Source organism: Archangium minus (assembly GCF_044360475.1).
GTDB lineage: Bacteria > Myxococcota > Myxococcia > Myxococcales > Myxococcaceae > Archangium > Archangium minus.
This window is the reverse complement of record NZ_CP043494.1, coordinates 339385-397055: the sequence shown is the minus strand read 5'-3', so window position 1 is coordinate 397055 and position 57671 is coordinate 339385. Positions and strand designations below refer to the sequence as shown.

General features: G+C 68.4%; 39 protein-coding genes (1 of these 39 running past the window's edge). 21 read left to right on the top strand and 18 right to left on the bottom strand.

The features are described from left to right. The first annotated feature begins 44 nt into the window (after nucleotides 1-44). The 3 genes from F0U60_RS01700 (at nucleotide 45) to F0U60_RS01690 (ending at nucleotide 2840) form a co-directional block, all read left to right on the top strand. Nucleotides 45-1184, top strand: coding sequence for a Gfo/Idh/MocA family protein (locus F0U60_RS01700; protein ID WP_395813218.1), 1140 nt, complete (start codon nucleotides 45-47; stop codon nucleotides 1182-1184). Nucleotides 1185-1325: 141 nt separating this feature from the next. Next, complete coding sequence (locus F0U60_RS01695) at nucleotides 1326-2084, top strand: hypothetical protein (protein ID WP_395813216.1); 759 nt, start codon at nucleotides 1326-1328, stop codon at nucleotides 2082-2084. Nucleotides 2085-2282: 198 nt separating this feature from the next. Beyond that, a complete protein-coding gene (locus F0U60_RS01690; protein ID WP_395813214.1) occupies nucleotides 2283-2840 on the top strand; it encodes a Uma2 family endonuclease in 558 nt (185 codons plus the stop codon). Between the two features lie 25 nt (nucleotides 2841-2865). On the opposite strand, the gene F0U60_RS01685 is transcribed toward F0U60_RS01690, so the two are convergent. Together F0U60_RS01685 and F0U60_RS01680 are read right to left on the bottom strand one after the other, a co-directional pair. Then, the gene (locus tag F0U60_RS01685; protein ID WP_395813212.1) at nucleotides 2866-3357 is read right to left on the bottom strand and encodes a hypothetical protein; all 492 of its coding nucleotides are present in this window, start codon (nucleotides 3355-3357) and stop codon (nucleotides 2866-2868) included. A 118-nt stretch (nucleotides 3358-3475) separates the two neighbouring features. Next, nucleotides 3476-5008 (bottom strand): S8 family serine peptidase, encoded by a 1533-nt coding sequence (locus tag F0U60_RS01680; protein WP_395813210.1) that lies wholly within the window; start codon nucleotides 5006-5008, stop codon nucleotides 3476-3478. A gap of 775 nt (nucleotides 5009-5783) precedes the next feature. Here F0U60_RS01680 and F0U60_RS01675 point away from each other — a divergent pair. The 6 genes from F0U60_RS01675 to F0U60_RS01650 all read left to right on the top strand — a co-directional run bounded on the left by F0U60_RS01675 (nucleotide 5784) and on the right by F0U60_RS01650 (nucleotide 22221). Then, entirely contained in the window at nucleotides 5784-6896 is a 1113-nt protein-coding gene (locus F0U60_RS01675) for a hypothetical protein (RefSeq protein WP_395813208.1), read from the top strand. A 23-nt stretch (nucleotides 6897-6919) separates the two neighbouring features. After that, a complete protein-coding gene (locus F0U60_RS01670; RefSeq protein WP_395813206.1) occupies nucleotides 6920-7885 on the top strand; it encodes a HEAT repeat domain-containing protein in 966 nt (321 codons plus the stop codon). 127 nt (nucleotides 7886-8012) lie between these two features. Beyond that, a complete protein-coding gene (locus F0U60_RS01665; protein ID WP_395813204.1) occupies nucleotides 8013-10736 on the top strand; it encodes a hypothetical protein in 2724 nt (907 codons plus the stop codon). A gap of 2091 nt (nucleotides 10737-12827) precedes the next feature. Further along, a complete protein-coding gene (locus F0U60_RS01660) occupies nucleotides 12828-13079 on the top strand; it encodes a hypothetical protein (RefSeq protein WP_395813202.1) in 252 nt (83 codons plus the stop codon). Nucleotides 13080-13900: 821 nt separating this feature from the next. After that, nucleotides 13901-20377: a HEAT repeat domain-containing protein gene (locus F0U60_RS01655; protein WP_395813200.1), complete on the top strand. Its 6477-nt coding sequence runs from the start codon at nucleotides 13901-13903 to the stop codon at nucleotides 20375-20377. Continuing rightward, nucleotides 20374-22221 carry an SWIM zinc finger family protein gene (locus F0U60_RS01650; RefSeq protein ID WP_395813198.1) on the top strand — a complete coding sequence of 616 codons (1848 nt, stop codon included), beginning with the start codon at nucleotides 20374-20376 and terminating at the stop codon, nucleotides 22219-22221. The genes F0U60_RS01655 and F0U60_RS01650 overlap by 4 nt, the downstream gene beginning before the upstream one ends. Nucleotides 22222-22236: 15 nt before the next feature. Here the strand turns inward: F0U60_RS01650 and F0U60_RS01645 are convergent, their stop codons facing one another. From F0U60_RS01645 to F0U60_RS01635, 3 genes are all read right to left on the bottom strand, one after another. Then, on the bottom strand, nucleotides 22237-22680 hold the full coding sequence (locus tag F0U60_RS01645; protein WP_395813196.1) for a hypothetical protein: 444 nt from the start codon (nucleotides 22678-22680) through the stop codon (nucleotides 22237-22239). Between the two features lie 142 nt (nucleotides 22681-22822). Continuing rightward, the gene (locus F0U60_RS01640; protein ID WP_395813194.1) at nucleotides 22823-23929 is read right to left on the bottom strand and encodes an AAA family ATPase; all 1107 of its coding nucleotides are present in this window, start codon (nucleotides 23927-23929) and stop codon (nucleotides 22823-22825) included. A gap of 49 nt (nucleotides 23930-23978) precedes the next feature. Continuing rightward, nucleotides 23979-25772 carry a hypothetical protein gene (locus tag F0U60_RS01635; protein WP_395813192.1) on the bottom strand — a complete coding sequence of 598 codons (1794 nt, stop codon included), beginning with the start codon at nucleotides 25770-25772 and terminating at the stop codon, nucleotides 23979-23981. Between the two features lie 89 nt (nucleotides 25773-25861). On the opposite strand from F0U60_RS01635, the gene F0U60_RS01630 reads away from it, so the two are divergent. The 4 genes from F0U60_RS01630 to F0U60_RS01615 all read left to right on the top strand — a co-directional run bounded on the left by F0U60_RS01630 (nucleotide 25862) and on the right by F0U60_RS01615 (nucleotide 30935). After that, nucleotides 25862-27229, top strand: a complete 1368-nt coding sequence (locus F0U60_RS01630; RefSeq protein ID WP_395813190.1) for a Tox-REase-5 domain-containing protein — start codon at nucleotides 25862-25864, stop codon at nucleotides 27227-27229. Continuing rightward, a complete protein-coding gene (locus F0U60_RS01625; protein WP_395813188.1) occupies nucleotides 27226-27957 on the top strand; it encodes an immunity 52 family protein in 732 nt (243 codons plus the stop codon). The genes F0U60_RS01630 and F0U60_RS01625 overlap by 4 nt, the downstream gene beginning before the upstream one ends. Before the next feature lie 412 nt (nucleotides 27958-28369). Then, entirely contained in the window at nucleotides 28370-29800 is a 1431-nt protein-coding gene (locus tag F0U60_RS01620; RefSeq protein WP_395813186.1) for a reverse transcriptase family protein, read from the top strand. 643 nt (nucleotides 29801-30443) lie between these two features. Next, a complete protein-coding gene (locus F0U60_RS01615; RefSeq protein ID WP_395813184.1) occupies nucleotides 30444-30935 on the top strand; it encodes a hypothetical protein in 492 nt (163 codons plus the stop codon). Here the strand turns inward: F0U60_RS01615 and F0U60_RS01610 are convergent, their stop codons facing one another. Continuing rightward, the gene (locus tag F0U60_RS01610) at nucleotides 30936-32801 is read right to left on the bottom strand and encodes a hypothetical protein (protein WP_395813182.1); all 1866 of its coding nucleotides are present in this window, start codon (nucleotides 32799-32801) and stop codon (nucleotides 30936-30938) included. It abuts the gene before it with no gap. Nucleotides 32802-32861: 60 nt separating this feature from the next. Here F0U60_RS01610 and F0U60_RS01605 point away from each other — a divergent pair, with 60 nt between their 5' ends. From F0U60_RS01605 to F0U60_RS01575, 7 genes are all read left to right on the top strand, one after another. Next, nucleotides 32862-34133, top strand: a complete 1272-nt coding sequence (locus F0U60_RS01605) for a M16 family metallopeptidase (RefSeq protein WP_395813180.1) — start codon at nucleotides 32862-32864, stop codon at nucleotides 34131-34133. Continuing rightward, nucleotides 34133-35458 (top strand): M16 family metallopeptidase, encoded by a 1326-nt coding sequence (locus F0U60_RS01600; protein ID WP_395813178.1) that lies wholly within the window; start codon nucleotides 34133-34135, stop codon nucleotides 35456-35458. Before F0U60_RS01605 ends, F0U60_RS01600 begins: the two co-directional genes overlap by 1 nt. A 99-nt stretch (nucleotides 35459-35557) precedes the next feature. Beyond that, complete coding sequence (locus F0U60_RS01595) at nucleotides 35558-36898, top strand: cytochrome P450 (protein ID WP_395813176.1); 1341 nt, start codon at nucleotides 35558-35560, stop codon at nucleotides 36896-36898. Continuing rightward, nucleotides 36895-37485 (top strand): TetR/AcrR family transcriptional regulator, encoded by a 591-nt coding sequence (locus F0U60_RS01590; RefSeq protein WP_395813174.1) that lies wholly within the window; start codon nucleotides 36895-36897, stop codon nucleotides 37483-37485. Before F0U60_RS01595 ends, F0U60_RS01590 begins: the two co-directional genes overlap by 4 nt. A gap of 117 nt (nucleotides 37486-37602) precedes the next feature. Further along, nucleotides 37603-41673 carry an AAA family ATPase gene (locus F0U60_RS01585; protein WP_395813172.1) on the top strand — a complete coding sequence of 1357 codons (4071 nt, stop codon included), beginning with the start codon at nucleotides 37603-37605 and terminating at the stop codon, nucleotides 41671-41673. Nucleotides 41674-41781: 108 nt separating this feature from the next. Next, nucleotides 41782-43041, top strand: a complete 1260-nt coding sequence (locus tag F0U60_RS01580) for an oxygenase MpaB family protein (protein ID WP_395813170.1) — start codon at nucleotides 41782-41784, stop codon at nucleotides 43039-43041. A gap of 2 nt (nucleotides 43042-43043) precedes the next feature. Then, nucleotides 43044-43799 carry a hypothetical protein gene (locus tag F0U60_RS01575; protein ID WP_395813168.1) on the top strand — a complete coding sequence of 252 codons (756 nt, stop codon included), beginning with the start codon at nucleotides 43044-43046 and terminating at the stop codon, nucleotides 43797-43799. Between the two features lie 7 nt (nucleotides 43800-43806). On the opposite strand, the gene F0U60_RS01570 is transcribed toward F0U60_RS01575, so the two are convergent. From F0U60_RS01570 to F0U60_RS01545, 6 genes are all read right to left on the bottom strand, one after another. Next, the gene (locus F0U60_RS01570) at nucleotides 43807-45912 is read right to left on the bottom strand and encodes an alkaline phosphatase D family protein (RefSeq protein WP_395813166.1); all 2106 of its coding nucleotides are present in this window, start codon (nucleotides 45910-45912) and stop codon (nucleotides 43807-43809) included. Nucleotides 45913-46136: 224 nt separating this feature from the next. After that, nucleotides 46137-46631 carry a GNAT family N-acetyltransferase gene (locus tag F0U60_RS01565; protein ID WP_395813164.1) on the bottom strand — a complete coding sequence of 165 codons (495 nt, stop codon included), beginning with the start codon at nucleotides 46629-46631 and terminating at the stop codon, nucleotides 46137-46139. A 1-nt stretch (nucleotide 46632) separates the two neighbouring features. Further along, complete coding sequence (locus F0U60_RS01560; RefSeq protein WP_395813162.1) at nucleotides 46633-47979, bottom strand: ATP-binding protein; 1347 nt, start codon at nucleotides 47977-47979, stop codon at nucleotides 46633-46635. Continuing rightward, entirely contained in the window at nucleotides 47976-49883 is a 1908-nt protein-coding gene (locus F0U60_RS01555) for an ATP-binding protein (protein ID WP_395813160.1), read from the bottom strand. Before F0U60_RS01555 ends, F0U60_RS01560 begins: the two co-directional genes overlap by 4 nt. 152 nt (nucleotides 49884-50035) lie before the next feature. Beyond that, nucleotides 50036-50632, bottom strand: coding sequence for a DUF2378 family protein (locus F0U60_RS01550; protein WP_395813158.1), 597 nt, complete (start codon nucleotides 50630-50632; stop codon nucleotides 50036-50038). Nucleotides 50633-50766: 134 nt separating this feature from the next. Next, a complete protein-coding gene (locus F0U60_RS01545; RefSeq protein ID WP_395813156.1) occupies nucleotides 50767-52002 on the bottom strand; it encodes an esterase/lipase family protein in 1236 nt (411 codons plus the stop codon). 224 nt (nucleotides 52003-52226) lie between these two features. On the opposite strand from F0U60_RS01545, the gene F0U60_RS01540 reads away from it, so the two are divergent. After that, nucleotides 52227-52643, top strand: a complete 417-nt coding sequence (locus F0U60_RS01540; RefSeq protein ID WP_395813154.1) for a hypothetical protein — start codon at nucleotides 52227-52229, stop codon at nucleotides 52641-52643. An 18-nt stretch (nucleotides 52644-52661) separates the two neighbouring features. On the opposite strand, the gene F0U60_RS01535 is transcribed toward F0U60_RS01540, so the two are convergent. The 6 genes in view from F0U60_RS01535 to F0U60_RS01510 are tightly spaced (at most 29 nt apart) and all read right to left on the bottom strand, a layout consistent with a single transcriptional unit that may run on beyond the window. Continuing rightward, nucleotides 52662-53048, bottom strand: coding sequence for a VOC family protein (locus tag F0U60_RS01535; RefSeq protein WP_395813152.1), 387 nt, complete (start codon nucleotides 53046-53048; stop codon nucleotides 52662-52664). Between the two features lie 9 nt (nucleotides 53049-53057). Next, nucleotides 53058-53645 (bottom strand): GrpB family protein, encoded by a 588-nt coding sequence (locus F0U60_RS01530; protein ID WP_395813150.1) that lies wholly within the window; start codon nucleotides 53643-53645, stop codon nucleotides 53058-53060. Nucleotides 53646-53650: 5 nt separating this feature from the next. Beyond that, nucleotides 53651-54433, bottom strand: a complete 783-nt coding sequence (locus F0U60_RS01525; RefSeq protein WP_395813148.1) for a hypothetical protein — start codon at nucleotides 54431-54433, stop codon at nucleotides 53651-53653. 29 nt (nucleotides 54434-54462) lie between these two features. Beyond that, entirely contained in the window at nucleotides 54463-55617 is a 1155-nt protein-coding gene (locus F0U60_RS01520; protein ID WP_395813146.1) for a GNAT family N-acetyltransferase, read from the bottom strand. A gap of 2 nt (nucleotides 55618-55619) precedes the next feature. Then, nucleotides 55620-56744: an aminotransferase class V-fold PLP-dependent enzyme gene (locus F0U60_RS01515; RefSeq protein ID WP_395813144.1), complete on the bottom strand. Its 1125-nt coding sequence runs from the start codon at nucleotides 56742-56744 to the stop codon at nucleotides 55620-55622. Continuing rightward, nucleotides 56744-57671, bottom strand: partial view of a polysaccharide deacetylase family protein gene (locus tag F0U60_RS01510; RefSeq protein ID WP_395813142.1) — the 3' portion only. The gene runs 209 nt beyond the window's last position; 928 of the gene's 1137 nt are visible here — the last part of the coding sequence; its start codon lies off the right edge, out of view; its stop codon occupies nucleotides 56744-56746. The genes F0U60_RS01515 and F0U60_RS01510 overlap by 1 nt, the downstream gene beginning before the upstream one ends.

The following is a 57671-nucleotide window of genomic DNA, read 5'->3' as shown; positions in this document are numbered from 1 at the left end:
TGATGCGGAGCTTGCCGAGCCGACGTTCTCCTGGAGGAACAGCAATGGCTCGCAAGCAGGCCAAAGAGCAACGGACGCGCACGAAGAATCGCAAGGTGGGCTACGCGGTGGTGGGGCTCGGACACTTCGCGCAGGATGCGATTCTCCCCGCCTTCAAGCACGCCAAGAAAAACTCTCAATTGGTGGCGCTCGTCTCGGGAGATGCGAAAAAACACCGCGCACTGGGCAAGCGCCACGGTGTCCCCGTGTTCGACTACGACCAGCTCGACGAGTGCCTCGCCCTGCCCGAGGTGGACGCGGTCTACATCGCCCTGCCCAACGCGCTGCACGCCGAGTACGCGGTGCGCGCGGCGAGGGCCGGTGCACACGTGCTGTGCGAGAAGCCCCTCGCGCTCGACGAGCAGCAGTGCCTGGACATGATTCGCGCCGCCGAGGACAGCGACGTGAAATTGATGACTGCCTATCGGTTGCATTTCGAGTCCGCCAACCTTGGGGCGATGGAGGCGGTGCGCAAGGGGAAGATTGGAGAGCCGCGCCTGTTCAGCTCGTCCTTCAGCTTCCAAATCCAAGCCCCCAACATCCGCCTTGAACGCGAGGAGGGTGGCGGCGTGCTGTGGGACATCGGCGTCTACTGCGTCAACGCAGCGCGCTATCTCTTCCGCGCCGAGCCCGAGGAGGTCTTCGCCTTCCGCGTGAAGGGCACGGACCCGCGCTTCGCTGACACCGAGGAGGCCGTGTCCGCGGTGCTCCGCTTCCCCGAGGATCGCCTCGCCTCGTTCAACATCAGCTTCGGCGCCGCGGCCACGTCCACGTATCAGCTCGTGGGAACCAAGGGCAGCCTCCGCCTGGAGAACGCCTACGACTACAAGGGGAAGATGACCTTCGAGCTGGAGGCGAAGGGCAAGAAGAAGAAGCGCACCCTGCCCGCTCGCGACCAGATTGGCCCGGAGCTTTCGTACTTCAGTGACTGCATCCTGAAGGACGAGCAGGTCGAGCCCGACGGCTGGGAGGGCCTGGCCGACGTGCGCATCATCCGCGCGCTCTACACGTCGGCGGAGTCCGGCCGGCCGGTGCGGCTGGAGCCCTTCGAGAAGCGCCAGCGGCCCACGCAGGAGCAGGAGCAGCGCTACCCGCCCGTGGAGGCCCCCGAGCCGATTGACGCGGCTCCGCCCTCGGGAGGGTGACCGTAGCCGGGCCAACAGGAGCCGGCGGTCTCAGGGGGTGGAAGGAAGAACTCTTTGGAATGCATACTTCCGCTCGCGCGCGGCATGGTGCATCTTCCTGCCCCCCCCGCCGCCCCGCGCGGCTACATCCAGGAGCTCTGCATGCTTCGCGCGCTCACCCTGGTGAGTCTCCTGCTCTCGTTCCTCCCTGTGCAGGCACAGGAAGGTTCCACACTCACTGTAGATGCGGACACCCTGGCTCGGAGGCTGGGTGAGACGACGTGGGGCATGGAGGAGCTGCTCGCCGGCAAGGTGGAGGAGATGACCATCACCCTGCGCGTGGAGGAGCTCGACGGGGACGGCAACGTGAAGCACACCCAGGAGCGAGTGGATCGGCTCCGGGTGAAGGACGGCCAGCAGCATCGGGAAATCCTCCAGGCGCGCAAGGACGGTCAGGACGCCACCGCGGCCATGCGCAAGGACCTGGAGGAGCGCCAGCGCAAGGGCCAGGGCCGGGCGGAGTTCAACTCGGTCAACCTGCCCTTCGCGGCCTCGTACCTGGGGCAGCACCGCTTCTCACTGGCGGGGAGAGACCCGAAGGACCCCAACCGGCTGCGCCTGCGCTTCGAGCCCCGCGCCGACACGGCGCCCTCCGTGCACAAGGGCGAGGCGCTCGTGGATCCGAGCACGGGTCAGCTCATCCGCTTGAGCTACAGCCCCACGCAGCTGCCGCACATGGCGGACCGGGTGGATGTGCGCATGGACTTCCGTCCCCACCCCGCCGTGGGCCAGGTGCTCGACACCCTCCACGTGGACGCCGAGGGCGGCCTGCTCTTCTACCGCAAGCACCTGCGCATCACCGCGCGCTACTCCAACCTGGTGCCCGCCGGCGCCTCGAAGGACGCGGCCTCCGCCCCTTGAGCCGTGAAGCGGCCTGACGAGAGCAACGCCCCCCTGCTCGCCACTGCTTCTCTGCCCACCAGCCTAGGTGACTTTTCATGTTGGGTTGCTCTTGCCAACGTTTAAGGTCACCTCTAGACTGCTTGCATGGGTCATGGCGTGAGCAGCAACCCCCGGAGACTGCTTGAAGAAGCGCTTTCGACTCCCCATGCTCCAGGCATGAGTGGGTCGAAACGCAGGGCCACCTACGAGGACCTGGAGACCGTCCCTCCCAATTGTGTGGGGGAGATCGTCGATGGCGAGTTGTACGTGAGCCCCCGCCCGGCCTCGCCCCATGGACGGGCCGCCTCTCGACTCGGGATGCTGTTGGGCGGCCCCTTCGACCTGGGCGAGGATGGACCCGGAGGGTGGCTCATCGTTGACGAGCCCGAGCTGCACCTGGGAGACGACGCCTTGGTGCCAGACCTGGCGGGCTGGCGCCGGGAGCGCATGCCAGAAATGCCGCACACGGCGGCCTTCACTCTGTCCCCCGATTGGGTGTGCGAGGTGCTCTCGCCCTCCACGGCGGTGCTGGATCGGGAGAAGAAGATGAAGGCCTATGCCCGTGAAGGCGTGAGCCACTTGTGGTTGGTGGACCCCCTCCAGAAAGCGCTGGAGGTCTACCGGCTGGAGGGCCGGCGCTGGAACCGGCAAGGCCACTGGAGCGGGGGAGTCACCGTGCACGCTGAACCCTTCGCGGTGCTCCCGTTGAAGCTCGCCACGCTCTGGGAGCGGTGACGCGGGCAAAGCCACTGGGCCGCGGTCACCACCCCCAGTCGATCTTGAGCTCCGCACTGCCCAAGCACTCGGGCACGGGGACGCGCACGCCGGCATCGGCCATCAACCGTCCCTGAATCCCCTCCCACGTCGCGCAAAACGAACGCCGAGACTCCAGCTGCTCGCGGGAAAGAGCATGCGTGAAGGCAGGCTGGGCAAGTTCCCGCTCGAGAGTCGTTGCGCGTGTATGCAACTCGTTGGCGGCGCGCGCGAGAGGTCCGGCCTCCATCCGACACCGGAGCTGCGCGAATCTCTCGTAAGCGGCGTGACATTCTTCGACGTGCAACAGGAGCTGCCGCAGGGTCTCGAGCGTTTCATCCGAGAAGGCGACGCAGGCGAAGGTATTGGGCTCCGTCGCCAATTCGGTGGCCAGCTCGAGCAACTCCGCAAGCGAGGACCATGCGAGCCATACCGTACGGCTCAAGCCTTCGACACGCACGTGCACGACCCACTTCGGGCTGATGTCCTTCGCGTTCATCAAGACTCCGGGCACACGGAGGGGCTCACGGAGTCCCTATCACCGAAAAAGACAAAACCTCCCCAGGGAATGACCCAGGGAGGTCCCTTCTTCAGGAGTCAGGCGTCAGGATGCCGCGCTACCGGCAGGTGGTACTGCTCGCCCAGAGCGGACGACCGTTGGCGTCGTACACGACGAGGTTGCAGTCGTCCTGAATGAACATGAAGGCCCCTGGGCGCCCATAGGTGTTCGATGACCAGAGGGGGCTGCCCGTGCTCGAATACAGCACGAGGTTTCCATCCCCCTGCATGACGAAGGACGAAGTCGAGGTGCCCCAGGTGGTCGTCGACCAGAGCGCGCCCAGGCGGTCGTAGACGACCACGTTCCCGTCGCCCTGGTGAGCGAGCACGGCCTTGCCGTTGCAGGACGAGAGCGACTGGTCGGGCCCCAGCGCCTGGCCGGCGAACAGAGCGCCACAGGCGGTGGACGTCGGGGGACTGAAGAGCAGGCGGTTGGGCGAGCCGCTCCCCGCGTTGCTCACCCGGCCTGCCGAGGAGTTGTTGGCGAGCACCAGGTTCACCGTGCCGGGCAAGGCGCTCGGGTTGCTCTGGAGGTACAGGGCCGCCGCGCCAGCCACGTGCGGGGCTGCCATGGAGGTGCCATCCATGCTGGCCGTGCCACCGGTGTGGTAGGCCGAGGTGATGCCTACGCCCGGGGCGAAGAGGTCCACACACGTGCCGTAGTTGGACCAGGCTGGCCGGGTGTCAGAGCTGTCGGTGGCGCCCACGGTGATGGCCTCAGCCGTGCGAGCCGGGGACTTCGTGCACGCGTCGGCGTAATCATTGCCGGCGGCGACAGCATAGGTGACGCCCGCGGCGATGGAGCGGCGCACGGCATCATCCACCGCCTGGTTGCCCCCGCCGCCCAGGCTCATGTTGGCCACGGCCGGCTTGGTGTGGTTGGCCGTCACCCAGTCCACACCCGCGATGACGCCGGACCAGGAGCCCGAGCCGTTGCAGTCGAGGACGCGTACCGCGTGCAGGCGGACGCTCTTGGCTACGCCCCAGGTGGCGCCGCCCACCGTGCCGGCCACGTGCGTGCCGTGCCCATTGCAATCCGCGGCGCCGCGGCCGTCGTTGATGGAGGTGAAGTCACCCGTGGCACGGCCACCAAAGTCCGAGTGGGTGGTGAGGATGCCCGTGTCGATGATGTACGCGTGCACGCCGCTACCGGTCGTATTGTAATTGAAGACACCGTTCAGCGGCCGGTCGCGCTGGTCGATGCGGTCCAGGCCCCAGGTGGCGCCACTCTGCGAGCCGACAGCGTAGGCATAGCCATCCTCCACCACGTACGACACCTGAGGATCGGCGGCGAGCGCGCGAGCTCCGGCCTCGTTGGTCCGCACCGCGAAGCCCTGAAGCGCGTGCGAGTAGGTCTGGGTGACCTGCGCCCCATGACGGGCGGCGAGTCCCTGGGCCATCAAGGACACGCTGGAGCGGGCCACCTCGGAGTCCTTCAGCACGACGATGTACTGCCCGGCGATGGGATCTGCGGACTTCAAAAGCTTGCCTGGAATGACGGGGGCAGCGTCCTGCGCCCGGTCCGGCTCCTGAGCGCCAGCGGTCAGGGCAAAGCAAGTGAGAGACAGGACTGCGCTCTTCGTGATTCGCATGAAGACGACTCTCCTGTGTGCGTGGATCCGATCCACCGGGTGCTCCGCATCCCCCTGCCGCGCACCCAGTGGACCGGGACAGTGCGCGGTGGAGCGCCTACGTCTCGACATGCCTACGGCACTGGATGGCGGTCGACGGTATCGATGCTCCCGTTCTTAACAAGCGCTTGAGGTTCAGCCGTAAGCATTCCCCATCATAAGCACAAGGAATTCAAGAAATAAACGACTTTATCGATTTAGTGGCTCCTGCATACCTGACCATCCGGGTGCTTGAACCGTGGAGGGTCCCACCTTTCCAGGGGGTAGAATGGAGCCCATGGCCACTGCGAACGACGAGCGATTCAAGCGGCTTCACCGGGAGCAGTAGCACATGAGGACCGCCACCCTGCTGCTGTTGCGCGTAGCACTGGCCATCTGCTTCGCCTTTCCTACCGCATGTGCCTCCTCGCGGATGCAGCGGCTGGAGGACTGGGAGCGTCCACCGCCAATACAGACCCCAACGGGAACCCGACACTCAAAGCCCTCCGGAGGATTACCCCAACGGACGCGGGCATCCGCCGCGGAACACCCGCAGGCGCGGGAACCAGCAGCAGGGCCCACCTGGGCTGAGTCCACGCCCGTGCTCATCAGCCCCCTTCTCGGAGACAGACTGCGGCTCTCGTTTCCTGCCTTGGCGCTCCACCCTACGCAGGAGAAACTGAGCAGAGGAGAAATACGCTCGCTGCTCGCGGCTTTCGACTCCTTCCAGCCTCGAAACAGTCCTCGGATACGGCTGATGCTGGAGGCAAACTCGACCCGTTCGGGATTGGGACCTGCCCCATGGGAACTACGGCTGCGAGAGGACTTCTTCTCTCGTTTCGGACCCGCGCTCCTCCCCGTCCCCGAGTCCTTGGAGACGAGCCGCCTCTACGTCGCCCTCAAGCTCTCTACTCGATACATGGACGAGGGCTTCCGAGAAGCCGCCCAGGAACTCTTCAGCGCCCCAGCGTTCCTGACCAGCCTCTCGCTTTCGGTGCTGGTGTACTTCGCTGCGTGGTTAGCACCAGAGCCCCTCTTCTCCAAGGCCTTCGCAGCCGCGCTCACCGTGAGGTTATCGCTCCTGGTGGGATTGGTGGAGTTGGGCCGCCTCGCCCTGACATGCCTGCGCCTGTACGAAGAAGCCGGGTCCGCCACCACGCAGCAGGAGTTGGAAGCAGCGGCTGAGCGCTTCGGCAAATCTCTCGGAGGCACGGCGCTGCGGGTGTTGGTCGTCGTAGCCAGCCTCGGTGTGCCCCAAGTGCTCCCCAAGGTGCCCGACGGGGGCTTGTGGACCTTGTTGAGCCCACTCCGCCATGCGCCAGCGGGTGGGCCGGCGCTGGAGTCTATTACCACGGCCCAGGTGGTGGCCGACGGCTCCATTATCGTCACGGGAGTGGCCACGGGAACCTCCGCCGCGACTCTCTGCCGTGAGCTCGCCGTCTGCGCGATGATGACAGACGTGGGTAGCGCTTCAAGCGTTGGTCCAAGGCTGTCCAACCGCTATGGCAAGCCCCATACCCGTCAGAATCCGCCGCACAACGAGGCCATTGAGGAGGAACTGGCCAGACGCGAGGCCACAGGACATACCGACTTGAGGAAGAACCAACCGCAAGTCGATAACAAGACCCAGCCCGTTCTCGACGGAAGCCCGGTGAGGGGCGTCCGCTTCCGAAAACCGGATGCATCTTCGGTGCGGCCCGATGGCATCCGGCACAATACGAACTATGTGTCCAACCCTCGGGACATGAAGCGCGAGTTGGAAGCCTTCGAGTCCCTGGTCCGCGCGGACCCGAAAGCCATTCACGAGCTGTACCGGCTCGACGGAACGTTGGTCAGAAGATACGTCCCACCAGGCGTGAGCTTTCCCTAACGGGGAGCAACAGGAAACGAGCCATGGCACGCGATCTGGACGTGAAGCAGTGGCAGGCCGAACTGGTCGATGCTTGCAAATACGGGGAGGAGGCTCACGCTCACGCCCTGGTGTTGCAACCCGGCCCTCGCAAAGCCAGGGCCTTGCTGGAAGGCATGCTGGAAGACCCGGATGCGCTCGTACGGCAGGCAGCGGCCTTTGGACTGGGCGAACTGGGGGGCGCCGCCAGTGCCAGACGACTGGAGCAACAACTGCCCCTCGAGGAGTCTCGCCGGAACCATGACGGGGCCTCTGTCGTGGAGGCCATCACCCAAGCGCTGAGTCGGATTGAGGAAGCAGGCTCACGGGCAACCCTGGTGCGCAGGCTGCAACGGTTGACCCCTGGCAAGGCCACACTCTCGGAGGTCAATCCGCTGGCCCGAGCCCTGTGGCGCCGCCACCACCCCGACCTCATTCCGATTGTTCGCAAGGCAGTGGAGCAGCTCGCCTTGTCGGAGTTGAACTCCTTGCAGGGCCTGCAACTGCTCCTGGAAAAATCACCACAGGAACTCCGCGCATGGGTCCAGGACACGTCGGTGCCCGTGAAGCACAAGACGGAAGTACTCACGGTGCTCGAAGAAGAGGTGCCAGAGGCATGGGTGCCCACTCTCTCTGCGTTCATCTCCACGGCAGAGACCTTGCTCGACACAGCCGTGAGCCACAATGACGAAGCCGCGTACTATTGCGAGCGACTGCTCATTCTTCTGCTGCATCAAGAGCGAGTCATCTCAGCACTCCCCCCCGAAGTACGCACCAGGTTGCACACCGTGGCACGGAGACTGCTCGCTGCAACATCTCTCAACTGCGCCACCCGTGCGGCCAACATGCTGGCGAAGATAGGCCGTCCTGAGGATGCGGCGCTCCTGGTTGCACACCGCCCAGCGGAGCCGATTCTGGCCAAGAGCTTCGATGAGGCAGCCCACGTGCTGCGCCACATCCAGGAGGGATGAGCCTCCAGGCACGTAGACACCTCGATCCTGGATTCCCCCACCCAGTATGCCGGGACACGCCGAATCCCGGAGAGCAGAGTCGGTCCCACGCCGCTCAACAGCCCGGTTGTGCTAAACCCGTCGCCCGATGGCCACGAGCGACGAGCTGACGGCAGCAGACCTGGAGCGGTTGTCACGGGCGGAAGCGCCCGACCTCGCGGAGGCCGTCCTGGCCTTCCTCGAGCAGCCCGACAAGGCCCCCGAGAAGCTCCCCCAGGGCGCCCTCACCTTCGACGGGCTCCTCAACCTCCTGCGCCAGTCCCAGGCCCGCCACAGCGCCGAGGCCCGCCACTCCGGCGCCCGCGACGCCTGGCAGCGCTACCTCGCCCAGAAGGACGTCCCGCTCCCCGCGCGCTTCGCCCTCGCCGACCTGCTCGTCTCCCTCTACGAGGGCAACACCAGCGCCTCCCGCGCCGTCCTCTTCGAGCTCGCCCGCCGCGCCGACCTCCGCTTCGGCCTCTGGGGTGGCCTCAAGCGCATCTACAAGCTCGCCGAGCAGCGCCACGACGCCGAGATGTTCGGCGTCCTCGCCTGGCGCTTCGACACCGAGCGCTCCAACGCCTACCGCACTCGCGACGTCTCCAAGGGCACCCTCACCTATCTCCAGCGCCGCGCCTGGCGCTACCTGCGCCAGCTCGGCCAGGCCATCCCCGAGCTCTACCCGCAGTTCGCCGTCGAGGTGCTCCGCCACTACGAGCCCGATACCTCCTGGCGCTCGTGCTGGGTCTCCAACCACATCTGGGCCCACGAGGCGGACAACTACGGCGCCGACTCCTTCCCCATCGAGCCCCCCAACGACATGGTGAAGAAGCGCGCCTTCACCGATGCGTGGAAGCGCTCGCCCGATGCGCTCATGCGGCTGCTCGACACCTGCCAGTCAGACCCCGCCGCCCGCTTTGCCATCCAGGGCCTGCGCAAGGACTTCCCCGACACCCTGCGCAACAATGTCACCCCCGCCTGGCTCGACAGGCTCGCCCGCCGCCCGCTCGCCAGCGCCCACGAGTTCCTCGTCGACACCCTCCAGGGCTCGCCCGAGTTCCACCAGGGCAAGCTGCGCGAGCTCGGGCTCCACGAGGCGGTGCTCGCGCTGCTGGTCTCGGAGAGCAACAAGGCCCGCACCTACGCCATCGAGTACGCCCGCGCCCACGCGCAGGACCTCCCCGCCGAGCGCCTCGCCGAGTTGCTCGAGGGTGAGAACAATGACGTGAAGGCCTTCGCCGCCGCCGTGCTCGAGAAGCGCAACCCGCGCGAGCTCGGCCCGGACTTCCTCGGCCGGCTGCTCGTCCACAAGCAGACCGCGAAGTTCGCCGCCAAGGCGCTCGAGCAGAGCTTCGACCGCGCCGAGCTCACCCAGAAGTTCCTCTTCGACATGCTCTTCGGCGAGCAGGAGCAGTACCAGTGGGCGTCGAAGTACCTCAAGTCCAAGTACGGCAAGGGCGAGCTGCCCGTGTCCTTCTGGAAGGCCCTGCTCGATGACGAGCGCCTGGAGTCGTACGGCAGCGACGTGGAGGAGCTGGCCCTCGAGTCGCTCGAGGCCTTCAAGCCCGCGGACATCGGCGCCGACTGGCTGCTCGACCGCTCCATCCACCCGAGCTTCGGCGACACCGTCTCCAACTGGCTCACCGAGGCCGATGCCCTGCCCGGACTCGACGTGGAGCGCGTGAAGGGGCTCGTCTTCAACGCGAAGTACCGCGAGGTGGCGCTCAAGCTGCTCGGCAACCGCAAGCTCTTCGCCCCGCGCGACATGGGCATTCCCTGGCTGCTGGCGCTCGCCCGGCGCGCGGACCCGACCCTGCACCAGTTCGCCCACCGCTACCTGCTGGAGAACGTGGCGCCCGCGGACTTCAGTGAGTCCGGCGATGCCAACGCGGGCCTGGAGCGCCTCTTCGAGCTGGCGCTCGGCTCGAAGCAGCCCGCCCCCGTGCGTGCCTTCGCCCAGACGTACCTGCGCTGCCACCACCCCGTCATCGGCCCCGAGCAGCCCGAGTCCAAGTCCTACCAGCTCAAGCCACGGGCGCCTCGCAACGCGTACACCCCCGAGCGCCTCTGGTCGGCCCTCTTCGATGCCCGCGACGACGTGCGCCACTTCGCCCTCGCCGTGACGCGCGTGGAGTTGCGCGCCTGGGGCTGGCACACCCGTGTGTATGAGCTCGCCGAGGCCAACGCCAAGGAGGTGCGCAACCTCGCCTATGACGCCCTGCTCGACGCGGGCGAGGAGAGCGCCGACAAGCGCCGTACCCTCACCCCCGACGAGCTGGACGCCGTGAAGGTGTTCACCCTCACCGAGAGCACCAAGCGCTCCACCCGCGAGGTGGCCGTGGAGCTCATCCGCCGGCACTACGCACGGCTGGGCGGGCCCGAGCGCCTCGCCTGGCTCATGGAGAGCGCGGACCGTGAGGTGGGCCTGTTCGCCATCCGCCTCCTCTGGGAGAAGCACCGCCCGCTGCACCTGCCCGAAGGGTGGAAGCCCTCGGGAGCCACGGAGTCTCCGGTGAGTGCCACCGAGCGCTTCGCCAACGTGGAGGCCCTGCGCACCTTCCTGCGCCGAATGCTCTTCGGCCTGCCGCCGGGGCGCTCCAAGGAGGCCCGTGAAGGCAACGTGGCCCGGAGGGTCTCGGCCAGCGAGGCCAAGCGCCGCGTGATTGAGTTGGTGCGGGACTTGGGACTGGAAGACGAGAGCTTCGCCCGCGTCGTCGCCCCCGTGCTCGGTGAGTTCACCGGCTCACTGGCGAAGGGGGAGTGGCAGAGCTGCCTGGCCTCGCTGGTGAGGTTGCGCGCGGCGCATCCTGGCGTGGAACTCGGAAGATTCTGACGTATGGCCTACCCAGAGGAAGAATGTCCATGAGGGACACTCTCCCGCCTCTCGTGACGGTGGGCTGCATATTGGCGGCGGGCTGTGTCACCTCGCCCCTACCGAACACCCCGGCCCAGGAGCAAAGAATCGCCCGAGGCCCCTGGTCCGAGGTTCCCGCCGTCGAAATGCCCACAGGCGACACATCCATCCCCATTGATCTGCTCAGGGATGTGGCCAATGCGCTCCTCCAGCGTCCTGGCGCCACGGTGTGTGATCAGGCCACGAAGCGCCCCATCGTGGGCTTATCCACCGAGTATTGCTCGACGGTCTATGTCGCCGGAGACCGCGACTCGCTTTCCTGGCGTGTGACTGAGCCCATTCAGGGAAGCCACAATGGATGCCGCCCGCTCTTCGCGGTGAAAGATGACGACCACCCAGCCCCTCAGGTGTGGGTCGTGGGATACATCCACAACCATCCGTGTGGCGCGCCTCCCTCTTCACAAGATCTCGGGTCTTGGCCTACGGACACGTTCGATCCCTATGTGGCCATGGCAGAAGTCCGCATGATTCCGGGCAACCCAGTGCCAGCGGTCCACAAGAACACGAGCATCGAGATGGCCTCCGCACTGGTGGCGGAGCGTCAAGACGGGACACGCATCTTCCTGCGGTACTTTCCCACGGGCGAAATTCAACAGTGGAGCGCAGCCGGGGCCAGTTGGGTCACCCTCGCGCACTGCGCACCACGCAGAGATGCTCGCGCCCCCCAATGCGATGAGCCCCCGCAGTTATTGCGTGAGTAGGTGCTGGTTGAGGAGAGAGAGATGCTCAAGGCGTATACGCTCGTCCTACTCTCAGCGGTGCTCTGGGGCTGTCCCCGACCTGCCACTGCCTGGAAGGGAAAAGTGGAGTGGCCGGACGACTACTCGGGCAAGAACATCGTCCCGTTCACGGAGGCGGGGGCCGCGCTCGCCGCAGCAGGCGCCATCCGCGAAATGGTGAGACAAAATCTGGCCATGGATCCAGGCCTGTTCTGGGGCTGCTCTAGTCCAGAGCAGGGGCTGGACGTCGCCGTCTACAGGGGCCCGACTTCGGGTCTGTATTACGTGCTGGTGGACCAACGCTTCGATCGCTGCGGCGGCCCGCGAGGGCGCGTACTCGATGGGTGGTACGAGTACGCGGTCACCCCTCAAGGCGAGGTGGTGGCCGAGGCCCCGCCTCCACCCGCGGATGACTCCTTCTTCTCCCCTGCGCCTCCCAGCAACACACCTGCACAGCCCGCGCAGGAATCGCCCCCCACCACTCCGCCCTCGAGTCCAGGAACCGAGGCGCCCACTCCGACTCCTTCACCCGCGCCTGTGCCAGTTCCTATTCCAAATCCCGAAGTCTCACCCTCGGACCCTCCTGCATCGCCATCACCTGTTCCCCCGACCTCAGGCTCTCCGGAGCCGGCGTCAACCCGTCCGGAAGGCCCGTGAGGACGCACTCAATAGGTGCGAGCGACGAGCTGACGACAGCGGACGTGGAGCGGTTGGCACTGGCGCACCCCGGCGTGGAACGGCGTGGAACTCGGAGGATTCTGACGGATGGCTCATCCAGAGGAAGCATGTCCATGAGTGACACGCTCCCGCCTCTCGTGACGGTGGGCTTCATGCTGGCGACGGGTTGCGCCACCTCGCCCTTATCGAACACCCCTGCCCAGAACGCCCGAGTCGTCCGAGGCCCCTGGTCCGAGGTATCCGCCGTCGAAATGCCCACGGGGGATACCTCCATCCCATCGATCTGCTCCGGGACGCAGCCGATGCGCTCCTCCAGCGTCCCGGCGCCAAGGTCTGTGACCCGGCCACGAAGCGCCCCATCGTGGGCTTGTCCACCGAATATTGCTCGACGGTCTATGTCGCTGGAGGCCGAGACTCGCTTTCCTGGCGTGTGACCGAGCCCATCCAGGGTAGCCACAATTCATGCCTCCCGCGCTTCGCGGTGAAGGACGACGATCATCCAGCCGCGAGCGTGTGGGCCGTGGGATACATCCACAACCATCCGTGTGGTGCACCCCCCTCTTCGCGAGACATCAGAGTCTGGCCGACAGATGCGTTCGACCCCTCTGTGGCCATGGCGGAAGTCCGCCTGATTCCAGGCAACCCGGCTCCGGCTACCTACAAAGACACAGGCATCGAAATGGCCTCGGCGCTAGTCGCGGAGCACCAGGATGGGACACGCATCTACCTGCGCTACTTCCCAACGGGAGAGATCCAGCAGTGGAGCGCGGCAAGCACTGGCTGGGTCACCCTCGCCCGCTGTACCCCAGGCACGGAGGGGCGCCCACCCCAATGCGACAAACCTCTGCGGCTGCTGCACGAGTAGAGCCAGTCCAGGAGAGAGAAATGCTCAAGGCGTATGCGCTCGCAGGGCTCGTCACGGTGCTTCCCGGATGTGCCGTGCCCAGGACTGCCTGGAAGGGAACGGTCGAGTGGCCGGACGATTACTCAGGCAAGAACATCGTCCCATTCATGGAAGCGGGGGCTGCACTCGCCGCAGCAGCTGCCATCCGCGAGATGGTGAAGCAGGGTCTTGCCATGGATCCAGGCCTGTTCTGGGGGTGCGCAAGTCCCGAGCAGGGGCTGGACGTCGCCGTCTACAGAGGCCCAACGCCGGGCCTGTATTATGTGATGCTGGAGGAACGCTTCGATCGGTGCAGCGGCCCACGCTACCGCGTGCTCGATTGGTGGTACGTGTACGCGGTCACGCCTCAAGGGGAAGTAGTGGCCGAGGCCCCGCCCCCACCCGCGGATGACTCTTTCTTTTCCCCTGCGCCTCCCAGCAGCACACCTGCTCAGCCCGCGCAGGAACCGCTACCGACCACTCCGCCCGCGACTCCGGGAGCCGAGGCGCCCACTCCGACTCCTTCACCCGAGCTTGAAGCTCCGCCTTCAGCAGGACCAGCCCCCGCTTCGCCACCACCCGTAACCACCGTGCCAGGTAAGCCGGAACCCGCGCCCAACCGTCCAGAAGGCGCGTGAAGGCCCGACTCGAAGATGCGCCTGCCCCCTCCGCTTCACCGCCGTCCCTCTGCCCACTGTGCTAAACCCCTCTACTCGATGGGGACGAGCGACGAGCTGACGGCAGCGGACGTGGAGCGGTTGGCACCGGCGCACCCCGGCGTGGAACTCGGAGGATTCTGACGTATGGCTTCACTTGCCATCGGCCAATACGAGAAGGTCCGCGCACTCGCGGCCAACGCGCGTCTGCTGCTCGTCGGAGGTGCTCGCGCCTCCGTGAACAGCCGCCTCACCGCCTACGAGCCCGCCACCAACAAGGTGGCCTGGAGCGTGGAGCTTCCCGCCGCCGTCCTCGGGCTCGCCCTCGCCGGCGAGAGCTGGGTCGCCGCCTGCGCGGATGGCACCGTGCGCATCGGCGCTCTCGGCGATGGAGCCGTGCAGCGCGAGCTGAAGGACGCCCACCGCGGTGCCTGCACCGCCATCGCCGTCACCTCGGACGGCACCCGCGCCTTCACCGTGGGCACGGATGGAGCCCTGCGCGCCTGGACGCTCAACCAGGGCAAGCGCATCCACGAGTGGCAGGCTTCGCCCCAACCCCTGCGCGCCGTCGCGGTGGACCCCTCCGGCACCTACGCCGCATGCGGCGGTGATGACTCCGTGGTGCGCTCCTTCACGCTCGCCAATGGCGCCCGCCGTGACATGCCGGGCCACGAGGGCGCGGTGCGGGCGCTCGCCTTCACCCCGCGCGACGGTCGCCTCGTGTCCGCTGGCGACGACGGCAAGCTGCGCATCTGGTACCTCGTGGGTGCCGTCGAGTCCGAGGTGCGGGGAGATAAGGACTCCGGCCATGCCGGCGCCGTGCTCGCCCTCCTCTTCCCGCCCACGCCCACTCCCGAGCGCGGCGAGGAGGCCGCCGATCGCATCTTCTCCGCCGGTGACGACGGCAAGGTGAAGGCGTGGCGCCTGGACGAGCGCCGCAAGCCGCGCACGCTCGACTGTGGCAGCAAGCCCGTGCACGCGCTCGTCTTCGCGCCGCCCGTGAATGCGCGGATGGCCAAGGCGCAGCTCGGCTCCGTCTACGCGGGCGGCGAGGACCGCACGGTGCGCCGCTTCGAGCTGGACACCGAGGGCAAGCCCGGCACCGACATCGCCACGTATGCCCACGGCTTCAACCTGCTGGAGGAGTCCCGCCGGGGCAACCGTCCCAAGCGCGAGGCCGCCGTGCGCGAGGCCGCGGCGCTCGAGGAGCCCGAGGCGCTCGACTTCGTCCTCTCCGTGCTCTCCACGGACCGCGAGTACGAGGTGCGCAAGCTGGCCGCCGAGGAGCTGGGCCGGCTCGGCCGCTCCAGTGCCCGCGCGAAGCTGCGCGAGCGGTTGGACGACGAGCACGCGCTGGTGCGTGCCGCCGCGCTGGGGTCCCTGACCGCGCTGGAGAAGGAGTCTCCGCTCGCCGCTCCCCGCGCGGCCCTGGACTCGCGCTACCCGGACACGCGCATCGCCGGCCTGCGCCAGTTGGCCTCGCTCGCGAAGGTCTCGCCGCTGGTGCCGGGCCTCATCTCCAGCAAGCTGACGGACGCGGACACCAGCGTGGGCCTCACCGCGTTGGATGTGCTGACGCAGGTATTTCCACCGGACAGCACGGAGCCACTGAAGACGGCCTTCGAGCGCGGCCCCGCCCACCTGCGCACCGAGGTGCTCATCCGCGCCGCCGGTGCCGGTTGGCTGGGCTCGCCGCAGTTGCAGCCCCTCGTGGCGCGCGCCCTCGATGATGCGGACGCAGAGGTGCGCCGCGTGGCCTTCACCGTGCGCGTGCTGGAGCGCCGTCCGCTCGCCCACGTGCTCGAGGCGAAGGACGAGGACTTCGCCCGCGCCGCCCTCGACGTCGCACGGCGGCTCTCCCGCCGCGCCCGTCCCACCGATGACGAGGCCCGTGCCGCCCGTGAGGCCATGCCCTCCCTCGGCAAGGCCGGTGAGCCCCTCTCCGAGGCCAGCCTGGAGCCGCTGCTCGCCGCCATGGCCTGCCGCACTCCGGACACCGCCGTACGGGGCGCTCGGGGCCTCGCGCAGCTCGGGGATGCCCGGGCGCTCGGCGCGCTGCTGCAGCTCTCCCGCGAGCCTGACGCCGCCATCCGCCGCCAGGCCGCCGACGCCCTCCGTGCCCTCCAGGACTCCCGCGCCCGCGAGCGTCTCGTGTGGATGCTGGACGACGAGAACGCCGACGTGCGCGCCACCGCCCTCGACGCGGTGGTGACGCTCGACACCGAGGCGCCCCTCTCCAGCGCCGAGGCCGCCCTGCGCTCGGCCTTCGAGGACGTGCGCGTCCGGGGCCTTGACCGGCTCGTGAAGCTCTCGGGCAAGCGCTCCGAGGCCGCCGTGCACCTGCTCGGCGATGCGCTCGAGGACGAGTCCGCCAAGGTGCGCGACGAGGCCTTCCGCACCCTCTGGGCGTGGAACGAGAAGAACCCCCAGGAGGCGCTGGACCGCGCGCTCTCCGGTCGCTTCCCGGACCTGCGCCGCCGCGCCGTGGATGAGCTCGCCGCCCGTCTGAAAGAGGACTGGGCGCTGGCGCGGCTGAAGAAGACCGTGGGCGACCGTGACGCTAGCGTGGCCCAGGCCGCCTACGAGGCGTGGGTGAAGCACGTGGGCAAGGAGCTGGCGGAGCCGCATCTCGCCGCCATGGACACCGCGCATGCCTCGCTGCGCGCCCTGGCCGCGAAGAACGCCACCCAGGCCCCCGCGGAGGCCGTGCGCTCGCCGCTCCTCAAGCTGCTGCTGGCCGAGGAGCCCCAGGTCTACCTCGCCGCCATCGAGGCGCTCGACAAGCTCATCAAGGAAGAGAACGGCCCCCTGCTCGCGGGCCTCGGCTCCGGTGAGCTGCCCCTCAAGGTACGCGCGGCCGAGCTGCTCGCCGCCCGCGGCGCCGAGGACATCATCGAGCCGATGCGCAACCTCCTCACCGACAAGGAGTTGCAGCGTCTCTACCCGCCGGCTTTCCTCGCCCCGCTGCGCCACCGCGCGGCAACGGCCCTGGCCACGCTCGGCTCGCGCCGGCTGCTCGCCTTCTTCGCCACCACCCTGCTCAAGGACGAGGCCAGCGAGGTGCGCGAGCAGGCCGCCCGAGGTCTCGCCACCGCCAGCCGCCGGGGGGATGAGGGCTACCTGCTGGACGCGCTCGGGCACGCGGACGTCGCCGTGCGCTCGTGGGCCGCGGATGGCCTGTCGCGCCTCGGCGACACGCGCGCCCTGCCCGTGCTCACCGGCAACCTGCGCCACGAGCACCAGCCCATCCGCATCGGCGCCATCCTCTCCTTCGCCGCGCTCGGCCCGGATGGGGACAGCGGCCTCCTGCACGGCCTGGAGGACAAGGCCCGCGAGGTCCAGGAGACCGTCTTCGCCATCATCCTCGCCCGCGACCTGCGCGCCTCGCGCCGGGGTGAGCCGCCCGACCTGCTCACCAGCGCCCTCTCCAGCGCACGCCCCGAGGTGCGCTACGCCGCGGCCCGCGCGCTGGAGCTGCGCACCGAGACCGAGGCGTACCACGCCCACCTCGTGGAGGTGCTGCAGCCGCCCCGCCCCGAGAAGGCCGGCGACATGAAGGACTGGCCCGCCGAGAACGAGCGCGCCCGGAACATGGTGGGGCTCGCCGAGGCGCTCGCCAGCGACGTGCCCGAGCAGCGCTACGCCGCGGCCCAGGTGCTGCAGCTGCGCCACAAGCCGCTCGACTACTTCCGCGAGGCCGCGAAGGTGGCCCGCCCGCGCTCGCTCGAGGCCCCCTGGAAGCCCGAGACGTCGCCCGTGACCCAGGCCCGCCCCGTGGAGGAGAAGGAGAAGCCCGCGCGCAACTGGCTGCGCCGCCTCTTCTCCACCGGCACCGGAAAGGCCGCCACCGCCGAGCCCTCGCCCGAGGCGCTCGTCTCCGCCGAGAAGCAGCACCTACGCCGGCTCGCCTTCGGCGCCTACGTGGGCCTCTTGCGGCAGGTGTCCTCGGGGGATGACGAGGGCCACCGCGTGCGCCGCGATGCCGTGGATCGCGTGGTGAAGCTCACCCAGGAGGGCCATGCCGGCACGCCTGCCGCCGTAGCCGCCCTGCTCCGTGCCCTGGAGGATCCGCACCAACTGGTGCGCAAGGCGGCCCTCGCCGGGCTCAAGGAGCTGTACCCCGCGGGCTCCGACGAGCCGCTGGCGCTCGCCATGGCCTCGCTCTCTCCGGACGTGGCGCGCGCCGCGCTGGATGAGCTCGCCACCCGCGGGGAGTCCGCCAAGGGCCGCATCTCCGCCGCGCTCAACTCGCCCCTGGCCGACGTGCGCAAGTACGCCTTCGAGCTGCTCGAGCGCCTCAGCCCTCCGGGCAGCCTGGAGCCCCTGCTGGCCGCGCTTGGCAGCGAGCACGCGGATCTGCGCGTGGGCGTCATCGAGCGACTCGCCGGTGCCAATGACTCGCGCGTCACCGAGGCCCTCGGCCGCGCCGCGGGCAGCGAGCACGAGGACCTGCGTCTGCGCGCCGCCGAGCTGCTGGCCTGGCGTCAGGATGACCGGGCAGTGGAAGTGCTCGCTGCCTTCCTGCGCTCGGAGAACGCCGCCGCGGTGAAGCGCGCACAGGAAGCACTGGCCCGGCTCGGCTCGGCCGCCGCCGTGGGTGCGCTCGCCGCTCGGCTGCGTGTCGCGACGGAAGCGACCGAGCGCCTCGCCCTCGTGAAGGCGCTGGGACGCACCCGTCGCCCCGAGGCCGTAGACGCCCTGGCGCGGCAACTCGACGATGACACTGCCTTCGTGCGCCATGCTTGCGTGAGCGCGGCCATGGACGTGGCCACCCCGCCCGAGAAGGACGAGAAGGGCGAGCGCAAGCGCGACGTGGCCCTGGCGATGCGCTTCCTCCGCGCGGCCGTGCGCAGCGCGGACCCGATGGTGCGCAAGGCCGCCGCCACCGAGCTGGAGCAGGGCGACGACGTGGGCCAGGACGAGCTGCTCAGCAGCCTCTTCGCGGATCGGGACGTGACGGTGCGCATGGAGTCGGTGGCTCGCTACGCCTCGCGCGTGATGAACAAGGGCGCGAAGGTGGAGCCGCTGGAGGAGGTGCTGCTCGGCGGAGCCCGCGAGCTGATGCTACCCGCCGCCGAGGGCGTGGCCTCTCGGGGCCGCACGAGCGCCCTGCGCCCACTGCTGCTGTACGTGCGCGCGGGTGAGGAGGGCGAGCGCGAGCGGGCGCTGCTGGCCCTCGGCACGCTGGGTGACGCGCGTGCCCTGTCCGAGCTGGAGCAGGTGGCGGCCGGAGGCACGCCCGAGGCCCCGGTGGAGACGAGCATGGTGGCCGCGGCTCTCGAAGGCCTGGGCCGGCTCGCCCCGAAGCTGCCCGAGGGCGAGGACCGTCGCCGCGTCGAGGAGAAGGTGGAGCTCACCGCGCTGGAGGCCCAGGACAGCGAGCTGCAAAAGGCCGGCGTCCGGGGTCTGCGCTTCATCGGTGGCGAGCGGGCACGCTCCCGCCTGGAGACGCTCCTGCGCGACGACGACACCGACAACGAGGTGCGCACCACCGCCGCCCAGGAGCTGGGCAGGATGGGAGACACCGCGGCCGAGGGCGCGCTGGCCTCGGTGTTGAACGATTGGGATGACGACCTGCGCAAGGAGGCGCGCAAGGCGCTCGACGCGCTCTTCCCCAAGGACCGCATCCGGGTGGAGTTCCTCGCCGTGGCCAGCGACCAGGAGGACATCTCCGAGCCCGCCGCCAGCTACCTCGCCACGGAGGCGGACCCGATGCAGCTCCTGCCCCGTCTGGCCACGCTGGACAAGGAGGAGCTGCGGCAGCGGCTGCGCCGGGGACTCGTGCGGCGCGCATCGCTGCCCGCTGGAGCGCTCGCGATGCTGCTCGGCCATGAGAAGCCCTCCGCGCGCGAGGAAGCCGCGTGGCTGGTGGGCGCACGCACCGGCGAGCAGGACCCGGCCCGCGCCTGGTCCACGGAGGACCGCGCCACGCTGGGCCGCTCCATCACCACCGCCGAGCGCCGCACCGCCTCCGAGTGGGCTGCCACTCCCGCCCCCAAGCGCGAGCCCCTCGCCAAGGCCTGGGAGCGGCTGCTGTGGGCGGGCTCTCGCCTGGAAGTGACGGAGCTGGCCAAGGCCGCGAAGGACATCCTCCAGGGCGGTGAGGCCAAGGCTCCCGCCGCGGTACGCCTCGAAGCGACCCGAGCGCTCGGCCGGCTGAACACGGCCCCCGAGGCGCTGCGTGCCGCGCTCTCCGACCCGGACGCCGAGGTGCGCGAGGCCGCTACCACCGCCCTGGCCCGCATCGCCCCGGAGCGCGCCGCCGAGTGGGCGCTCGCGGTGCAGCCGTTCGATCCGGTGGCCACGGGCGCCGCGGGTGCGACGGTGCGCAGCCCGAAGCAGCTCGCTACGTCCGAGGCCCGCCGCATGGCCCTGCCCTCGGTGCTGGCCGGCAAGGAGCTGGAGCCGCTGCGCCCCCTGGCCACCCACAAGGACGAGCAGGTGCGGCAGGATACGTGGGCCGCGCTGGGCCGCTTGGGAGGGACCGACGCGGCGGAGTTGCTGCGCGGCCAGGCCTTCGACAAGTCGCAATCCGTGGAGCTGCGGAAGGCCGCCTACCGCGCCCATAAACGAGCACTCCGCGCCGCCGAGCGCGCTCGGAAGAAGGAAGGGAGCCCGTCGTGAGCACCGCCACCCATCACGCCGTCGAGCTGCGTTACGCCACCACAAGTGACGTGGACGCCGTCGCCGACGCCTCGCGCGTCCTGCTCGCCCTGGAGGGCTCTCGTGGCACGGTGGGCGTGCGCGGCCGAGTTCGTGAGCCCGCCCTCTTCCGCGACGCGCTCGCCGCCACGCTGGGCATCCTCGCCTCGGATCTGCGCTACCGGGGCAAGGACCGCACCGCGTACCTCGCCTACCTGATGAAGCAGGGCAAGCGCGCCACCGCTCAAATCTGGGAGGCCCAGAAGGCCTTCCTGGAGCAGTCCCTCGAGGGCGACAAGCAGGCGGACGCGGTGTTGGATCCGCTGCTCACCGTGGACCCGGATCAGGTGTCGCTGGAGGTGTTCTCCCGCGACGAGAGCGCCTACGCGCGCCTGTCCTTCGACAACTCGCTCTTCGAGGGCCGCGAGGCCGCGCACGGCTCCACCTTCCTGGACGTGCCGGCGGACCTGCTGGCCAAGGTGGACCGGCTGCGCACCTACGTGCCGGTGTCTCTGGAGGCCCACGTGGCCCTGCCCGCTCGAAGCACCGAGCAGACCCGCGCCCCGCGCAACGTGGAGGTGCCTCACGCCTGGCTGCGCGGCTTCCTCCAGGTGCAGTCCGCCGCCACCCTGCCCGCGAGCACCTGCACGCTGGCGCCGATCGACCTGTACAACCTGCTCTTCGCGCTGCGCACCCGGAAGGCGAAGAAGGCACCGCGCGCGCTGCGCTTCGAGCTCGTCCCCGGTGCGCAGCCGAGGCTGGTGCTGGAGCCATGGGAGCTGGTGCTGGAGTGCCACGGGCCGAAGTACCAGGGCAGCACGCCCGCGGTGGTGCGCACCTTCGGACGGCAGCGGCTCGCGGCCCTCGCGCGGCTGCTGCCCCATGCGCAGGGCGTGCGCGTGCAGATGCTCGGCCCGGGCCTGCCGGTGTTCTGGGTGATTGAGCTGGGCCCGGCCACGCTGACACTGGCGCTCACCGGGTGGACGGAGAGCGGCTGGTCCAGCGCCGCGGCCTTCGATGCGCTCATGCCGCGCGCGGTGCCGGATGGGCTCGCGGAGACGCTGCGCAACCGGCTGCGCAAGGAGGGCCCTCGGACCTTCGAGGAGCTCGCCTCGGGCACGGACGCGCCGAAGGACGCGGTGCGAGGGGCCCTGCAGCTCGAGTGCCTGCGCGGGCGTGTCCTCTATGACATCGCCCGGGGGACGTACCGGCCGCGTGAGCTGCTCGCCACGCCGGTGGATGAAGCCGTCATCCGCTACGGCAACGAGCGAGAGGAGCGAGCGCACCGGCTGCTGGGCGATGGAGGCCCGGGAGCGGGCGAGGTGAAGCTCACCAAGGTGCACGACGTGGTGGGCGTGGGCACGAAGCTCCACGGCGAGGTGGTGGACCGCGAGGCGGTGCGCAGCTTCTTCCCGAGCTTCCTCCTGGACCTGGAGGGCCGGGTGCGCGAGGCGAGCTGCGGCTGCCCGCCCTACCGGCGCTCGGGGATGCGCGAGGGCCCGTGCGAGCACATGATTGCGCTGCGGCTCGCGTACGCGCGGCAGAGGGCGCAGGAGGAGGCACTGCGGCAGACGCCGAAGGGCCGGGCGCTCATCCGCGCGGAGACACGCTCGTACGTGCGGCGCGACGAGTCGGGCCAGGAGCAGGTGTACCGGGTGTCCTTGGACGGCAAGCTGGTGTCAGTGGAGTGGGGCCCGCGACTGGGCGAGCAGCGCCACCAGCGGCTGTGGTTCGACACGGACTCGGAGGCGCGCACGGCCTACTTCACGCGCCTGGAGTCGCTGGCCGCTGAGGGCTTCATCGACTCGGTGGGCGGGTCGGTGTAACTGCCCGGAACCTGCTCAACGCCCCTTGCGCTTACGCCGCACTGGACTCTTCTCAACCGGTGCGGCCCGGATTCGTTCGAACTCGTCCACGGCCTTCCGCATCGAGCGCACCACGCCATGGGGCAGCGGTTTCCGCGTCGCCAGCATCCGCGCGAACTTCTGCGCTGCGGGTTGGCGATCCTCATCCCGAACCGCATGGAGCCTTTTGTAATCGGTCTGCTCGTCCGCATTCCCGTGCTTCAGGAAGTGAACCCAGGTCTCCATCTGTCGCCGGGGTACCCAGAGGGAGAGCCGCTCTTTTCTCCCTCGCGCCGGCTCACCCGCGACTCGCAAGCGCTCGGCGAGCTGTCGCTCCCTTCCTCCTTCTGGCTGGGTATCCGCATCAATGACCACGAGAAGATCTCGTTGCCCCACGCCCTTGCGGTTGGCGTGGACCTCCGCCGGATAGGCATCAAGCACGTGGTCGTATGCCGAGCCCCTTCCACTCCGGGAGATGTTGGCTGTGATCTGGTCCTCTCTCCATCCACACTGGCGGAGGCACCGATAAGCGAACCGATAATCGGCCATGCCTTCACAGAGAACCACCACTCGGATGCGCCGACTACCCATCGACCCACCCCCGCGCGAGCAGTTCGGACACGGGCAAGCCCCCGCCATCGGCAGGGACCGGGCGTACCCGCGCCGGCCCACCGCCCTCGCGCTCGAGAAGAAGACCCTGCGTGGGCGCGAGGAAGTCGATCAACCCGGGGTTGTGGGAGATGAGCAGCGCCTGGCCACCCGCCTCCGTCTCGTCCATCAGGCGATTGAGCCAGGGTTGTATCTCTCGCGGCGAGAGGAAGTTCTCCGGCTCGTCGATGCAGAGCGTGCTCGCCTCACCGGAAACCGCATGCAGCAACGCGTAGAGCACAACCAACGCGCGCTGCCCCTCGGAGAGTTCGTTGAAGGCGAAGACGACACGCCCACGCCGTCTCGGTGAGGCAAACGAGAACTGGAGCAGATGACTGCCACGTCCCTGCTGCTCGAACTCGTAGTCCCGGAACCCTTCGAGCACGATGCGCAGGCTTCGCTTGAGGTCACGTGAGAACGTCGCACGAACGTCGTGCATCGCCAGAAGCCAGGAGGCGAAGTTGGACAGGTCTCTTTCCAGGAAGCCGCCCTTGCCTTCCCGGGCCACTGTATCCAGGGTCTGCGGCACCGGACGGAAGACCCAGATATGAGCCAACCTGTCTATCACCCGGCTCAATCCCTCTGACCGGTACTTGCTCGGCAGGTTCGACAACGGCGACACCTTGGACCCTGCCGGGAAGGTGAAGGCAACACCTCCAGTCCAGGGCCAGACCTTCACCTCTTCTCCCGAAAACGAATAGCGCACCCGGTTCTCGTGGAGGATCTCCTCACGCTCGATGAAGCTGTCCTGACCTCGCTCGTGACGAATGGCCAATCGGTACGTGTAGGCTGCTCCATCCGGTCCTCGCAGCCCGAGTTCGAACGTCTGGGTGCTCTTGCCAAGCCACCGCGTTCGCGTCGAATCCGGGAACAGCGACGCCACGGGGCTACCGTCAACGACGAGCTGCCGGAGCTTGAACAGGACTTCGAACACCGCGCTCTTGCCGGCGCCATTCGGGCCCAGGAGCAACGTGAGTGCACCCGGTTCGAGCGTGGCCCGTTCGAAGCAGCGGTAGTTATCGGCGAAGATGCGCGTGATCATCGTGTGTCGCTCCACCATAGTGCTTCAGGTAGGGCCCGACCAGAAGCGCTCATGACCGCTTGTCGCCAATGCTCCCAACGAAGAGCCTCCGCGAACCAGCGCTCGCGAGACACCGGGAGCCGCTCGCGGAGAACGCAAGCGGCTCGAGGCCCGCCGCGTCGAAGAGGGGGCGCCGCTGCTTCGTGCGCAGGTCGAGCACGGCCAGCGTTTCCCCCTCGTCCGTGCGCCAGCGGGTGCCAGCGCTCGCGTCGGCGACCACAACCGCATGCGGCCCGGCCCAGAGCATCGGTAGATCATACCTCGAGTAGAGGTCATCCACTGTGCGCGGGGCTTGGATCACCTCTCGCACCCAGTGTTGGAAGTCCCCCGGGTGCTCCTCCCGCTTGCCTCGATTGAACGTCACGATGACCGGTGCTCTGGCGCGCTCGGCCCGGACACCGAGCACGTCACCCGCGAAGCACAGCTGCGTGAACCCGAATGTCAGGTGCGCGTCGCTGCGGAGCACCTCGTGCACCTCGCCCGTGTTGATGTCGATGACGACGATGACCGCGGCATCGTCCTGCCCGTATCCCTGGGAGCGCTCGTTGACGAAACCCGGCGTGACGAGCGCGAGGGCAACCCGCCCCGACGTGCCGGCGATGGCCGTACAAAGCCCCGGCAGCTCGAAGAGTTCCCTGCCTTCAATCGCGATGGCCGACTTGCCCAGCCGCCACCATGCCGTGACGAGGCGCTCTCCCGCGAATGTGCCAACGGCGTGCGGCGTGGGCTCCGCGACGACGCGCTCGAAGCCGAGGTATGCCGCGTCGGCGTTCGCACGTGCCCCAACGAGCGCACGCGCGAGGACATCGACGAGGCGCCGCCGCTGGTACGGGCTGCGCTCCTCGAGCTCGGCGGTGCCGACGCCGCGTGCGGCGTGAAGGAGGAGTTCGGCGCCCTCAGCGGAACCGATGGACAGCACTTCCGTCTCGACGCCGACGCGCCGCACACGTTCACTCGGCGCCGCGCGCACGCAGAACACAGAGCGAGGCACACCGGACTCGAGCGTGACCGGCACCTGGAGCCAGCTCGCCACCTTACGGACAAACGCGGCCCCCACTTCCGCATTTGCGGCGTCCAAAGTGCTGCCCTCCACCCACACACCCCCATCGAGCACGTAGCGAGTGCCGAGCGGGTGCTCCTCCACCGCGAACGTCACACGGAGCGGCGGCATCTTGTCGAGCGTGGGACGCACGAACGACGACACGCGTGCGGACGGCACCTCGTGGCCCTCGATGAGCTCGATTGAGACGTCGAGCCATCGCCGGTCGGCGAGTTGGTCGAGCAGCTCGTCGAAGCCATCGACGAGGGAGCTCTCGAGCGCCTCGTGCACGGAGCGCGGCACGTCGATGTGCTCGATTCTGGGCCTGATGCGCGCCTCGTCGATTTCGACACCGTGGAAGATAAGGCCATCCATCGTGTATCCCGACAGCACGACCTCACCCGTCGGCGTGGCCTGCGCTATCACCATCGCCGTGCCGTCCTGGAGCGACACATGAAGGGCGTCGCACCGCAGAGCTCGCGTGATGATGCCGAGCCGATGCTCGCCCGACGGCCCCGGCTCCGCCAGCAGGTCGAGAGGCGCGGTCTTGACGACGGACCAGCCGCCTCGACCGGCCCCGAGTGCCAAGGCCCACTGGTCGGAGGTCGCACCCGTTCCGTATTGCATCCTGTCCCATGTCTCGCGCTCGCGCCGCACGTAGGGCGCCGCCACGAGGCCTTCCTCCAAGCAGAGGTTGCGGATGGCACGCTCGAGTGCATCGAGGTCGTTGGTCCGGAAGAACGTCGCCTGTCCCCATTCACCCATGGGGGGCCTTCTATATTCATCCCCCCATGCGCGTCACCGCTCGGCCAGTCCGTGTGGCTGTTGCACGCGACACCTGCCAGCATGAAGCCATGAGACTGCTGACATCCGCCGCGCTCCTGGCCGCAGTGCTGCTGCTGGCCTCCGGTGCCCTCGCCGCTGAGGCGGATGATTTCCAGGTGCTCTTGCGGCACGGCGGACTGCCGCAGTCCGTCTACCTGTCTCCAGGCCAGCCCCTCACCCTGGAGAAAGCCCAGTCCCTCTGGCGGGGACTCGTGGACGGCCCCGCCAACCTGAGAACCTTCGCCCCCCGCACCACCCTGGCGCGCCTGCTACACGAGTCCTCCGCTACTGGCAGAACCCTGCCCTACGACGAGTTGCTCGCCCGCACCGAGCGCTTCCGCCGTCTGGTGGTGGCCCGGCCAGATGGCTACTGCGCCGTGGCGCTCACCGGCACGCCCATCTCCTGGCTGGGACAGCCCACCCTTCAGCAGGGGGAGCTGTACGTGCAGCGTATGCGCGTGGGCACATTCCACTTCGACGGGGGTGGCGTCTACTTCACCGTGGACGAGGCCCTGCGCAAGCAGGAGTCACCACCCGTGGGCGAACGGGGCACGGGAAGAGACCCCGCAACCGCTGCGCTGCTGGGTGCGGAGGCCGCACTGGAGGAGATGGCACGGGGACTGGCGGCCCTCCTCACCGAGCCGGCTCGCACCCTGGAAGGTCTGGCCCACCTGCCCACAGCGGTGTCGGGTCTCATCGCCAGCTCGCCCGAGTACTTCGCCCGCTACGGGGCGATGAACCTGGAGGACCAGATTCGCGAAGCCGCGAGGCTGGCCATGCACGTGCTGACACTCCAGGGCGGTGCGGCCACGGTGGGCCCGCGATTGGCCTCGGCCTCTCGGCTGCCAGTGCTCACCGTGTCAGCCCGGGGCGTGCTGGCGGTGCGTGAGGTAGCGCTACCAACTGGAGCCATGACGTCAGGGGTCGGAGCTGGCGCAACATCGGTCTCCATCGTCTTCATGGCGCAGGGCGGCAACGCCTCTGGAGGCAACAGCACCTGGCCCCCCGCTCCCGCGGGCCCAGGCCAATGGACGAAGAAGAGGGAGCGCATGACCCTGGAGGCCCAACGCTACCAATCCCAGCTGACGGGCGCTCCGGAGGGCTGGGTCTACCGAGTCCGTACAGGCCCGGGGCCCAAGGACTTCGTGGACTTCGACGGCTTCAAGAACGGCGTGCTCCTGGAGGTCAAGGGGCCCGGCTACCGGCAACTGCTCAAGAAGATGCAGGGCAGGCCATGGTTCGAAGGCGTCGAGGAGATGCTCGACCAGGCCGAGAGACAGCTCAAGGCAGCAGGAAGTACTCCCCTCCAATGGCATTTCGCCGAGCAGGAGGTCGCAGACCTCATGCGTAGACGATTCCAAAGCAAAAACCTCGATCGAATCGAGATCTTCCCATGAAGGAAACGTATTACGTTGGAACGTACTGGCTGGCACGACGAGAGACAGTCGAGGCGTGTGCTCATCGAGCGGAAGCCTTCTTCCGCCTGCTCGCATCATGCGACCCGAGCCTCGCGCATTGGTTCAAGAAGGGCCGAACCCTCAAAAAGGCTCTGCAACACCGCGTTGAAGTCGATGCGGCGGGTCTCACGCAGGTCTTCAACCAGCAAGCACAGAAGGAAGGACGCTTCCCCACGGACGGCTTCTCCCTGAGTGGATGGAATGGGGCAACCCACGAAGCGGCGAGTAGCCTCTCCCTGCTCTGCGGTGATGCATCGGTCTGGGTCTCCAACTCCTGTGTATTCGAGCCACCGGCCCAAGGCTCCGCGGAGGAGCGCGTTCTCCAGGCTCCCGTACTCGCGCGGATACTGCGCGCCATGGCCATGGCCTTCGAGCCCGAGTGGGGCATCGCCACCTCCCATGAGCTTCGCGAGAGGGTGGCGCCGGAATCCGCCAGGGCCGGCACCTTCGTCGGCTGGCTGATGTACTTCTCCCACCGGCGCGGCCCGCTGCCTCCCCTGCCCCCGCCCGTCCACATCGAGCCCGTGGAGGACAAGGGCACGCTCGTCATCCTCACCCCCGAGCGTTTCACCGCCTCCAACCCCGCCCACGTGGAACTGGCGCGCGACGTGGCCGAGCGCCTCACCCAGGCCGGCCTGCTTTCGCCACTACGTCCGTGGGAGACCTGACGGCCTTCATCGACTCGGCTTCCGGGATGGTGTAGAAAACCCTTCAGGAGGGGTGGACGCAACGAAGCACAGCAAACGCGCCAGGTAGCGCGAGAGGTCGAGAGAGGTCCGGAAAGCATCAGCCTTCGCGCCTCGAGCGCGGGAGCGGCGCTGCGCCGCTCTGGAAGCAATGCAGGACACTCTCCGCAAGGTAGCCTGTTCTTGGCTCTCTCCCGGTAGAGGGGTGTAGCCCCCTCGGGGAGCTGAGCCAACGACGCAACCGCCGTTTCCCCAAGGGGGCTACACCCCTCTACCGGGGAGAGCCGGTGAGGCTACCGTGCCCCAGGTGAGCAGGTGGTGGATTCCAGGCCTCTCTCGACCGCTCGCGCCCCCCTCCCCCCATGACGACTCCTCGCCGTACCGAGGTGCCGCGATGACCGCGAAGCTCGAGACGTTCGTCCCCGCAGCGGCCCCCGTGGTGGTGCCCGCCCCCGCCCCCGCCCCTGCTCCCGCCTCCGCCAACGTGGTGGCCCAGCGCGAGGTGAACCAGCGCGAGGAGCAGGCGCGGCTGGCTCGCTGGAAGGCGATTGAAGAGGCCGGCGGCCAGGAGGCGTGGGTCGAGGCCGAGCTGAAGGCCAAGGGGCTCGCGCCCGAGCACGAGGATCCGAGCGGCCTCTCCGAAAAGGAGAAGACGGCCTGGAAGGAGAAGAAGAAGGCCGAGGCCGCCGAGCGCCGCGCGTTGAAGCGCCTGGCGTGGGAGGCGTGGCGCACCGCGCACATCAACCACCTGGGCGCGGGGGTGCACTGGGAGGAGGCGGGAGGCCCGGACAAGTTCGACCTGAAGGACCGCGAGGAGCGAGCGAAGGCGAACGGACTGCCGGAGCTGGAGTCAGCCCAGACGCTGGCGAAGGCGCTGGGGCTGAGCGTGGCGAGGCTGCGCTGGTTCAGCTACCACCGGGAGGTGGACACGGGGACGCACTACCGCAGCTGGGAGATTCCCAAGCGGGACGGTGGGAAGCGGACCATCACCTCGCCGAAGAAGGAGCTGAAGGAGGCACAGCGCTGGGTGCTGGCGAACGTCATCGAGCGGCTGCCCGTGCACGGGGCGGCGCACGGCTTCGTGGCGGGGCGCTCCATCGTCACCAACGCGCTGGCGCACAAGGGCGCGGACGTGGTGGTGAAGATGGACATCAAGGACTTCTTCCCGTCGGTGACGTGGCAGCGGGTGAAGGGCCTGTTGCGCAAGGGAGGGCTGGCGGAGGGCTCGGCGACGCTGCTGGCGCTGATGGCCACGGAGGCGCCGCGCGAGGTGGTGCAGTTCCGAGGCAAGACGCTGTACGTGGCGAAGGGGCCGCGCGCGCTGCCGCAGGGGGCGCCGACGTCGCCAGGAATCACGAACGCGCTGTGCCTGCGTCTGGACAAGCGGCTGTCAGCGCTGTCGAGGCGACTGGGTTTCACGTACACGCGCTACGCGGACGACATGACGTTCTCCTGGCGCAGGAGCCGGGGGAAGACGGAAGCGCCGGTGGCAGTGCTGATTGCCCGGGTGGAGCAGGTGCTGGAGGCGGAGGGCTTCCGAGTGCACCCGGACAAGACGCGGGTGATGCGCCCGGGGAACCGGCAGGTGGTGACGGGACTGGTGGTGAATGAGGCCCCGAAAGGCCAGCCCGGAGCGCGAGTACCACGCGAGGTGCTGCGCCAGTTGCGAGCGGCGCTGCACAACCGGGAGAAGGGCAAGCCGGGCAAAGAAGGCGAGACGCTCGAGCAGCTCAAGGGCATGGCCGCCTTCATCCACATGACAGACCCAGCAAAGGGCCGCGCGTTTCTGGAGCGACTCGCCGTGCTGGAGAAGCGCGAGGCGTAACGCTGTTTCTCGGCGCAAGCCTGTTTCACGCCACACTCGCGGCTTGAAGCTCCTGCTGTCACGAGTCGAACGCATCGGAGCACCCATCCAGCTCTCCATCCCACCAGGCGATATACTCCCCTGTGGGGGACTAAAAAATGCGTGGGAGCCTGATGCATTGGACAGCGAGTCTGTGGTGCCCACTCATATTCGCGTGTGCTGCGAGCCAATCCTCAGCGTCGCGTGACCCAACACAGCCACGGGGACGCTACGAGCAGAGCATGGACTCGGCCACGAACGCATGCCGACAAAACCCAGCCTACTGCGCTTCGATGGCTGGCGAGGAGACCGTCGTTCCGATCTCGCCTCGTGTCATACGAGTGGTTCCTCCTACGACAAGCAATGAGCAGTCAGAGGCGCCCCTGCAGGAGACTCCTGAAAGTGACTCATCCGATACGGAGGAGACAGAGGACCGGGTGCCCTCGGAAGAAGAGCGCAACCGAAGACGAGACCTGTGCCGGGACTACTACAACCGATGCATACAGGCTCGCGGCGGCAAGCCAGGTCGCAAGTACAACGAGACCCAATGCCTCGCTTGTTATGACTACTGCTACCGGAGAGGCTTCTGGCCTGCTCGGGTCAACGGCAAGATTTGTCGGGGGACATGAGCGTGAACCGTAACCGGCAGGACTGGTGGCGCTCGGTCGCGACGCGGAGGGATCAGCTTCATCAGGAGCTGTTCGCGGCCAGGGTTCCCTACGCGGAGTTCGAGCGCGCGATCCTGGCCCAGGAGAAACAATTCCTGCGCGAAACTCGCACGGAGAACGAGCGCAGGCTCATCCGGGCGCGCACCGCTCGGACCTTGTTCACCGAAGCGTTCGCCTTCGGCCTTCCTTGGAAGGATTTCGGTCGCGCGCTGCGCCGCTTCCAGAGATTAGGGCTCTCCGACTCGGACGACCGCGTGCATGCGGCCTGTCTCTACGTCCAGTCCTTGGACCTGTTCCCCAAACGGGCTCGTGAGGCCTGGACCCTGCTCGAAGATGCCGAGCGCAGGACGAAAGCCCTGCGCCGTGCAAATCCCCTCCGCAAGGAGAACCTGGAGGCCATCGCCCACACGAAACAGGTGGCCCGGGTGCGCAGACCCGAGCCCCGCTGATCACTGCACAGGCTCCAGCGCGAGCTCCACACCCTCGGGCTTCTCGAAGACTACGAAGCCGTTGGCCCGCGCTCGCTGCAATGTGAGCTGGTAGAGCGCGGCGCTCTCCGAATTCCTCCCCGCCTCGCCCTTGAGCTCCCCGAGCCGCTTTTGCCACCACTCGCGCGTGTGGCCCGCTCGCAGCTCGACCACATCGGACGGACCCATCACACGGGACGACGCCAGCGTGGCGTCACCCATGAACACGGCTGACACACCCGCCGTCGCCTCGTCCGAGCTCAGGCCTCCCTCACTCCACTGCTTCACCACCTTCCCCTCCGCGTTCCGCTGCACCCACCACCCCGACGGCCTCCCCTGGTTGAACGCGCCCTCCACCTCCACCAACCCCGACTCGAACCACCTCGCGTGCCGGCCGTGCACCACGCCTCGCTGGTAGTTCTTGCGGTACCGCGGGTTCCCGTTCGCGTAGTACGTGGTGCTCTCCCCCGAGAGCTGTCCTCCCGCGTACCCCAACTCCAGCGCGCGCTGCCCGTCTGGCCTGAACAGCTTCCATCGCCCGTCAGGCTTCCCCTCGGCGTAGGACAGCTCCTCCAGCAACACGCCCCGCTCGCTCCAGGTGCGGAAGGTGCCGTGCCGCTGTCCCTGCCGATACTCGCCGCTCTCCAATAGCCGCCCGTCCTGGGCTCGCGTCTGCGCCCATCCCTGCCTCCGTCCATCCGGCAGCACGCACGCGCCTACCCACTGGCCCTCGGCTCCCTGCGTCTGGCTCAGCTCTGTCCCCGACTCGCACGTCCTCGCCTCGCTCCGGAGGAACCACACGAGGGGAACCATCACCATGCAGACGCCCAGCGCCCCCGCCCACGCTGCCGTGACCACCGGACCCTTGGAGCCACCCGCTCGAGCAGCCGAGCCCCAGCCTCGTCCCTTCCCTCCCGTGCTCACAGGTGCCTCACTGGCTCGCGCCAACACCCGGAGTGCCCTTCCCACCCCCAACAGCACTCCGGCGAAGGCCGCCACCGACAGCACTCGGAACGTCATTGCCGCCACGATGAGGAGCTCCCCGGGCTCGCGCGCCGCCTTCATCCCGAGCACCACCGCGAGAACGTCGAGCACCACGGCCACCACCGTCCTCACCTTCAAGCCCAGACGGAGCCCGGGCTCGAGGGACTCGGCGGATGAGCCCAGCTCACCCAGCACCAGCGGCCCTCCCACAAGGTGTACGCCCGGCACGAGCGCGAGCCCCAACCCCTCCACCAGGCCCTGCTCCATGGGCACTCGGGCCCACAGCGACAGCCGGTGTCCCACGGCCAGCGCCAGTGCGAACAGTCCCCACGGCAGCAGCGACAGCACCCACGCCGAGAGAGGAAAGAAGTCCGAAGGCGCCCCTGTGACCGCGGGCACCCACACGAGCATCGTCAGCAGCGGAGGGAAGCGCTCGGGCAGCAGGCCCTGGATGAGCAACACGGCCGCAGTCCCCACCAGCGCCAGCACTCCCACCGCGAGCAGCTTCCGAGCCGCTCCCGGCCTCAGCGCGACCACGGGCTCCACGTTCTCGATAGGTGCCGCGGCCCCCTGGCTCGTCGGAACGGAGACCGAGGGTGTCGCCTTGCTCACCGCAGGCGCGGGCGAGGAAGAGGGCGGGCTCCACTGCGGCGCGGGGACGGGCAGCGAGTCCCAGTCCAATTCCTGCCGCGCTCGGGATGGGCCTCTGTCCAAATCCAGCTCCAACCCGGAATCCCCGCCCAGGTCCAACTCCAACTCGGAGCCCGTGTCCTCCAAGAGCACGCCACAGCGGGAGCAGCGCCCCTCATACAGAGAGAGCGGGTGATGGCAGGAGGGGCAAGAGGACGGAAGGGCGGTGCTCATGGCAATCTTCGCGAGCAAGCCTGCCTCGACCCTCTCTCCGTTACCAGCCCCTACGGCGTCATGCGCTTCACACGTCTCGCGCTCTCCTTCGCCGCCTCGGTGGCGCTCCTGCTGCTCGCTCCCTCGGTGCTCGCCGCGCCCTTCGCGGTGGAGACCTCTCGAGCCTCGCCCAATCACCCGCTGCTGGTGCTCGCCCCGCGCGAGGCGAAGCGCTCCACGCTCACCATCGTCTTCAACGTGGGCGCCGCGGATGACGGCATGGTCAACGGGCTGACGCGCATCTCCCAGCACGCGCTGCTGCACGCCAACGCGCGCGGCAGCTACGAGTCCCTGTCCACCGCACTCTACGGAGCCGCCGCGTCGCTCGAGATGCACACCGGGCTGCACGAGAGCCGCTTCACCCTCACCGCCTCGCCCGAGGATTTTGACGCGCTCGCCCGCACGCTCCTCACCACCGTCCTCTCGCCGAAGCTGGACCCTCGGCGCTACGAGGCGGCGCTGGAGCGGGCCGACAACGACTCGCAGCCGATTGATCCGGAGGTCTGGCTGGAGTTGCTGTTGGTGCGCGCGATGCTCGAGGAGGAGACGCGCTACAAGGATCCGAACCTCGGCTCCCTGTCTGATGCCCAGGGCATGCCACTGAACGCGGTGCGCGAGCACATTTCCAAGCTGTTGGCGCCGTGCAACGCCACCGTCATCGCCACCGGGCGCTTTGACGCCAAGGCGCTGCGCAAGCTGGTGTCGGGCTTCAGCGGGGGCACCGTCCTCGAGCGCAAGCGTCCCACGTTCAAGCTGCCCTACAAGCGCCGCACGCCCGCCTCGCGCGAGGTGCAGGTGCTCGCCTATCCCATCCGCATCCAGACGCCTCGTGACGCGGCGGCGGCTCGGGTGCTGGCGACACTGCTGGAGGAGCGACTCTTCCAGCGCTTCCGCAACGCCGGCGTGGGCTACAGCTTCGCCTCCGAGCCTGTCTTCACCGCCTCGCTCGATGCGCTCGCGCTCATCCTTCCGGCAGCGGAGCGCTCGGGCATCGACCTGGGCCCCTTCTTGCGCGAAGAGGTGCGCGCGGTGAGCGAGGGCCAGCTCGAGCCCGGCGCCTTCGAGCGCCACCAGAAGGCCAACCTCATCCGGCTGCGGCTGGCCGATCGCGAACCGCTCGAGGTGGCCGAGGCGCTGAGGACCGCTCGCGAGCGACCGGCCTGGTACAACCCGGAGCTGCCCGCCGCGCTCGAGACCCTCACGCCCGAGGCCCTGCGCGACGTGGCCTCCACCTGGCTGCGCGAGGAGTCCTCCATTCAGCTCCACTTCCTCACTGTCACGGAGGGCCGGTAGTGCGCACAAACCCGCTGTGGCGCCTCGCGGGCCGAGCCCTGCTGCTGGCCCTGGTGCTCCTCTCCACCGTGTCCCTGGCCCGCGGCCGAGGCAAGGCCCGTGGCGCGGTGGAGGCTTCGTCGCTGCGTCCCACGGTGGAGAAGCTCCCCGATGGAAGCGAGCTGGTGCTCGCGCTGCGTCCCCAGGCGGCGTGGGCCTCGCTGCACTACGTGGTGCGCACCGGCTCGCGCAACGACCCCGGGGGCAAGGAGGGGCTGGCGCATCTGCTTGAGCACCTCATCTTCCACGGCACCTTCGACGTGCGGGGTGATGACTTCCAGCTGGCGGTGAAGGCCGCGGGCGGCTCCTTCAACGGCCTCACCAGTGCCCACTCCACCACCTACGTGTTGGAGGCTCCGGCGGAGTCCTTTCTGCCGCTGGCCGAGCAGCTCGTGCGCATCGTCACCAGCCCCAAGCTCGACCCGCGGCAGCTGCAGCGCGAGGTGGAAATCATCGGCACCGAAAGCCAGTACTTCGGCCAGGGCCCGGGCTTCCACGAGCACCTGGAGGACACGCTCTTCGCGGGACCGAGCTCGCGCACCATCCTCGGCACCCAGCAGACGCTCAACAGCATTACCCGGGAAGACCTGGCGGGCTTCTACACGCGGCACTACACCCCGGCCAACACCAGCATCGTCATCACGGGCGGGGTGAAGCGCGAGGAGGTACTCGGCATGCTGGAGCGCTCCGTGCGGCTGCCTCCCTCGAGGCCCGGAGAGTACAAGCCCGCGCCGGTGCCGCCTCCGCTGCTGCCCATCGAGCAGACCACGCGCGCCTACTTCAGCCTCATCGCCTACGGGTACGCGGTGGCGCCGAAGGACCAGGGCCTGTGCCCACGCGCGGCGGCCCTGCTGAAGTTGCGGCTGCTGCGCTCGCTGCACATCGAGGAGCCCATGACGATGGGCATGGAGGTGCAGTGCATGACGCTGCGGGGGAACACCTTCCTGATGGCGCTCGCCTTCAGCGCCTCCATCAACTCGAGCACACTGCCGGACCGAATGCAGCTGGCCTTCGCGGGGCTGGCGAAGGAGCCCCCGACAGCAGCGGAGGAGAAGCTGGTGGATCGGCACATCCAGCGTGCGTACGCGCAGCGCGAGGAGGATGACCTGGGGCGGGGAACCGAGCTGGCGCGCGAGGTGGCCCAGCCGCGCTCAGGCCCTCTGAATCCGGCGCGGCTGTTGATTCCGCCCACGCGCCTGCCTCGCGGGGCCGTGCGGGACTTCGCGCGCCGCACCTTCGTCCCCGACCGACAGGTGGTGGTGAACTTCTCGCCCTTCGCCGGCTGAAGCCCTACCGGGGCTCCTCCCGCGTTTCGGTTGCAGGAAACTCAGGAAACCAATAGAGTTTCCCGAGTTTCCACTGCTCGCACTCCAGGAGGACGAACCATGTCCACCCCGCAGCTGCCGCCCGGGCCTCGCCAGCTCAAGCCCCTGCAGACGTTCCGCTTCCTCAAGAACGCCGCGGCCTTCCTCTCCGAGTGCCGCTCGCGCTACGGGGACCCCTTCACCGCGGCGCTGCCGGTGGGCGACGTGGTCGTCACGGGGGACCCCGAGGGCGTCCGGGAAATCTTCAGCGCGGACCCGGCCCTCTTCGAGCCACTCGGCCACCTGATCCTCGCGCCGGCCTTGGGGGACAACTCGCTGCTGTTGATGGGAGGGCAGCGCCACAAGCGCGAGCGCAAGCTGCTCATGCCGCCCTTCCACGGCGAGCGCATGCGCGCCTACGGGCTGCTGATGCGGGACATCACCCTGCGCGCGGCCGAGGGCCTACGGCCAGGCGACACCTTCCGCGCCCAGGACGTCACCCAGGCCATCTCCCTGGACGTCATCATCCGCGCTGTCTTCGGAATCGAAGAGCCGGAGCGCATGCGGCGCTTCCGCGAGGTCCTGTCGGCCTACATGGATTCCTATACGCCCCTGCTGATGGCGGCGAAGCCTCTGCGGCGCTCCTTCGGCGGCGTGGGCCCCTGGGCGCGCTTCCAGCACCACGTGGCGGAGTTGGACCGGATGCTCTCCGAGGAGCTCGCCACGCGGCGCGGGCACGAGGCAGGCCACGAGGACATCCTCAGCCTGCTGCTCGGCGCGCGGGACGAGGAAGGCCAGCCCATGACGGACGCGGAGCTCAAGGACGAGCTGCGCACCTTGCTGGTCGCGGGCCACGAGACCACGGCCATCGGCATGGCCTGGGCACTCCACCACCTGCACCACCACCCCGACACGCTCGAGCGGCTGCTGAAGGAGCTGGCCCCCCTGGGAGCGGTGCCCGATCCGGAGGCACTCGCGAAGCTGCCGTACCTGGGCGCGGTGTGCGACGAGTCGCTGCGCCTCCACCCGGTCGTCGCCGTGGTGGGCCGCCGCACCGTGGCACCCTTCACCCTGCGTGGGCGCGAGCTGCCCGTGGGCACCGGCGTCATGGCCGCCATCTGCGTCGTGCACCGCGATCCGGTGCTCTACCCCGAGCCCGAGCGCTTCCGGCCCGAGCGCTTCCTGGAGCGTAAGTTCTCGCCCTTCGAGTACCTGCCCTTCGGAGGAGGCGCACGGCGCTGCATCGGCGCGGCCTTCGCCCTGTACGAGATGCGCATCGCCCTGGGAACGCTGCTGGCCACGCACCGCTTCACGCTCGCCAACAACGAGCCGGAGCGTCCGGTGCGCCGCAACATCACACACGGCCCTGGGGGCGGCGTGGAGCTGGTGTACCAGGGGCCGCGTCATGGAGCCCTCGCATGACGGAGGCGGAGGAGATCCGCGCGCGCATCCTGGAGAAGGCGGAGGCGTTCTTCCTCACGCATGGCTACTCGCGGGTGACGATGGATGACATCGCCACCGAGCTGCGGATGAGCAAGAAGACGCTCTACCGCCACTTCTCCAGCAAGGAGGAGCTCGGCGAGGCGGCCATCGCGGCCAGCTTCGCTCGGATTGGCGAGGAGCTCGCGCGCATGCTCGACGACGAGCGGCTGGACTTCGGCGAGCGCCTCCAGGGCTTCGTCCGGGTGTTGGCGGGCCGTTACGGGCGGAGCGCCACGGTGCTCAGGGACCTGCAGCGGGATGCGCCCGCGCTGTGGCAGCGGCTGCTGGAGCTGCGGCGCGAGTCAATGCAGGCCCGCTTCGGCAGGCTCTTCACCGAGGGAGTGAAGGCCGGCGCCGTCCGTGCGGACGTGGAGCCGCGCCTCGTCATCCGCATGATGCTCACCCTGGTGGACCAACTGCTGCGGCCGGACGTCCTGGAGGAGCTGGGGATGACGGCGGAGCAGGTCTTTCCTCGCATGCTGGGAGTGATTCTGGACGGCGTTCGCACGGGGCGAGAACCCGCGTAGCAGCCTGCTTGCCTGCTCGCCTGTCCCCCGGCCGCGAGGGTGGCCGGAGCGACAGGCATCTGCTACGAATGGGCCCACTTCCGCCCCGGCACCCTACCCGGCGGCGGTGGGCCCGGCATGATTTCCCCTTCGAGGCTGCACGCACTGTCGGCGTTCCTGCCCGGCTCGCTGGTGCGTGCCCTCCTGGAGGATGATGCGCGCCCGCGAGAAGGGGCCTGGCGCGAGCAGCAGGGCGCAGTCCTCTTCGCGGACCTGACGGGTTTCACCGCCCTGGCCGAGGCGATGGAGCAGAGCGGCCCATCCGGCGCCGAGCGTCTGCGCGGCATTCTGGACGCGTGCTTCTCGCGGCTCATCGACACCCTGGCCGTCCACGGCGGTGACGTGCTGCGCTTCGCCGGGGACGCGCTGGTGGCGCTGTGGCCGGCGGACCCGGCGGGAGGGCTACCACGCGCGGTGCGTCTGGCGGCCCGGGGTGCCCAGGTGGCGCAGACCCTCATCGACGGAAGCGAGCCGGTGGACGGAGTCCGGCTGCGGCTGAAGGTAGGCATCGGTGCGGGGACGGTGCGGCTCTCCGACGTAGGCGGCGAGAAGGGACGCTGGGAGTTCCTCGCCTCGGGTGAGCCGCTGCTGGAGATGACGCAGGCGGAACAGGCGGCACAACCGGGGGAGATCATCCTCGGCCCGCGAGCCTGGCTCTTGTTGGAGGGAGCCCAGGCGGAGCCTCGAGGGACGGCGGGCTGGAAGCTGATGGGGATGGAGCCCGTGCCGCTGCCGGAGGTGCGCCCGCTGGAGCCAGGGCCAGAGCTGGAGCCGGCACTGCGCGCCTACCTGCCGCTGGTGGTGGCACACCGGCTGGAGGCCGGGCACGGCCAGTGGCTGTCCGAGTTCCGCACCGTCACGGTGCTGTTCATCAACCTGGGCGCACGGGAGTTCGCCGCGGGCCAGAAGCCCGAGGAGTTGCAGCGCGCGCTGCGCACCCTCCAGTCGGTGCTGTTCCGCTACGAGGGCAGCGCCAACCAGGTGGTGGTGGACGACAAGGGCGTGGTGGTGGTGGCGGCCTTCGGGCTGCCGCCGCATTCGCACGAGGACGACGCGGCGCGCGCGGTGCAGACGGCGCTCGACCTGCGGGTGACGTTGAGGGAGCAGGGGGTGCGCTACAGCATGGGCCTGGCCACCGGGCGCGTCTTCTGCGGCACCACGGGCGGTGCCAAGCGGCGCGAGTACGTGATGGTGGGCCACACGGTCAACCTGGCCGCGCGGCTGATGCAGGCGGCGGCGGACGACGTGCTCTGCGACGCCACCACCCTGCGCCTGGCCTCCTCGCGGCTGCGCTTCGAGACGCTCGCGCCACTGCGGATGAAGGGGATCACGCACCCCGTGCCGGTGTTCCGCCCCGAGGAGAGCGCCCAGCGTGCGGAGACGGCCACGCGGAACACGCGAGTCGTGGGACGCCAGGAGGAGCGCACCAAGCTGGCCTTGGGGGTGCGGACGCTGGCGGAGCGGAGCGTGGGCGCCACCGTGCTGCTCGAGGGCGAGGCCGGCATCGGCAAGTCCGTGCTGATAAGCGAGGTACTGGAGCAAGCCCGAGCTGCGGGGCTCTCCACGTTGCTGGGAGCGGCCACGTCGATGGAGCACGCCTCGGCCTACCGCGCGTGGCGCTCCGTGCTCGCACGCCTGCTAGGCCTGGACGGGTTGGCGGACGAGGCCGCTCGCACCGCGCTCCTGCTGGAGCGACTGCGGGCCCGACCCGAGCGCGACGCCTGGGCGCCCCTCCTCAACGGGGTGCTGCCGGTGGAGGTGCCGGAAAACGAGGTGGTGCGGAGCATGCCCGCCAGCCTGCGCGGCGCCAACACGCGCGAGCTGCTGGTGCAACTGCTCGACGAGTGCACCGCGGAGCGTCCACGGGTGGTGGTGCTCGAGGACGCGCACTGGCTGGACTCCTCTTCTTGGGAGCTGGCGCTGGCGGTACAGCGGCGGGTGAAGCGGCTGCTGCTGGTGCTCGCCCTGCGTCCCCTGGGTGAGAGCGTCCCGCCCGAGTACCGCTCCCTGCGCGACGCGCCCGGCACGCTGCACCTGCCCCTCGAGCGGATGCCCCATGAGGAGGTGCTGACGCTGGTGCGCCAACGGCTGGGCGTGCGCCACCTGCCCGCCCAGGTGGGCACCTTCATCCGCAATCGCGCCGAAGGCCACCCCTTCTTCAGCGAGGAGCTCGCGTGTGCCCTGCGCGATGCGGGCTACCTCCTCATCGAGCGCGACGAGTGCCGGGTGGTGGCGCGCTCGGTGGAGAAGATGGGGTTGGACCTGCCCGGCACCATCCAGGGCCTGCTCACCAGCCGCATCGACCGCCTCACACCGCAGCAGCAGCTCACCTTGAAGGTGGCCAGCGTGCTCGGCCGCTCCTTCTCCTTCGAGCTGCTGCGGGCCGTGCACCCCGTGGAGCAAGACAAGGCCACGCTGCCCGAGCAGCTCGCCGCGCTGGAGCAGCTGGGCCTGGTGCAGCGTGAGGAGGACGCCATAAGCGGCGCGGTGTATGCCTTCAAGCACGTGCTCGTGCAGGAGGCGGCGTACCACCTGATGGCCTTCTCGCAGCGCCGGGAGCTGCACCGAGCGGTGGCGCTCCTCCACGAGCGCGAACAGGAGGAGCGAGGCGAGCCCCTTCAGCCCCTGCTGGCGCACCACTGGCGGCTGGCGGAGGAGCCCGGGCGCGCACTGGAGCACCTGGAGCAGGCCGCGGAGGCCGCCTTCTCGCGCGGGGCACATGCCGAGACCATCGCCCTGCTCAAACGAGCCCTGGAGCTGTCCACGAATGGCACCGAGCCGGTGGACGCGTTGCGCAGCGCCCGCTGGAACGCGCGGCTCGGCAACGCGTACTACATCCTCGGGGAGACGGAGCACAGCCGGAACCACTGTGACAACGCCTTGCGGCTGCTGGGACTGTCGCGCCCCTCCACGTCGTGGGGCTGGAGTGGCCGGCTGGCGTGGGAGCTGGTGCGGCATGCCTCGCACATGACGCTGGGGCGCTGGCTGCCGGAGCCGCGCACGCCGGAGGAGCGGGAGCGGCTCGTGATCGCCGCGAGCGTCTTCAGCACACTCTCCGAGCAGAGCTTCTTCGCGGACCGGATGCTCGAGCACATGACGTCCAACTTCGTCGCCGTCAACAACGCGGAGGCGGCGCGCGACTACGCACCGGCGGCGCTCGCCTACAACGCGGTGGCGTACATGGCGGGCCTGGGCCGGATGCATGGGCTGGCGGACCGGTACTTCCGCCGGGCCAGCATCAAACAAGCCACCCGTCCGCCCATCACGGACATCGTCCATGGCGCCTACCAGCTGACCTTCGGGCGCTGGGAGGAGGGGTTGGATCAGGTGGAGACGGGCGTCGCCACGGCTGGCCGCAGCAATGATCGCGCCACCCTGTGCATGGGCCTGGAGGTGCTGGGCATGGGGCTGGAGATGGCGCGCGAGCCGGGCGCCGCGCAGTACGTGCGCGAGTCCATGCTGCGGGTAGCGAACGAGGCCTCCAACGCCGTCAACATGATGTGGGCCCTCACGGAGATGGCGCCCACGCTGCTGCTGCTCGCGCGGCAGGACGAGGCGGTGGAGCGGCTGCGCGAGGCGGAGTTCCTGCTGCCGTGGGCAGACCCACTCGCCGTGGTGCGCTACCACTGCAACGCGGCACTCGTGGCCCGGCGCACGGGCGAGCACGGCCGAGTGGTCGTCCACGCGCGCGAGGCCCTGCGCATGCTGAGCAAGCGCCCCCTGGTGGTGTGGTCCGACCTCACGTCGCTGACGGCGCTGGTCCAGGCGTGCCTGGAGCTCTGGGAGGAGAAGCGAGGCACGGGAGAGCCGCTGGAGGCCGAGTCCCAGGCCCTGGCCACCGAGTCCCTCCGAGCGCTGCGCAAGGCGAGCCGGCTCTACCCCACCGCGCTCAGCCGCGCCGCGCGCCTGGCGGGGACCCAGGCCTGGCTGGAGGGCCGCACCGAGCGCGCCCAAGCCCTGTGGCTGCGCGCCATCGAGCACGCGCGCACCTACCGCATGCCCACCGACGAGGGGCTCGCCCACTACGAGCTGGCCCGCACCGCCCGCGCCCCCGGCGGCACCCGCGCCATCCATCAGAGCCGGGCCCTCCTCATCTTCGAGCGCCTGGGAGCCACGGGCGCGCTGCAAATCATCGAGGCGCTGTCCTAAATCCTCACTCCCTGTGAATCGCTTCACAGCATCGTGGGACCCGCCGACTACAATTCGAGGTCAGCGGGAGGGGGGAACGTTTCACATCGTCCCGCGGGAGCGCACCACATGCCGTCGAGTCTCTGGACCCATGACTTCATGGACGAGATGCGGACGAGGATGGATCCACTCGCCGATGCCGTGATCGAAAGACTGTTCACTGAAGGAAAGGTGGACGCGGTCAACCGGCTGATGAGGACCCTCGTCGAGAACGATGACCTGCCATCCAGCAAGCTGCCGCCCTACGTAATGGATTACCTCGCGAGCACGCGGGCCTCCGTGCCGAAGCTGGATCCGGAGAAGCTGCGCCAGGGGCAGGAGCTCTTCGATCTCTTCGGACCCGAGGTGATGATGATCCTCGGCTTCTACTCGCTGCCGGCGGCGTACGCAGCGCGCAAGGGCGTCCAGGTGCTCTACCGCACCGGCTTCCTGCAGAAGCGTCCCGTGCGGCGCGTCTTCGAGACGGCCCAGATGGTGGTGGACGTGATGACCGAGGGCGGCCTGGAGCCCGACGGACGGGGCGTGTGCACCACGCAGAAGGTGCGGCTGATGCACGCGGCCATCCGCTACATGATTCGCCACGACACGCGCCACCCCTGGGACGCGCAGGAGCTGGGCGAGCCCATCAACCAGGAGGACATGGCCGGCACGCTGATGACCTTCGCCTTCGTGGTGCTCGAGGGGATGAAGGCCCTGCACATCGAGCTCACCTCGGAGCAGCAGGAGGCGTGGCTCTACGCGTGGGCGGCCGTGGGACGCATCATCGGCGTGGATGAGCGGCTGATTCCAGCCAACGTGGACGAGGCGCGGCAGCTCACCCGGCTCATCCGCCAGCGGCAGGTGGCGTACTCGCAGGAGGGCGTGGCCATGACGGCCGCGCTCATCGAGGGCATGCAGGCACTCACGCCGGACCTCCTGGATGGGCTGCCGGCGAGCATGATCCACTTCTTCCTGGACCAGGACCAGTGGCAGGGGCTGAACGTGGCGGACATGCTGCAGGTGCCCAAGCCGGACTGGACGGCCATCATTCCCCAGGCCGTCAAATACGTGAGCGAGCTCACGGACTGGGTGGGTGACAACACCTTCATCGCGGCGAAGCTGCTGCGCTTCATCAGCAAGGACATCGTCGAAGGGATGCTGCTGGTGGAGCGCGGAGGCCAGCGCACGCCCTTCTACATTCCGGAGCACCTGCAGGACCGGTGGCGCATCAAGGCGGGCACCCGCGCCGCGAATGCCCGGCGTAGGAGCGAGACCGAGGCCACGGTCATGTTCATGGCCGCCCAGCAGAAGACCTCCGAGCAGAACGACTCCAGCCAGAAGGTGGCCTGACCATGCACCCGACCTTCACTTTCGATCAGGTTCGCGGCGGCCCATTCGACCCGCTCGCGTGGTTCAACGTCATTGGTGAGATTGGCTGCGTCTTCTGGATTGTGGCCTACGTCCTCATCATCCGGCAGTGCTTCAAGGACAAGTCTTATGGCCTGCCGCTGGTGGCCATCTGCATGAACATGGCCTGGGAGACACTGGCCTCGTGGGTCATCCCCAATCCGGTGCCGCTCTGGCACTTCTTTGACCGGGTGTGGTTCTTCGTGGACCTGGTCATCGTCTACCAGTTGCTGCGCTACGGCCGGGAGCTGCAGACGATTCCGGAGATTCGAAACAGCTTCTACGCGGTGGTCGTCGGCACGTTGATGCTGTCGACGTCCGGCCTGTATGCCTTCTACGTCCAGTACCACGACATGCTGGGGCTGATGGGCGCGTTCATGGTGAACCTCGTCATGAGCGTGACCTTCCTCTTCTTCGCCTTCGCCCGCCAGCATCAGGGCGGACGCGGGCTGTCGGTGCCCGCGGCGTGGTGCAAGATGCTGGGCACGCTGGGCACCTCCATCGAGTGCCACTACGTGATTGGCATGACGCAGGACTGGCTGGGCGGGCTGAACTTCCTCACCTTCCTGTGCCTCTCCATCTTCCTGTTCGACTGCCTCTACATCTACGTGGTGACAAAGGCAGTGAAGTCGGTGAAGGCGACAGCGCAGGAGCCTGAGCCCGAGGTGAAGCAGGAGCAACCGAGCCTGGCGGTGGCCTGAGCGCGACTCAGGCCACGTCAATGGAACCGGACCGGACCCGGAAGTCGCTACGGGAGAAGAGCCCCGCGAGCGCCTCGGGCCGGTCCGCGTAGTTCTCCCGGACGTGAATGCTGGAAATGCGGTGGTAGGAGGCGTGGAGCTGCTCGGGGCCCACCTCCACCACCGTGAAGCCGTGGCCCTCCGTGTCCACGAAGACGATGCCGGGGTTGGCCTCGCGGAAGGTGGCCTCCATCTCGGTGACGACGTAACGGTAGACGGCGGTACCGGGAGGGAAGCCCGCCGCCGTCACCTCGTTCCCGGCCTCCTCCTGGACGGCCGTCGAGGAGATGGCGGGCGCGGTGAGGGCGGGCACGCCCTGCTCTACCGACGCGAAGGAGGCGTGAATGTCTCCCGCGACGAAGAGGGCACGGCCTCCGGAGAGATCGCGCAGCGCGGTGAGCAGGTCGCGCCGCTTGTCGGGGAAACCGTCCCACTGGTCCACACTGTAGTAGTAGCGGTTGCGCACCGAGGGCGGCTCAACGTCCGCTTTGTCGCGCAGGTCCCAAATCATCGACGTGGGGGACACCGAGCTCGCCACCACCTTCCACGTCTGGGATTGTCCCGCCGAGTCCAGCAGCGCCGCCTCCTGGGCCTCGCCCAGCGCGTCCTCGGCTTCGCGCCCAGTGGTGGCGTAGCGCCAGGCCGCGTACACGTCGAAGGTGTCCTTGATGACGACGTAGCGTGAGCCCACGCGAGAGAACAACTCCGACTTCCCCATGTGCACAAAGGCGAGCCCACGCGGCTTGTCCGCCGGAGGGAGCGGCTCGGCTCCCGGCTGCGCCGCTGCCGCCAACACGGGGTTGACGTAGGCCAACGCGAGGTTGCCTTGCACAACCGCCGCGGCCCTCGCCGCCGCCACCACGGCATCCATCCCCGCCGCCACCGCGAGCTGGACGTACGCCCCCTGGAGAACGGCCTGCTGCGAAGGGAACTCGTCGATGTTCACATACGCGAAGGTCTCCGCCGCGAAGGCCGAGGAGAGACCCAGCGAGGCCAGTACCGCCGCGTCCATCGCCACCGTGGCGGGATAGGCGTCCTCGGGGATGAGATGGTCCGGCCGGTGGGTGCGGTAATCGGTGACAAACAGCCGCAGGTGGAGCCCAAAGACGAAGTCGCGCCAGATGCGTGTGTCCGGGTAGCGAGGCTCGCGGTCCGCCTCGATGGCGCCCGGAGGCGCGTCGGTGGTGTCGAGGGGCTGGTACTCGAAGAAGGCCAGCTCTGCGTTGCGCCGCCGCTCGGGCTGGAACTCATCGGTGCGGCCTTGGGTGTACGTGGCGTGCGCGTCCCAGCAGTCGTCGGAGAACTCGTGGTCATCCCAGACGATGATGAACGGATAGCGCTCGTGCACCTGCTGGAGGAAGGGGTCGGAGCGGTAGGTGCGATAGAGGTCGCGGTAGTTGGATACGGATTGAGCGACGAGCTCCGTGCGCCCACCACCCAGGTCCCGCCGCAGGGCAGAGCCCGGGTCGGTGAAGCTCACGTTGCGCGCGGGGTCCTCCGAGGGGACGAGCGAGGAGTCAGCCTCGTAGACGTAGTCGCCAACAAACAGGACGAAGTCGAGGTCCTCATCGAGCTGCAGCAAGCGCTGCCAGGTATTGTAGTAGCGCCCGCGGAAGTCCTGGCAGTTGGCGACCACGAAGCGAACGGGAGCCTCCGCGTCCGGAGCGGGGGCCGTGCGGGTGCGGCCCGTCCGCGAGCTCAACTGTTTGCCGTGCTTCTCGAAGACGAAGCGATAGTAGTAGCGCGTCCGCGGCTCGAGGTTCGTCACCTTCACTTTGAGCGTATGGTCATGCTCAGACGTGGCACGCAGTCCGTCCAACACCAGCACACGCTGCTCGAAGTTCTCATCCCGGGCGACCTGGAGGGAGAGCTCGACGTCCGCCTCTGGGCGGGAGGAATTCACCGCGCGCGTCCACAACACCACGCTGTTCGGACGCGGTTCGCCAGAGGCCACGGATTGGGGGAAGTACACCTGCCCGTCCTCCACCTCCTCATCGCGGCAGCCGAAGGCGGTGCTGGCCGCCACGGCGACGATGCACTTCAAGACAGTCCGGCGGTACAGGGGTTGAGACAAGGAGAGCCTCCTCAACAGGCCAGGGGAGCCCGGGAGGAAGCAAGGTACGAAACGAGCACAGACACGCGTCTGCGACTCCAGGGCAGCGTGTCTCCCGCTCACCAGGCCAGGGGCCGAGAGCGTCCACTAACCGGCACGAGCTCCCTCTCCCTCTGGGAGAGGGCGGGGGGTGAGGGTATTCAGCTCCGTGTTCCTCACCCGCTGCGCATCATGGAACGTCCGAGCTACTCCTTTTCGGAGTCCTCCAGCTCGCGCGTCATCTCCACCATGGTGACGCGCCAGCCGAGCCGGGCAAAGAGCCGCTGGGCCGCCTCGTTCTTCGAGGCCGTCATCAACATCACGCGCGGAACACCCTGGGCCCGCAGCCGCCGCAGCAACTCCTCGGCGAGCAGCGCGCCCACACCCGTTCCGCGCGCCGACTCATCCACCCAGAGATCATGAAGCTCGGCATGCTCGTCGCGCAGCGCGTTCCAATCCCGCCCCTCCACGGTGGCATAGACGTAGCCCACCACCGCGCCATCCCGCTCGGCCACCAACACCACCGCGCCCTGACGCTTCAGCTCCCGTGTCAGCCACCAGCGGTAGCCGGACTCCAGGTCCTCCTCCGGCGTCATGAAGCGCTTGCGGTCATACCCATGGTGCAGGCGCACGAGCGCCGCGCCCATGCGTCCCAACGCAGGTGCGTCCTCGGGCCGAGCCGGTCGGATGGCAACGGGCATCCTACGGACCTGACGCCGAGGCAGCGACCTCGGGCCCCTTCGGCAGCTTCACCCGGAAGGTAGAGCCCTCGCCCGGCACGCTGTCCACCTCGATGGAGCCGCCGAGCCCGGAGATGATGCCATAGCAGATGGACAGGCCCAGGCCCGTGCCTGTCCCTGGAGGTTTGGTGGTGAAGAAGGGGTCAAAGATGCGGCCCAGGTGCTCCTTGGCAATACCCACCCCGTTGTCCTTCACCTCCACCACCACCCAGCCGTCATCGCGCTGGCGCGCGGTCACGCTCACGCGCGGCTCGGCAATGCCCTGCACCGCGTACCCGGCGTTGTTCAGCAGGCCCAGGAACACCTGCTCCAAGCCCTGCTCGCTGCCGTGCACCGGCGGCACGTCCTGGTAGTCACGCACCACCTGCGCCTTGGGCCCCAGGTTGTAGCTGGCCCCGGACAGCGCGTGGTCCAACACCTCGCGCAGGTCCACCCGCGTCTGCGGCTGCCCGTCCAGCCGCGAGAAGAGCCGGAAGTCATTGACGATGCGCAGAATCCGCTCGGCCCCAATCAGCGCGTCCGAGCACACCTCGCTCAGCTCGCTCGGATCCACGGGCCGGCCCCCCTTGGCATGGTCGTCCAGCTCCGAGCGGATGAAGCCCACGCTCGCCATGATGACGCTCAGCGGGTTGTTGATTTCATGCGCCAACCCCGCGGACAGCCGCCCGAGCGCCTCCAGCCGCTGAGCCTGCACCAGGCGCACCTCCAGCTTCGCCCGGTCCTCCATCTCCTTGCGGAGCCGCTCGTTGGCGACCGACAGCTCGCGCGTCCACTCCTCCACCTCGCGCGACAGGTCCTCCATGCGCTTGTGGCTCTGCCGCAGCAGCTCCCACTTCTCCGTGAGCGCATGCGCCAGTTGCCGCACCTCGATGTTGTCGAAGGGCTTGCGCAGAATCAGCAGGCGCTGGCTGATGCCCAGCCGCTGCGTCATCTCCTCCCACGAGTAGTCGGAGTAGGCCGAGCAGAGCACCACCTGCAGGTCCTCGTCCTCCTTCCACAGCCGCTGCGCCGTCTCCACGCCGTCAATGCCCGGCGGCATGCGGATGTCCACGAAGGCCAGCGCGTACGGCCGCCCCTGCGCCACCGCCTCCTTCACCCGGGCAATCCCCTCCTCGCCCTGGTAGGCCGAGTCCAGCTCGAAGCCCGTGTCCACGGGCGTCGTCGCCGCCCCTCCGAAGAGCGCGGCTTCCATGGCGTCCAGCGCGGTGCTGGCCGGCGGCGCGCACAGAATCTTGCGGAAGTCCTGGTGGATGGCCTGGTTGTCATCCACCACGAGGATCCGGCGGTTGACTGCGGTCTGGGCGCTCATGCCCTGTTCTCCTCGCCCGAGATGGGCAGATCAATCGTAAAAGTAGCACCCTGGCCACGGCCTTCGCTGGAGCAGGAGAGGAACGCATCCATCTCCGCCGCCGCCAGGGCGCTGATGTGAAGGCCGAACCCATGTCCGTCCTTCTTCGTGGTGAAGCCTTGGGTGAACAGGCGCGGAGCATCCTCCGGTGAAATGCCCACCCCATTATCCGCCACGGAAATACGCAACCGCTCGGCGGCAACACGTCCCACCCGGATGGTGAGGAGCTTGTCCGCCCGCCCGCACTCCAGCAACGCGTGGCGCGCGTTGCTCAGCAGGTTGAGCAGAATTTGAAGCAGCTTGTGCCGATCCACCCGCACCAGAGGAACCTCGGAGTACTCGCGCTTCACCTCGATGCCCAAGCGCTCGAAGGACACAGCGTGCAGGCGCAGCGCGTCGTCCAACAGCGCCGTCACCTCCAGCCGCTCCACCACTCCCGAGAAGCGCGCGTGCTCCTGCTGCATGCTCACCACGCTCTTGATGTGCTCCACGCTCTTCTGCAACGTGTGCACCTCGTCCAGCAACTCCGCCCGCTCCGCGGTGAGCTGCGTGGTGAGCGCCTTCAGGTAGACGGGCAACTGCTTGCCCCGCCTATCCACCGTGAAGAAGTGCCCCAGGTCCGCCGTGTGCTCGGCCATGAGCTCCGTGGCCTTCGACAGGCCCGCCAGCCGCGACTGGTGCAGCCGCTCGGACAGAAGGTTGACGGACACGTTCACGCTGTTGAGCGCGTTCCCTACATTGTGCAGCACGCCAGTGGCGATCTCCGCCATTCCCGCCTGGCGCGACACGTCGAGTAGGCTGCGGTGCATCTCTCCGAGCCGGGCCTCGGCCTCCTTGCGATCTGTGATGTCCCGGCCAAACACGGTCATCCCTACCACACGACCCGCCACGTCAAGCACGGGGTTCACAGAGATATCTAGCACCCGCGGTCGTTTGAGCCGCGAGGGAGAGGCCTCGAAGCGCACGCGCTTGCCAGAGAGCACCTGCGCCGTGCACTCCTGCCAGCGCCGGCGCAGGGACTCCGGGGCGTACTCCGGGAAGAGGTGCGCCCCAGGCTCCAGCTCCACGCCGATCAGCTCCCGGTACATTTCCCCGAGCGCCGGGTTGGCTGCGATCAGCCGCCCCTCTGTATCCACGGAGCACACAACATCCTCCGTGTTCTCCAGCAGGCTCGTCAGCTTGCGCTCATGGTCGCGCAGCGCCCGCAGCGCCCGCTCGAGCGCCGTGTTCGCATGCTCCCTCACCGCGGTGAGCAGCCAGCTCATCCCCCAGCCGCCCAAGAGGAAGAGCGCGGCCAGCAGGCAGCTCTCCCACTGGCCGGGACCCGCCGAGGACACCAGGGGCAACACCAGCCCCACGCTCAAACCGCTGAAGGCGACGAAGAAGAAGGCCCGGCGAGCCCCCAACAGGTAGACGCACAGCATGGGAAGCAGCATGCCGCCCGCGTGCGTCCCTACGCCCACTCCCCCCAGGAGCAGCGTTGCCCCCACGAAGCCGCCCGTCAGCATCGCACACAGCAGCAACGCCGGAATCCGAGAGGAGCCACTGCGGCGCAGCAGCAGCAGCGACGTCACGCTGCCTGCCCCGCACAAGAGGCCCATCGCCCCCCACAGGAGGGGAAACGGCAGCCGCGTCACCTGGAAGAGGAACAACACATCGCACAGCAGCAACAGGCCATGGGCGGCGACCAACATCCGGCAGCGACCCAGCTCATCGGCCGACGCGCGACGTAACCGCCTGGAGAGCCATACGTCCAGACGCGCCAGCAGCCGAGCCGCCACGCCCTCGCGTGCGACGCTCTGCCCTGACGGCTCCAGCCCTCCGGCTCCCTGCGCTCCAGCGACCCTGGTGGACATGCTCGACATGAAACGGGCGCTCTCCCGGCCACTACCGCCCGAGTATGCCCGAAACCCGGCGAGCCCCGCAGGAGTGGAACAAGCGACCGCGAGACTGGAAGTATCCGCTCGCCGAGTCTCCTGCTACCCACGTGGGTAGACTTCGCCTCACATCCTGAGCGCTATTCCTCCCACTCCACGTGAAGCAGGGCACCGCGTCCCTCGCGCGACACCACCTGCGTGCGCACCCGCTGGCCGCCCGCCAGGAGCACGCACGCCTCGAGGAAGCCCTGGTAGTAGGAGGGCTGCTCCAGCACCTCGTTCAGCCCTACCTCGCACGCGGTGGGAGACAGCTCGGTGATGCGCGCTTCCACGTAGTTGTCCGCGCTGCGCAGGGTGTTGTTCAGCCGACGCAGCATGCGCAGCGGCCCCAGCAGCCGGGCCACGCCCACCATGGCGCGCCCCATCAACGTGTGCGTCATGCCATTCACCACCTCGTGCCCCAGCTGGCGCCACGCCTCCTCACGCGGCAGCAGCGGGTAGAGGTCCGCCACGGCAACCTCCAGGCCTCGCTTCCACGCCTCGTCTGAGTAGGCGGGCAGCAGGGGTTTGGACAGGTCAATGCCCGCCCCGCGCAGCGCCTGCCAGGCTTGCGCTGACAGCCGGCTGCTCAACGAGAAGCGGAAGAGCCCTTCGACTGTGTGCTCGAACACCAACCGACGCTGCGTCGCGGACGGACGCCCGACGCCCGGCTCCCGAGTCTCCCCGAGCCCCTGCATGCTCCACGCTCCCATGACAGTCACACGATAAAATTAGGAACGCGGTCCAAAAGCCCCCAGTCCAGGAGCGCGCCGCGGGGCAAGGCAGTGCTGGGTGCTCAACGTTTGGCAGTCCCGCTCGGACACCCGGCTGTTCACCGCAGGACGCTGGTCCGAGGGTGCGCAGAGGACCCCGGCTCCAGGTAGGCCCGCCCCTCCGCGAAAGAGGCGACGCGCGTCCACAGCTCGGCGAAGGCCAGCGCGTCGAAGCCCGAAGAGGAGTTGAGCAAGTCATAGCGCTTGAAGGGGCCGTAGGGGTCCGTGGAGGTGTCGGCCTGGAAGTGGCCAATGACGTCCGCGTGGTCCGCATCCACGAGGTAGCTCGAGGCCGCGTCGGGCCACACCTGGGAGACGGTGTTCACGAGCCCGTCATTGTCGGCCGGGGTGAGCATCCGGGCGGCTCGGGGCTCCAGTAGCTTCTGCACGGCCTGCGCCGGGCCCAGCCGCGCCACGGGGGACTCGGCCGTGAAGGCATGCAGCCGGTTGAAGAGATCAAACCACCGCCCCGAGCGAGGCCGCGCCACCGTGACGATGGAGGCATGGCGAATGCCATGCTCCACGAGGAAGCGCCGCTCGCCTTCCGGGTCGTCCGCGTGCGCGGGGCTGGGAGGCGCGTCACCCAGACGCTCGGGGTTGAGGTCGCTGAGGGCCGAGGAGTCACTGGCCATGTGGAGCAACCAACTCAGCAGCTCGAAGTACGCGGCGCGGGCGAGCGCGCTCGGGTACGCCCCCTCGTCGCAGTAGCTGCCCTCCAGCGTGTCGAGGAGGGCGTCAATCCAGTTGGCCGACTCCTGACGCTTGCCCCGGAAGAGGACGTGGCGCAACAGCCAGCCGCTCGCGGCCGTGCCGCGCTCGCGCAACCCACGCGCGCTCTCGTAGCAGGCGCGCAGAAGGGGACGGATGAGCAGGGCGCGCACCAGCGGCTGGTTCAGCCGGCGGACGAGGTTGGTGCCACGATGGGGCGTGGAGAGGAACTGCACCGAGCGGATATGACCGAGCACCTTCAACGTCGAGTCCTTATCGTGTGAGCTCGGGGAGCGCTCCAGCTCGCGGTAGAGGAGCAGGAGCTGGCGCAGGTCGAGCCCTCCCGTGGAGTGACCCACGAGGTGGAGCTCGTCGCCCGGACGGAACTCCTTGCGATGCCAGCGCTCGTCGAGGAAGGCGAGAAGCTGCTCGGCGCGGGTGCGCACGCTGGCGGTGGGCAGGTTGGGGAAGTAGTGAAGGACGAGCGGCGTCTGCTCCAGCGCGTGGGTGACCCCCTCGTAGTAGCGCAGGGTACCGAGGGCATTGAACCCACCGAAGCCCGGGACGAGCACGAGATGACGGTTCATCGAAACCACCTCCGGGAGCCGCTCCCCGCCGCGGGGACGCCGGGCCAGCGAGTCAGTCAAGACGAAGGGACGACTCGCAACAATCGCACCCGGGTCCAACACGGACGTGAGCTCTCCCACAACGCGGCGTGGGAGATGTAGACCCCTGAACGCCCCTGGGCGCACCCGCGCCTGCCCGAGGCGACTACCTGCACACCACGTGAGTGGTTTAGAACCCAACTCCTATGGATGACGCTCGCCACGAGAGGATCGCCGAGCTGTGTGCCATGGGGGAGGAGCTCGCGGAGCGGAGGGAGCTCGCAGCCGCGCTGCTGAAGTTCCGCGAAGCCCTCGCGCTCATTCCAAAGCCCGTGGAGGAGCACGACGCGGCGATTCGGATTCTGTGCGCCATCGGGGACACGTGCTACCTGATGGGGAGGTTCACAGAGGGGAAGCACGCACTGCAGGGCGCGGTGCGCAGCCTCGGGGGACTGGGCCCGCCCATCCTCCACCTGAGGCTGGGGCAGTGCGAGCTGGAGCTCGGCAACCGAGAGCGGGCCGAGGAGGAGCTCCTCCGGGCCTACGAGGGCGGTGGCGAGGAGCTCTTCGAGGGCTACGACCCCAAGTACCTCGCGCTCGTGAAGTCCCTGGGGCAGCCGTAGGACCCGAGTGGGTGCGGGTCAGACGGTGATTTCGATGCGGTTGCCATCGGGGTCGAGCACGACGCACTCGTAGTAGCCGTCACCCGTCTGCCGGGGACCATCCACCACGGGGAGGCCATCGCGCCGGAAGCGCTCAGCCATGGCGTCCACCGCCTCGCGCGAGCCCGTCGAGAGGGCCAGGTGCGCGTAGCCCGTGGGCGTCGTGTCAGCACCGCTCGCCTCCACCAGGAGGGGCTTCGCCATGATTTCCAGGCGCGCGCCCGAGGCGAAGCTCAGGAAGTAGGAAGTGAACTGCTTCCGCTCGTTGACGTACCGAGGCCCCGTGCTGGCCTGGAAGTACGTCTCGTAGAACGAGCGGAGCCTCTCAATGTCCCGCGTCCAGATGGCGACATGTTCGATGCGCATGGGTCCATCCTATCTAAAGCTGTCCAGCACGCCTCGGATGAAGGAGTCCTTCGCGAGCGAGTAGTCACCGCTGTTCATGATTCCCCGCGAGAGGATGTCCCGCTTGAGCGCCACATAGGCCTCTCGCAACACCGGGTCCGCGCACAGTCGATCTCGGAAACGGCGCTGCGTTTCCACTTCCGGCGAGTCCGCTGGGATGACGTGCACGTGCAGGTTGAAGCGAGTCCCCTCGTGCTCCAGGCTGCCCTCACGCATGGGCCTCGACTCGGGCCAAGGCTCGTGACCAGCTGGCGGCACCTGCCTCTGAAAGCCGAGCGCATCCAACAGCGCCTTCACCGGCTCCAGCTGCCCGGGCTCGACTGGAATCATCAGGTCCACCACACCCTTGCCCTCGCAACCTGGCACCGAAGTGCTCCCCACGTGCTCCACCGTGACGTCGGGCAAGTGCTCGCGAACCGCCTCGCCCACGCGCCGAGCCACCTCCACGACTCGCGCGTCATAGGAACGGCAGACGACCCTCTCATGGATATACGGACCAATGATTCGGGGAGCGGTCTCGAACATCAGCGCCTCGATGGTGAAGGGTTCCGTATCCACCCGGCTCAGGCGGCCTGCCGCGATCGCTCTAGGAGGAACTGCACCAGCGCGGGCCATGCCTCTCGCAGCTTATCGGTCGAGGCCTCGCCAAACACGGTGACAGGGTCGATGTAACGGCGCTCGCCCGTGAGTCGCTCCACACTCCACGCGAGGAGCGCGTCTCTCAAGCCGCGCATGGGGCCGCCGAGGACGTGGGTCGCGGGCCCTTCCAGCAGCGCACGCGCCTGGGCCCAGTCCTCGCGCCGACAGGCGATGACACCGTTGGCAAGCACAATGAGGGGGTCTTCAGCATCCACCGCCCTGGCTTCCGCGAGCCGTCCTTCCGCGGCCCCCACTGCGCCCTTGAGCGCGGAGATCAGGGCGAGCCGCACGGGAATGAGCGTGCGGACCTGGGCGGGCAACTCCTTGATTCCCTGGGCGGTGGTGAAGTCACGCTCGGCCGCATCCAGGTGCCACAAATCAAGATGACACACGCCCACGTTGAAGGGGATGACGCCCTGCCCCTCATTCTTGAGCAAGGGGCGCGCGGTTTCGAACTTCTCGAGAGCGGCGGCGATGCGCCCTCGCGACAGGAGGGTGTTGCCTTCCGCATTCAATTGCCATCCCTTCTGGTTTCGCTTGCCCACGATGGTTCCGACGATCACGGCGAACACCACCACGAGAAACGGGATGATCCAGCCCGACAGGTCCGGTAACGGCTGGCCGGGTTGCCGGAAGAAGCTATAGAAGGCGACGAATAGAACAATGAGCAACACCCACATGCCGATCAGACGCAATCCGCTTCGCATGGGCTGTCTCTAGCATGAGGGGTGAATCGTCAACACCGTCCCTGTTCTGGACGACCCATGGCCCTCCACCGTCGAACGTGCGTGAGCAGCTCCTCGGGAAGTGCGTCCCGGAGCACCTGTCGGCCCGTCCGCTCCAGCGCCTGAGCTCGCACCACCCAGGCCCCGAGACTCGCCGGACGCGTGATGCGCAGCCGCACCGTCGTCCGGAGCCCTCGCGTCCAGTCTGACTTGTACGCCTCGACGCCTCGCAGAAAGTTGTACTCGGAGAAGCCCTCGGCCAGCGCATCCCGGAACGTCTCGCCCACCAGGACGAGCCCCACGCTCCGCGCCTTCCACTCGGGGTCATATCCCGCGTTGTAGTAGCTGAAGGTGCGTCCGTGCAGCAGCGCGTAGACCGATGCCACCGCCCTGCCCTCCACGGACAGCAGATAGATGCGAGCCTTTCCCGCCTCCGACAGGAGTGGCACCACGGTCTGGTGGAAACTCTGAATGCTCGGCGCCTCGAGCGCGCTGCGCCCTCCCCACCTCAAAGCATGCAACCGGAAGAACTCTGGCAGCGCGCGCGCGAGCTCCTCGCGTCCCTCCGCCTTCGTGATGGCGAAGCCCCGCTGGCGCTCAAGCCACTTGCGGCGGCGCAAGTAGTTGTCGGCCCGCGCCACTCGCGCCAACAAGGTGTCGAAGCGCTCGCCGACCTCGAACGTCTCGTACGGACAACGGTTCCGCCCGGTGCTCTCAAGGTTCCACCCACGCGCTCGGCAGTGCGCGCCCAGGAGCGTCACCAGGGGGGACAGCGAATCCATGTCGGACAGCTCCAGGACGTCCCACTCGCGCCAGGTCCTCGCGAGCGCCTCGGCCAGGGCCTCCATGACGGAGGCCTCGTCCCCGGGCCGGAGCACAGCATCCAGGTAGTCGCTCCCCACGCCCTCATCCCCCAGGAATCGGAGCCACCGCAGGCGACCACCTCCCCATCTCTGCTCCTCGAGGGACAGCGGCAGCACTCCGGCGAGCACCCCCGCCTCGTCCCTCACCGTGAGGATGAAGAGCTGCCGGTGTCTCCCAAGGTGCTGGTACCAGCCGAAGAGCCACTCCCAGGTGTTGAAGACGCGAGCTCGACTGGCCTCACACAAGTGCTGCCACTCACCGCGCAGCGCCAGGAAGTCCCGCGGCTCCCGAATGACATCCACCCTCATGTCTCCAGGACCTCCCGTGCCACCTGCGCAACGTGCTCGATGTCCTCGGGGCCGAGCCCCTGATGACAGGGAAGCTCCACCACCCGCTGGCGGAGTGCCGTCACCTCCGGGAAGTGCTCACACGTGGCCGCAGGATGGCCGGACCTCCAGAAGTCGACCGCCTGGATGCCGCGCGACCAGAACAGGCGCAGGGCGCGATCCTTGTCGTCTACCTCCAGCGCATAGAAGAGCGGGCATACCCCCGGCGGCAGAGAGGACCAGGTCGCTCGTTCGGGTCTGCCAATCCGCTCGTGGAGGAGGAGCCAGTTGGCGCGGCGGCGGCGCACCACCTCATCCGCGTCCACATTCCTGAGCACCCTTTCAGCCACAGCGCTCATCCCAAGGTGGACCACCTCCGGATCGAAGGCTTGGGTCCCCACCGGAATGTCCTCGAGCCGAGCCCTGTCCCGAACAGGCCGGGTGAAAGACTTTGCAACCTCGCGCAGCAACCTGCCCGCGCCTCGGGAGCGCCGCTCGGCCGCCATCAGCATCGAGCCGGTCAGGTGCGAGAGCGTCGGCAAGAGTGGAGGCGGTGCGAGCGCTGTGAGCTCGGCCGCATGGAACTCCCGCATGAGCAGGCCACCGCCATGAGGCACAGGGAGCGTCTTGTAGAAGCAGAAGATGGCGGCGTCGCCCCGGCTCCCCAGCGGCCGATCCGCCTCACGGGAGAAGAGCGACAGCGCACAGTCCTCGATCAGGAAGGCGCCACACCGGCGCGCAACCTCCGCCAGTTCCTCCATGGGCTGGGGAAAACCGGCGTAATGAATGACATAGATGGCTCGCGTGCGAGGCCCCACGCGCGAGCGCACATCGTCTGGATCCATCCGCCCTGACGCATCCACACGCGCGAACCGGAGCCGTGCTCCCGCGTGGAGCAGGGCGGAGAGCTCCACGCCATGGTGGTACGCCGGGACAATGACCTCCCACCCCTCGAGCCCCAGCAGCCTGGCCGCTCGCCAGACCGCATTGCGCCCCAGGTAGGTCAGCTCGAGCCCCGTCCTATTGAAGGGAAAGAGGACCCTGCTGTCTGTACGCGGCACCCACTGCGCCGGACCCAGGTCCGGCACCGACGGAATAGCCATTAGCGCATCCATCCACTCACCTCCCTCTGCCCCTCATGGCATGAGCGCGGGCCGCGACTCAGCTCGAAGGCCAGCTCCGAGACGGGTACGGGCGCCCCAATGCGCGGAAGCTCGAGGAGCCCGCTCGCGGGTGAGCAGAATCCCGCTCGGGTGGTGACGGCCGCCTCGAAGTAACGGCTCGCGAGCGCCGTCACCTCAGCGTTCGTGGCCCCGTTGGGATAGGAGAAGAGCGTCGGCCGCACACCGAGCTGCTCCTCCAGCGTGTCGCGGCAGCTTCGAAGCTCCCGCTCCACCTCCTTGAGCGGAAGCCGCGTGAGGATGGGATGGCTGTGCGTGTGGGCGCCGATCTCAAAGCCCTGACGTGACAGCTCCCGCACCTCGTCCCAGGAGAGGAACCGGTTCTCGTCATTCACCGGGAGGGGGAACGCCGCTCGCAGCCGCTCCACGATGTCGAGCATCATCTCGTGCGGCAACTCCTTGAGGTACTCGACGCACGCCATCATCAGGACTCGCGGGCTCAAGCCGAGCGCGCCGAGGCGTGCGATCGCCGGGTCCCCACACGCCCGGCACACCTGGTCAGGCGGGTGCCGGGAGAAGAGCTCCTCTAGCTCATACGCCCACATCCACCTGTCAGTGCCGACCAGCCCGGTGGTAATGAAGAACGTCGCGGGGACGCCGTAGCGCGCGAGGACGGGCGCGACGAGGTACAGGTTGTTGCGATAGCCATCATCGAAGGTCAGTGCCACAGCCCTCGGAGGCAACCCCGCCCGCCCGGAGAGCCCCGCGACGAGCTCGGACAGGAGCACCGGCTGATACTCGCGCGCCAGAAAGGAGACATGCCGCTCGAACTCCCGCACATCGAGCACCGGCTCGCCCCAGACGCCCACCGGCCGCCGCTGGACCTTGTGATAGAAGAGGATGGCCGCA

Bases quoted from the DNA above. Each gene is read 5' to 3' on its own strand.
- F0U60_RS01590 (WP_395813174.1), top strand. From the start codon at position 36,895: ATGACGGAGGCGGAGGAGATCCGCGCGCGCATCCTGGAGAAGGCGGAG.
- F0U60_RS01565 (WP_395813164.1), bottom strand. From the start codon at position 46,631: ATGCCCGTTGCCATCCGACCGGCTCGGCCCGAGGACGCACCTGCGTTG.
- F0U60_RS01515 (WP_395813144.1), bottom strand. From the start codon at position 56,744: ATGGCTATTCCGTCGGTGCCGGACCTGGGTCCGGCGCAGTGGGTGCCG.
- F0U60_RS01610 (WP_395813182.1), bottom strand. From the start codon at position 32,801: ATGAGCACCGCCCTTCCGTCCTCTTGCCCCTCCTGCCATCACCCGCTC.
- F0U60_RS01525 (WP_395813148.1), bottom strand. From the start codon at position 54,433: ATGCGAAGCGGATTGCGTCTGATCGGCATGTGGGTGTTGCTCATTGTT.
- F0U60_RS01665 (WP_395813204.1), top strand. From the start codon at position 8,013: ATGGCCACGAGCGACGAGCTGACGGCAGCAGACCTGGAGCGGTTGTCA.
- F0U60_RS01540 (WP_395813154.1), top strand. From the start codon at position 52,227: ATGGATGACGCTCGCCACGAGAGGATCGCCGAGCTGTGTGCCATGGGG.
- F0U60_RS01605 (WP_395813180.1), top strand. From the start codon at position 32,862: ATGCGCTTCACACGTCTCGCGCTCTCCTTCGCCGCCTCGGTGGCGCTC.
- F0U60_RS01625 (WP_395813188.1), top strand. From the start codon at position 27,226: ATGAAGGAAACGTATTACGTTGGAACGTACTGGCTGGCACGACGAGAG.
- F0U60_RS01695 (WP_395813216.1), top strand. From the start codon at position 1,326: ATGCTTCGCGCGCTCACCCTGGTGAGTCTCCTGCTCTCGTTCCTCCCT.
- F0U60_RS01640 (WP_395813194.1), bottom strand. From the start codon at position 23,929: ATGATCACGCGCATCTTCGCCGATAACTACCGCTGCTTCGAACGGGCC.
- F0U60_RS01585 (WP_395813172.1), top strand. From the start codon at position 37,603: ATGATTTCCCCTTCGAGGCTGCACGCACTGTCGGCGTTCCTGCCCGGC.
- F0U60_RS01615 (WP_395813184.1), top strand. From the start codon at position 30,444: ATGAGCGTGAACCGTAACCGGCAGGACTGGTGGCGCTCGGTCGCGACG.
- F0U60_RS01680 (WP_395813210.1), bottom strand. From the start codon at position 5,008: ATGCGAATCACGAAGAGCGCAGTCCTGTCTCTCACTTGCTTTGCCCTG.
- F0U60_RS01545 (WP_395813156.1), bottom strand. From the start codon at position 52,002: ATGAACCGTCATCTCGTGCTCGTCCCGGGCTTCGGTGGGTTCAATGCC.
- F0U60_RS01670 (WP_395813206.1), top strand. From the start codon at position 6,920: ATGGCACGCGATCTGGACGTGAAGCAGTGGCAGGCCGAACTGGTCGAT.
- F0U60_RS01620 (WP_395813186.1), top strand. From the start codon at position 28,370: ATGACCGCGAAGCTCGAGACGTTCGTCCCCGCAGCGGCCCCCGTGGTG.
- F0U60_RS01630 (WP_395813190.1), top strand. From the start codon at position 25,862: ATGAGACTGCTGACATCCGCCGCGCTCCTGGCCGCAGTGCTGCTGCTG.
- F0U60_RS01555 (WP_395813160.1), bottom strand. From the start codon at position 49,883: ATGTCGAGCATGTCCACCAGGGTCGCTGGAGCGCAGGGAGCCGGAGGG.
- F0U60_RS01575 (WP_395813168.1), top strand. From the start codon at position 43,044: ATGCACCCGACCTTCACTTTCGATCAGGTTCGCGGCGGCCCATTCGAC.
- F0U60_RS01550 (WP_395813158.1), bottom strand. From the start codon at position 50,632: ATGCAGGGGCTCGGGGAGACTCGGGAGCCGGGCGTCGGGCGTCCGTCC.
- F0U60_RS01635 (WP_395813192.1), bottom strand. From the start codon at position 25,772: ATGGGTGAATGGGGACAGGCGACGTTCTTCCGGACCAACGACCTCGAT.
- F0U60_RS01690 (WP_395813214.1), top strand. From the start codon at position 2,283: ATGAGTGGGTCGAAACGCAGGGCCACCTACGAGGACCTGGAGACCGTC.
- F0U60_RS01700 (WP_395813218.1), top strand. From the start codon at position 45: ATGGCTCGCAAGCAGGCCAAAGAGCAACGGACGCGCACGAAGAATCGC.
- F0U60_RS01675 (WP_395813208.1), top strand. From the start codon at position 5,784: ATGCTGGAGGCAAACTCGACCCGTTCGGGATTGGGACCTGCCCCATGG.
- F0U60_RS01595 (WP_395813176.1), top strand. From the start codon at position 35,558: ATGTCCACCCCGCAGCTGCCGCCCGGGCCTCGCCAGCTCAAGCCCCTG.
- F0U60_RS01580 (WP_395813170.1), top strand. From the start codon at position 41,782: ATGCCGTCGAGTCTCTGGACCCATGACTTCATGGACGAGATGCGGACG.
- F0U60_RS01660 (WP_395813202.1), top strand. From the start codon at position 12,828: ATGGCGGAAGTCCGCCTGATTCCAGGCAACCCGGCTCCGGCTACCTAC.
- F0U60_RS01535 (WP_395813152.1), bottom strand. From the start codon at position 53,048: ATGCGCATCGAACATGTCGCCATCTGGACGCGGGACATTGAGAGGCTC.
- F0U60_RS01685 (WP_395813212.1), bottom strand. From the start codon at position 3,357: ATGAACGCGAAGGACATCAGCCCGAAGTGGGTCGTGCACGTGCGTGTC.
- F0U60_RS01560 (WP_395813162.1), bottom strand. From the start codon at position 47,979: ATGAGCGCCCAGACCGCAGTCAACCGCCGGATCCTCGTGGTGGATGAC.
- F0U60_RS01655 (WP_395813200.1), top strand. From the start codon at position 13,901: ATGGCTTCACTTGCCATCGGCCAATACGAGAAGGTCCGCGCACTCGCG.